Here is a 54,974-nt window from a genome sequence, read left to right as displayed (position 1 = left end):
GGGAAGCAACAATGAACACCATCATGTATCCGCAGCCAGGACTGTGGCAGCCAGACTATAGCGAGCCGTGCGTGGACATGCTGGGCCGCCCCCTGACGGACTTGCGCATTTCCGTCATTGACCAGTGCAACTTCCGCTGCACCTATTGCATGCCGGCCGAACTGTACCCCAGCGATTACCCGTTTCTGCCATCGAGCGAGCGCCTGTCTTTCGCGCAGATCGAAACGATGGCGCGCGCCTTCGTGCGCCTGGGCGTGGATAAGATCCGCATCACGGGCGGCGAGCCGCTGCTGCGCAAGAACCTGGAACGGCTGATCGAGCGCCTGGCGCGGCTCGCCACGCCGGACGGGCGCGCCGTGAGCATCGCGCTGACGACGAATGGCAGCTTGCTGGCCGCCAAGGCGCGCTCGCTGAAGGAGGCGGGCCTGGACCGGGTCACCGTCAGCCTCGACAGCCTGGATAACGGCATCTTCCAGCGCATGAATGGCGTCGATTTTCCCGTCGAGAAAGTGCTGCACGGCATTGAGGTAGCGCAAGCCGTCGGTTTGCACCCCGTGAAGGTCAACATGGTCGTGCAGAAAGGCGTCAACGACAGCCAGATCGTGCCGCTGGCGCGCCATTTCCGCCACACGGGCGTGGTGCTGCGCCTGATCGAATTCATGGACGTGGGCGGCATCGGCGCCTGGTCGCGCACGCACGTCGTCACGTCGGACGCGGCGCGCGCGCTGATCGCGGCGGAATTTCCCCTCGTGTCGCTGGGCGAAGGCAAGCCGATCTCGCACGAGACGGCCAGCCGCTACAGTTATCTCGATGGCGGCGGCGAAGTGGGCTTCATTTCCAGCGTGTCGCAGCCGTTCTGCGGCGACTGCAGCCGCGTGCGCGTCTCGTCCGATGGCAAGCTGTTTACTTGTTTGTTCGCCCATGACGGCCTCGACCTGCGTCCCCACCTTGATCCTGCGCAAGGCCCGCAAGGGCTGGAAACCGTGCTGCGCCGGCACTGGCAGCGCCGTGGCGACCGCTACTCGGAAGTGCGCGGCGCCCTGGCCCAGGCCGGCGGCGCCCAGCGCAAGCAGTATCCCACCGTGCGCATGTCGCTGGTGGGCGGGTGAATGGTTTACAGGAACTCGGTGATCAGTTTGCCCAGCAGGATGATCGCCTGTTCCACGTCCGCGCTCCACGGATAGCTGTAGTTGAGGCGGATGCAGTGCTTGTAAGCCTGGCTGACGGAAAACATGCGTCCCGGGCCCACCGTGATCTTGCATTCCAGCGCGCGCCGGTACAGTTGCATCGAGTCCACGTTGCCCGGCAACTCCACCCACAGCACATAGCCGCCCTGCGGTTGCGAGACTTTGGTGCCTGCGGGAAAGAAGCGCAGCACGGCGGCGGCCATGATGCGCGCCTGCTGGGCGTAGGCCTTGCGGGTGCGGCGCAGATGCTGTTCGTAGCCGTCGTTTTGCAGGTATTCGGCGATGGCCAGTTGCGGGAACGACGAGGTGGTGAGCGTGTTGAGGAATTTGAGTTCCTCCACCTTGCCCCGGTAACGTCCGGCCAGGGCCCAGCCCACGCGCTGGGCGGCGCTGAGGCTCTTGGAAAACGAGGAGCAGTGCAGCACCAGGCCCTTGCGGTCGTAGGACTTGAGCGAGGACGGGTGGGCGTCGCCGTAATACAGCTCGTTGTAGACGCCGTTTTCGATGGCGGGCACGTCGTGCTGCTCCAGCAGCTGGACCAGGGCCCGCTTGCGCTGGTCCGACATCTGGAAGCCCAGCGGATTCTGGAAGTTCGGCATCACCATGACGGCGGCGATCGGTTGCCGGGCCATGATGTCGGCCAGCGCTTCAATGCTGATGCCGTCATACGGATCGGTGGACACTTCCACCACCTTCATGCCCAGCCGCTCGACGGCCAGCAGCATGGCATAGAAGGTGGGCGATTCGACGGCGATGGTGTCGCCCGGCCTGGCCACGGCTTGCAGGCACAGGTTGATCGCTTCCGTGGCGCCCACGGTGACGATGATTTCGTCGGGATCGACGGCCAGGCCGTTTTCCAGGTAGCGGCGGGCGATTTCGCGTATCAGTTGCGGGTTGCCCGGCGGCAGGTCGTCCGTCACGCTCCAGTCACGGTTGCGGCGCGCCACGGCGCTTGCGTACTGGTTGATGCGTTCCCACGGAAACAGCGCGGGATCGGGGTAGGGCGAGCCCAGCGGGATGGCGTCGTGCAAGCCGATCGAGCGCAGGGTCGACAGCACCAGGCGGCTGACGTGCACTTCGGCCGGCACGGTGCTCGGCTGGGATGCCTGCATGCACAGGTCGGCCGGCTGCGCATCGCCGCCGGCGCGGGGCCGCACGAAGTAGCCGGACTGGGGCCGGCTTTCGATCACGCCCATGCCTTCCAGCTTGACATAGGCGCGCAGCACCGTGGTGATGCTCAGCTTGTGCTGCTGGCTGGTCTGGCGCACGGAGGGAATGCGTTCGCCGGGCAAGAGCACGCCCTGGGCCACCAGTTGCTCGATGTCGCCGACGAGCTTTTCATACAATTTCATGCAATGGTATCCATTCTTGATTCTTGCTCTACGTCATTGCATTATCGTCCAATTCATGACGACCTATAGTTACAATTATCGCATGTTGCCTAAATGAAACTGCCATCCGGCACTTCTGGTTTAAGATTCACCTGGAAAACGAAAAAGGAACATCTGTCATGGCAATTCCACAAAGCATGCTGTCCGTCGTCGCGCGCGACGAAGTGCATTTGCAGTTCAATGTGAAGGCCGGCGTTGAACCGGAGCAGCTGTTCAGGGTGCTGGGCAAACTGTGGGAATCCGGGGTCACGGGCATCCTGGACCCCACCCTGAACCGCCACCATCAGTTGACGGGCGGCACGGCCAATGTGGTGCTGGGATTCCGGCCCGAGCTGTGGCGCGCCGCCTGTCCCGGCTGCGTGCCGGACAACATGGCATCGTTCGCGCACGACCTGGTGGGCGCCAACGGCAAGACGGCGCCCGCCACCCAGCACGATTTCTGGGTCTGGATCACGCAGTCGAACGCGGCCACCCTGTACGACAGCATGCGCACGACGCTCACCTTGCTGGGGCCTTATGCCGAGCTGGCCAGCGAACAGGTGTGTTTTCCGTATCATAACAATGTGACTTTCGACGGCTTTGCCGACGGCGTCGCCAACCCGAATCCGTTCCGCGCCAATGGCGTGGCCATCATTCCGGACGGCGAGGCGGGTGCGGGCGGCTCGACCGTGCTGCTGCAGAAATGGCGCATGGACGTGGAGCGCCTGCGCGCCTTGCCCGTGCACGCGGCGGAGCAGGTGTGGGGCCGCACCAAGGCCGGCAGCCATGAATTGTCGCCGCTGCCCGTCGATTCCCACGTGGGCCGCAATCAGTTCATCCGCGATGGCGAGGAAGTCGATATCGTGCGCCGCAATGCCAATTACGCCAATGCAACTGAGGCGGGCGTCATGTTTGTCGGTTTCAGCCGCGACATCACGGTGACCATGGGCATGCTGCGGCAAATGTACGGCGTAGGCTATGATGGCGTCACCAAGACGGACAGGCTGCTGGATTTTTCCACGGCGCTGTCGTCGGCGATCTATTTCGTGCCCAGCATCGACGCCTTGCTGGCCGTGGGCATTTCGCCGGCGGATCCCGGCTAAGGGCCGCCCCGGCGGTCCCTATTTTTACTTAACTAGGAGTTTTCCATGCGTATTCGTCCCGCCACACTGTTGTCCACCTTGATACTGGGCAGCGTCGTCTTCAGCGCTTCCGCTTCCGCCGTCGGCCTGGGTTTCCTGGCAGATACGCCGATGGCTTACCTGAACAAGAACGACAAGCCCGTCTTCGTGAAAACCGTCACCGACGTGCTCAATGACAAGAAGGATGGCGAAACCGTGCAATGGAGCAATGAAGGCTTGCGCAATTCCGTGCGCATCGCCGCCGACATCACGGCCAGCGACACGGAAAAGACGGACGCGCAAACCTGCCGCAAGGTGCAGGTGGGCTTGAACGCCAAGGGCCAGGAACAGACCCTGAAGCTGAAAGTGTGCAAGACCGGCACGGCCGCGTGGAAAGTGGCGAAGAGCTGACAGTCCGTGCATTCCCTTGCCGGTCCTGCGCCGGCAAGGTGACGACTTTCTCATAGCTAAGTCTGGCAGCGGTTAGAATCACGCTTTACCCTCACTTTTGTCACCTGCATGCAGCAAAGTCGCCTCCTGTTCTTCCGCCTGGCCGGCCAGTTTCGCCGCTATGGCGCCATCGTTGCCGCCACCTTGCTGGCCGTGGGCGTGGCGTCCGCCACCGATGTATTGTTGATTCGGCAATTGCAAAACGTCGTCGACGCCATGCGCGCGACGGCCAGCACGCAGGCCGCGCCCGCGTCCGGCGTGATGGGCATGCTGCAGGGCTGGGTCGACCGTTTCTTGCCGGCACAGGCGGGGCAGGTGGACTTGTGGGTGATTCCCGCCACCATCCTGGGCCTGGCCGTGCTGCGCATGGTATCGAGCTTTGCCGGCGATTACGGTTCCGTATGGCTATCGAGCCGGGTGCAGGCCGATCTGCGCGAAAAGATGTTCGCCACCATCATGCGCTTGCCCAGCCGCTTTTTCGACACCACCACCACCAGCCTGACGCAGTCGCGCGTGGCCTTCGACGCCAGCCAGGTGTCGCAGGCGGGCTTGAACGTGCTCAACGTGATGGTGCGCGATTCCGTCGCCACCATCGGCTACCTGGTCCTGCTGTTCAGCATCGACGTGAAACTGGCCCTGTTCTGCATGGCCTCGATGCCCATCGTCGCCATCGTCGTGACCCTGGCGGGACGGCGCATGCGCCACCTGAGCAAGAGTTCGCAGCAAGCCGTGGGCGAGCTGACGTCCGTGCTCGACGAAAGCATCGCCGGCCAGCGCGTGGTAAAAATCTTTGGCGGCCAGGATTATGAACAGGCGCGCTTCGTCGACGTCGTCAAGCGCAACCGCCAGCTGGCCGTCAAGCATGCGGCCACGTCCGCCATGAATTCCGGCTTCATCATGATGCTCGTCGGCATCACCCTGTCATCCGTGATCTATTTCGCCATGCTGCGCGCGCAAAGCGGCGCCATCACGCCGGGCGCCTTCGTTGCTTTCATGGGCGCGCTGATGGCGATGCAGTCGCCGATCAAGAATTTAACGAAGATCAATGAGCCGCTGCAGCGGGGGCTGGCGGCGGCCGAATCCGTCTTCGGCTTGATCGACACGCCGCTGGAACCGGACCCGGGCACAGTGGCCCCGGCCGCGGTGCAAGGCAATCTGTCCCTGCAGAACGTGCACTTCCGCTACAACAGCGACGATCCCGATGCGCCCACGGCCTTGAGCGATATCACGCTCGACATCCGCGCCGGCGAAACGGTGGCCCTGGTGGGCGGCTCCGGCGGCGGCAAGACGACCTTGCTGGGATTGCTGCCGCGCTTCTATGACGTCAGCGGCGGCCGGATTTTGCTCGACGGCGTCGACGTGCGCGACTACGCCTTGCTGGCCCTGCGGCGCCAGTTCGCCCTCGTCAGCCAGGATGTGATTTTGTTCAACGACACGATGGCGGCGAATATCGCGTATGGCGACCCGGCCCCGGACCAGGACAGGATCGAAGCGTCGGCGCGCGCCGCCTACGCCCACGACTTCATCATGCAGTTGCCGCAAGGCTACGAGACCCAGGCGGGGCAGAACGGTTCGCGCCTGTCGGGCGGGCAACGCCAGCGCCTGGCCATTGCCCGCGCGCTGTACAAGGATGCGCCGATCCTGCTGCTCGATGAAGCGACCAGCGCGCTGGACACGGAATCGGAGCGCTCCGTGCAGGCGGCGCTGGAAGTGCTGATGCGCAACCGTACCACCATCGTCATCGCCCACCGCTTATCCACCATCGAAAGCGCCGACCGCATCGTCGTCATGCAGGGCGGCCGCCTGGTCGAGTCGGGCAGCCATGCCGCCTTGCTGCAGCAGGGCGGCGCGTATGCACGGCTGCATGCGAGCCAGTTATCTCCCGTCAAGGATGGCATGGGCTGATGTGTGGCGCGCCAGCGCATCCGCCGGGCCGGAGCCGGACCAGCAGGTTCGTCCCGGCCTTTTTTTATGGGGCGGCAATCGTGCCCATGGCGAACGGCGCTTGCCTTTATGATAGTGGCCGTAAAGCAACATGAGCAATGGAGCAACATGAAGAATCAACAGACGTTGCGCTGGCTGCTGGCCGCCGCGCTGGGCATGGGCGCAGCCCTGCCATTGGCGGCACAGGAAGATGCGCCGTTGCCGGCAACGGCTTCCGATCACGCGCAAGAAGAGGACAAGACCATGTATCTGGATGAAAATTTCATGCCAAGCAACCAACGCCGCGCCGTGTATGCGCTGCGCACGCCGCCGGAGCGCGACGAGGCGCTGGGCGCCTGGCATGTGCGGCTCGAATTTCCCGACACGCCGGGCGTGCTGGCCTTTGAAACCTATGCCACGGATCTGGACTTGAGCCAGATCAAGTTCGTGCGTTTTCGCAAGTACTACTACGAGAATGGCCAGCTGCTGCGCGAAACCTACTTCAATGCCCAGGGCGAGGAGCTGCTGGGCGGCTGCGTGTACTTCGAGAATGGCCAGGTCCAGCAGCGGGTCACGGCCTTGCCGAACGGACGCGACAGCATCTCGGAAACGTATCACAAGAACGGCCAGCTGATGAGCCGCACGCTGTACCACGGCGACGAGATGGCCGATGGCGAGCACGTGTCGTATGGCGCGAATGGCGCCGTCAGCAACCGCTCGTATCGGCGCAATGGCCAGATGGATGGCCTGGAGGAATCGTTTTATGCCGATGGCAAGCTGTTCCGAAGGGGACGGCACGTCGATGGCCAGCGCGAGGGCGAGTTTGTCATGCTTGCCGAGGATGGCAAGGTGCTGGCCAGGACCGTCTGGGTGCACGGCCAGCCCGACGGATGGTCGTTTGAAAGCCATGGCAATGGCGTCGTGTCGAACAAGACGCTGTACCGGAAAGGCGCCGTGCTCAGCTTGCAAACGTGGGGGCCGAATGGCCGGCCCAATTTTGCGTGGCAGAAAGACGCGCAGGGGCGCGACCATGGCGACACGACGGACTGGCATGCCAACGGCGTGCGCGCCAGCGTGACGCCGTTTGTCGAAGGCCAGCGCCACGGCTTGCTGCAGACCTGGTACAGCGACGGCAGCCTGCGGCAGATCGTGCCGTATGAACACGGCAAGAAGCACGGCATCGAGCGCCAGTGGGACAAGACGGGCAAGCTGGTGCTGGAACAGACGTGGCAGGCTGGCCAGCCCGTGGCCGCGAAATAGGGGGGATCGCATGCGGTACGGACAGAAAATGCGCCTGGCCCTGCTGGCGGCGCTCATGACGGTGTTGCCGCCGGCGGCGCAGGCGCAGGCGCCGGCTGGCGGCACATCGTTCTATGACAGCGGCCGGCTCCAGCAAAAGGTCACCTTGCTGCCGAACGGGCGCGACCGCATTGCCGAGACCTACCACGAGAATGGCCAGCTGATGAACCGCATCACTTACCACGGCCAGCGGATGGCCGATGGCGAGTATGTGTCGTATGGCCCGAATGGCAAGGTCAGCAGCCGCGCCTTCCTGAAGGATGGCAGGATGCATGGCTTGCAGCAATTGTTTTACGCCGACGGCAAGCTGTTCCAGCGCAGCCATTTCATCCATGACAGGCTCGATGGCGAGGCCGTCACCCTGGCCGAGGATGGCAAGGTGCTCGCCAGCATGATATGGCGCAATGGCGAGCCCGACGGCTGGTCGTTCGACAGCCATGACAATGGCCAGCTGGCGCAGAGAGCGCTGTACCGCAGGGGCAAGTTGCTCCGCATGCAGAAGTGGGGCAGCAATGGCCAGCCGACCGTTGCCTGGCAGCAGGATGCGCAAGGGCGCGAGCAGGGCGACGTGACGCAGTGGCATGACAGCGGCGTGCGCGCCCAGGTCATTCCCATGCGCGACGGCCAGCGCCACGGCTTGCTGCAAAGCTGGTACGGCGACGGCAGCCTGCGGCAACTGGTGCCCTACGAACACGGCAAGAAGCACGGCGTCGAGCGCGAGTGGGATCCGTCCGGCAAGCTGGTGCTGAAGCAGGCCTGGCGCCATGGGGAGCCTGTAACAAGCAGTTAGTGGAGGGCCGTCTTTGCAGGTATCATGCAGGGATTCCGGCCCGCCAGCAGGCGCGAAGCCGGCAGGATAACTGGAGGCAACGGTGGTGGAAGCGGAAGTATCGGCGGTGGCCAAGGCGCAAAGCCTGGCCTTGCAAAACATGCGCGTCGTCATGCGCGCGGCGCAGCGGCATTCGGCACAGGTCGAAAAGCAATGCGGCGTGTCGGGCGCGCAATTGTGGGTGATGCAGGAATTGCTGGAGCGGCCAGGCCTGCGCATGGGCGAGCTGGCAAGCAAGATGTCCATCCACCAGACGACGGCCAGCAACCTGGTCGAGGCGCTGGTGAAAAAAACCTATGTGCGCAAGGCGCGCGACCAGCCCGACCAGCGCGTCGTGACGCTGACCCTGACGGTGGAAGGGCATGCCGTGATCGCCGGCGCGCCGCAGCCGGCGCGCGGTTTGCTGCCCAGTGCGCTGGCGCAGCTCGATGCCGCCAGCCTGGCGCACCTGAACCAGGGCTTGAGCGCCTTGCTGGCCGTCGTCGCCCCCGATGACAGGCAGGCGGGCATGCAGCCGTTTCCGTTCACCATGTAGTCGCCGGCAAGCGTGTGGCCGGGCCGCTCCGCTTGCCCTTATCATCGGCGCTGTCGCAGTGTTGATGAAAGCATGCCTTGAAGATCGTCATTCCCGTTTTGCTGGCTACCGTCCTGGCCGGTTCATCCCTTTCCATGGCCACTGAGTCGGCCACCCGATACTTCGACGCGGATTATCAGCCTGCCGGGCGGGCCGCCGCCATGTACGAGCAGCGCGCGCCGCTGCGCCACGACGCGGGCCGTCAGGCCTGGCACTGGCAGCTGCATTTCGCGCAGCCGCCAGGCAAGCTGCACATGGATGCCTGGCTGCGCGACGCGGATCCGGAGTCGCCCGACTACGTCCACCAGCGCAGCGTGTATTTCGCCGATGGCCAGCCGGCGCTGCTGGAAGAGCGCAACGGCGAGGGCGACTTCGACGGCGTGAACGTCGCCTGGTATGCGGATGGCACGCTAAAAAGCCGCAAGGCTTACCGCGGCGGCGAGTACGAGGGCTTGCATAGCCACTACCATGCGAATGGCCAGCTGAGCCGTGAATTGCGGTACCAGGCGGGCCAGCCTGCCGATGGCGAATACCTGAGCTTTGACGAGCATGGCCAGGTCAGCAACCGCGCCCATTTTGCCGATGGCGTGCTGTCGGGCCAGGCGGAGGCGTTTCATCCGAATGGCCGGCTGGCCGAGCGCGGGACGTACCTGGAGGGTCAGCGCACCGGCCTGTACGAGGCCTGGTGGCCGGACGGCCGCGAAAAGGCGCACCTCCATTACGTGCATGGGGAAAAGCACGGGCTGGAGCGCAACTGGGCCGAGGACGGCACGCGCACCGTCTGCGCATGGCAGGACGGCAGCTTGCTGCGCCCCTGCAGCCATTTTTAGTTCGGTGGCGCCGGCAGCCGCTGCAGCTGCAGCTGCGCCAGCGCGCCGTACAGCGGTTCGCTGAGCACGCGCGAGACGGTGCTGGCCACCACCGCGCACGCCATCAGGCTCAGCACCATGCCGTGGCCGTCGACCATTTCCATGACGATGATGAACGCCGTCAGCGGCGCCTGCGTGGCGGCGGCCAGGAAACCCACCATGCCCAGTGCGATCAGCGCGGGCGCGTGCGGGTAGTGCAGCAATTGCGCAATGTCATGCCCGATGCCGGCGCCGATGGCCAGGGATGGTGCAAAGATGCCGGCCGGCACGCCCGACCACACGGTCAGCCACGTCGCCACATATTTGAAGGCCACAAAGGCCGGTGCCGCGTCGCTGGAACCTTCCAGCATGGCGCGCGTGGCCACGGTGCCGCTGCCGAACGTGGCGCCGTGGCTGGCGATGCCGATGGCCGCCACCAGCAAACCGCAGACGGCGGCGAACAGCACGGGCCGGCCTGTTCTCCACGCGGACAATTTCCCCAGCGGATTGCCCCGGGCGGACGCCAGCAGCAGCCGCGCAAACAGGCCGCCGGCCACGCCCGCGACCAACGTTACCAATAAGCCTGGCAGTGCCAGCGCCAGGCCGATGGGGCCCGGATGGATGATGCCGAAATGGGTGGCATTGCCGTGGATGGACACGGCCATCATGCCGGCCAGCACGATGCCGGCGACAATCAAGCCGCTGTTGCGCTGCTCGGGCGAGCGCGACAATTCCTCGATGGCAAACATGACGCCCGCCAGCGGCGTGTTGAAGGCGGCCGCGATGCCGGCCGCGCCGCCCGCCACCAGCAGCGAGTGGGCGCTCACTTGCGAGTGACGGGGCAGCCAGCGCCGCGCGGCCAGCATCACGCCGGCGGCGATCTGCACGGACGGCCCTTCGCGTCCCAGCGACAAGCCGCCCAGCAAGCCGCCCGCCGTCAGGCCGATCTTCGCGGCGCTGAGTTTCAGGGAGACAAACAAGGAGCGCTGCTCGGGCGCCACGGCCGGGTCCAGTGCCGCCATCACTTGCGGGATGCCGGAACCGGCCGCGCCCATCGCGTAGCGGCGCGTCAGCCAGACGAGCAGGGCGGCGCAGGCCGGCGTCCACAGCAGGGCGAACCACCAGGCCTTGCCGTTAAAAAAGAGAAAACAATCGAGCGCTGTTTCCGCCAGCCACGTAAAACCCACGACGACGAGGCCCGCGACGGCGGCCATGCCGACGACGACGGCGCGCGACCACCACAGGCGCGGGTTGGCAAATTCATGCTTGAAGGCAGAGGGGATGTCGTGCAAGTGCTTCATTGCGGCAAGTCCTGGAAGGGGCGCGCAAGGCGTCGGGGAGACTTGCCATTATATAGATGTATTTGATCAAATGTATTTGCGGGGTTTTAATTGTGGAACTTCAGTTGTGGAACTGCTACACGAACAGTTCGCGCCGCGCGCTCTGGCTGATGGCGACGGTGGCCGGGTGGCTCAAACGGCGTTCCGTGGTGATCGCATACACTTGCTCGACGAGGCTGTCGACCCGCCCCAGCGCCACCACGCCATGCTGTTCGCAGACCTGGGGCGCGATCACGGTGGGGGCGAAGAACAGGCCGGCGCCGGACTGGCCGAACGCTTGCATCATGGCGCTGTCGTCGAATTCGCCGACGATGCGCGGGTGCAGATTGTGCTCGCCCAGCCATTGCAGCAGGCGGCCGTAGATGGCGAAATCCTCGCCCGGCAGCAGCAGCGGCGCGCCGTCGAGGCAGCGGGGAAAGCCGCCTGCCAGGGTGGCGGCCAGCGCCGGCGTGCCGAACAGGGTCATGCCGCTTTCGCCCAGCAGGTGGTTGTAGCCGCGCACGCTCAAATGGGACGGCATGGGGCGATCGGCGATGATCAGGTCCAGCCGGTGAACGGCCAGGTCCGCCAGCAGGCTGGCCAGCCGGCCTTCGCGGCAGATCATGCGCAGCGGTTCGGCCAGGCCCAGCGCCGGTTCGACGAGGCGGCAGGCGATCAGTTTCGACACGGAATCGGCGCAACCGACGCGAAACGTGGTCGTCGCCGTGCGCGACTGGTCGCGCACGATTTCCAGCAATTCATCGCCCGTGCTGAAAATCTCTTCCGCATGGCTGAGGATGCGCCTGCCCGTCTCCGTCAATTCCAGCTTGCGCCCGCTGCGGCGGAACAGTTCCACGCCCAGGGTGTCGGCAAAGTCGCTGAGCTGGCCCGAAATCGATTGCGGCGTCAGGTGCAGCTGCTCGGCCGCGCGGGCGATGCTGCCCGTCTTGGCCACCATCCAGAAATAGCGCAAGTGCTTGAAGTTGAGTGTCGACATGTTTGTTCCCGGCAAATTAATGCATCGACTTTTTCGATGTATTCGTAAATTATATTCGATTTGTTCGATGTTTATATTCAGCCTATGATGACTGCTCAATTCATGCAAGGAGAATGCCATGGGCATCAGGATACAGACAGATTATTGCGGAGGCCGCCGATGAACGGCCTGGAGAGCATTGCAACGGCGCCCATGTGGGCCGGTTTCATCGCCTTCGTCCTGCTGATGCTGGCGCTGGACTTGTTCGTCTTCGGCGGCAACAAGGCGCACAAGGTGGGCGTCAAGGAAGCGGCGACGTGGTCGCTCGTGTGGGTCAGCCTGGCCCTGCTGTTCAACGGCGGCCTGTGGTGGTATCTGAACGGCACGGCCGGTCCCGAGATCGCCAACCAGAAGGCGCTGGAGTTTTTCTCCGGTTACCTGATCGAGAAAGCGCTGTCGGTCGATAACGTGTTCGTCTTCCTGCTGATCTTCAGCGCCTTCCAGGTGCCGATCCAGTACCAGCGCCGCGTCTTGATTTACGGCGTGCTGGGCGCGATCGTCATGCGCGCCGTGATGATCATGGCCGGCGCGTGGGTGGTGAGCGAGTTCAGCTGGGTGCTGTACCTGTTTGGCGCCTTCCTGTTGATTACCGGCATGCGCATGCTGGTGGCGGCCGATGCGGAGCCGGACGTGGCGAACAACCCCGTGCTGCGCTTTGCCCGCCGCCACTTGCGGGTGGCCGACGGCGACCACGGCGAGCGTTTCTTCGTGGCAAAGGGCGGTTTGCGCTATGTCACGCCCCTGTTCCTCGTGCTGATCCTGATCGAGGTGACGGACCTGGTGTTTGCGGTGGACTCGATCCCGGCGATCTTCGCCATCACGACGGATCCGTTCATCGTCTTCACGTCGAACCTGTTCGCCATCATGGGCTTGCGTGCCTTGTACTTCCTGCTGGTGGACGTGGCGGACCGCTTCCACATGCTCAAGTATGGCCTGGCGATGGTGCTGGTGTTCATCGGCGCCAAGATGCTGGTCATGCCGTGGTACCACGTGCCGGTGGAAGCGTCGCTGCTGGTGGTGGCGGTGCTGATCGTATCGAGCTGCGTGGCGAGCGTGTTCATCACCCGTAGCGACAAGAAGTAAACAGCGAGTTAGTAAAACAGCAGTACGGCGCGCCCCGCACGGCGGTGGCGCGCTTTTCAAACCAACAATGGAAAGTAAAGACTATGCGTACCTATGAAATGAACAGTCCCCAGGCAGCGGGACGTATTCTGGCCCTGATGATGGTGGTCGATGGCAACCTGGCCAGCGCCGAGCTGCAGGCCATGCACCGCAGCAAGATTCTTGAGCATATCGACCTCGAACCGGCCGCCTTCCAGCAATTGCTGCAAGACCTGTGCGACGACATGCTGACCTCGACCGTGCATGGCGCCGTGCAACTGGCCCATGGCGTGATCGACAGCCTGCTCGATGAAATCACGGACCCGGACTTGCGCCGCAAGCTGCTGCAGGCCATGTGGAAGATCGCCGATGCGGACGACTGGCTGGCCGATGGCGAAGCCGTGCTGCTGGCCCGCGCCAGCGCGGCATGGTCGGCGGAAACGAATTTCCGCGCGCATGCCGCTTGATGCACATCAAGCCGTCTTATGCCCCATGGCAATGACGGCGGCGCCGGCCAGGGCCAGGCCCACGCCCGTCACATCGGTCCAGGCGGGCGTGACGCCGTCCACCAGCCACAGCCATCCCAGCGCCGTGGCGATGTAGATGGCGCCATACGTGGCGTAGACCCTGCCGCTGGCGGCCGGGTGCAGGGTCAGCAGCCACACGAAGAGCAAGAGGCTGACGGCGGCCGGCAACAGCAGCCAGGCGCTGCCCTTGTTGCTCAGCCACAGCATGGGCAGGTAGCAGCCCAGCAGTTCAGCCACGGCCGTGACGGTAAACAGCCCGAAAGTGCGGGCAAGACTGGTCCACTCGATGGCGTCGTTCATGGCATTCCTGTTTTTTCAGTCGGGCCGCCATTGTAGCCGGGCGAACCTTCATTGAGCTGCAGGGCAACATACAGCAGCAGGCGGTCATCCGTGTCGTCCAGGTCCAGCCCCGTCAGTTCGGCGATCTTTTGCAGCCGGTAATCGAGCGTGTTGCGGTGGATGTGCAGCGCCCTGGCCGTGGCCATCGGGTGGCTGTGGTGGCGGAACCAGGCGGCCAGGGTGCGCATCAGGGTGCCCGCCTTGCGGTCGTGCGCCTGCAGGCGGGCCAGGGTCTGGCGCAATTGCTCAGCCTGCCAACCGTCCTGCAGGCCGGACAGCAGCACGGGCAGGCTCAGTTCCAGATACGAAAAAGTGGCTTGCGCGCCATCGCGGGCGCGTCCCACGCGGGCCGTCTGCTTCGCCGATTCATATGAAGCCGTCGCCCCGTCGAGGCCCGGCAAGGCCACGCCCATGGACAGGGTGGCGGCCGGCGCGAGCGCCTGCTGCGCCACCTGGTGCAGTTCGAGCAGGCGCTGCCTGGCCTGCGCCGCGCGCGCCTGCTGCGGGCCACTGGCGGGAAAGGCGTCGAGCAATACCAGTTCGCCCGGCGAGACGACGGCCATCAGCAGGGCAGGCCAGCGCGCCGACAGGTCGGACTGCACTTGCTGCAGCTGCGTCAGCACCTGGTCCAGCCGCTCGCCCGGGCCTTCTCCCGCATCGGGTATTTCCAGCACGAACATGGCGCGCGGCACGCGCAGATCGACGGCCAGGCGCGCCGCCCACGCCTGCATGCTGGCGTCCGAAATGCCCGTGCGGTAGACGAGCTGGAACACGAATTCCTCGCGGTAGCGCTTTTCGTGCTGCAACTCGCTGAGCAGCCGCGCCTGCTCCAGCATCATTTCCGCCATGGCGCGCACCAGTTCGCCGAACTGGCGCACGGCATCGGGCTCGCCCGTCAGGCCCAGCACGCCGCAAATCTCGCCGCGCACCGTCAGGGGCAGGTTGATGCCGGCCCGCGTGCCGGGCAGCCTGGCCATGTCGGCCGCGCCGATTTCCACGCTGGCGCGCCGGGCGAGCGCCAGCTGCGCGCCCGGATGCAGGTCGCCCACGCGCTGCGGGTCGCCGCTGGCCAGGATCACGCCGCGCGCATCGATGACGTTGACGCTGAACGGAATGATGTGCATGGTGCGCCGGACGATGTCTTGCGCCAGGGGAAAATCGATGCTCGGCATGGCTGGTCGCCTTATGGTTTTGTGCATTTGCATGGAATCATCGGATTAAACACTATATTTCTTCGTGCATCCGCCCGATGACTGTTTCTGCCGGCGATTGTACGATGGGTTGCTCGTATCCCATAAAAAAATACTCAGGAGACACCCATGACCACCCAACCAGGCGCCAGCCTGCCCGCCGGCGCGTCCGCGCAGGACCGCGTGCGCGAAGGCGCCTACCGCAAGGTCACCTTGCATCTGATCCCCTTCATCTTCATTTGCTACCTGTTCAATTACCTGGACCGCGTGAATGTCGGCTTTGCCAAGCTGCAAATGCTCGATGCGCTGCAATGGAGCGAAAGCGTGTACGGCCTGGGCGCGGGCATTTTCTTCATCGGCTACGTGGCCAGCGGCGTGCCCAGCAACCTGCTGCTGCACCGCCTGGGCGCGCGCAAGGTCATCGGTACCCTGATGATCGCCTGGGGCATCGCTTCGGCCTGCCTGATGTTCGTCACCACGCCGGCCGCGTTCTACTCGCTGCGCTTCATCACGGGCGTGTTCGAGGCGGGCTTCTTCCCCGGCATCGTGCTGTACTTTACGAACTGGTATCCCGCTTCGCGCCGGGGCCGCATCATGGGCCTGTTCATGTCGGCCATTCCCATTTCCGGCTTGCTGGGCAGCCCCTTGTCGGGCTGGATGATGCAATCGTTCGCGGGCCACGGCGGCCTGGCCGGCTGGCAATGGATGTTCTTGCTGCAAGGCATCCCTACCGTGCTGCTGGGCTTTCTCGTGTACGTGCTGCTGAACGACGGCATCGCCCAGGCGAAGTGGCTGAATACGGAAGAAAAGCAGCTGCTGCGCGCCGACCTCGACGAGGACGAACGCCAGCGCCGCAACGGCGCGAATACGGCCGACACCTTCGCCAGCGTCTTGCGCAACAAGCACGTGTGGATGCTGGGCCTCGTGTATTTCTGCATCCAGATGGGCGTGTATGCGATCAACTTCTGGCTGCCCACCATCGTCAAGTCGCTGGGTTTTGCCAGCCCCGTCGCCGTGGGCTGGATCAGCGCCATTCCCTACCTGTGCGCCAGCATCTTCATGATCTGGGTGGGCCGTTCGGCCGACAAGCACAAGGAACGCCGCTGGCATTTGAGCGGCCCCCTGCTGATGGCGCTGTGCGGCTTGCTGCTGGCCACCCAGGCGCACGGCAACGTGGTCGTCGCCATCGTCGGCCTGTCGCTGGCGACCATGGGCGCGCTGTCTGGCCTGCCCATGTTCTGGCCCCTGCCCACGGCGTTTCTCGGCAGCGCGGCGGCGGCCGGCGGCCTGGCGCTGATCAATTCGCTGGGCCAGGTGGCCGGCTTCGTCAGCCCCTTCCTCGTCGGCTGGATCAAGGATGCGACGGGCGGCACCGACGTGGCCCTGTATATTCTTTCCGCAGTCATGCTGCTGGGCGCCATACTGGTGCTGCGCGTTCCCGCGCGCATCGTGAATCGCTAAGTGAATCGCTAAGTGAACCGTTAAACGAACCTGCCATCGAACCGGAGGAATTGACAATGACGACCACCGCCGTGCCGCGCGCCTTGCTGCAAGCAATGTTCCACGCCGCCATCGAGGCGGCGCAGCCAGCGCACTGCATACCGCCCCATCTGCCGCCCGCGCCCAAGGGACGGCTGATCGTCATCGGCGCCGGCAAGGCCTCGGCCGCCATGGCGCAAGCCGTGGAGCGGCACTGGCCGGGGCCGCTGTCGGGCCTCGTCGTCACGCGCTACGGCTATGCCGTGCCGTGTGAACGCATCGAGATCGTGGAAGCGTCGCACCCTGTGCCGGATGCGGCCGGCATGCAGGCGGCGCAGCGCATGCTGGAATTAGTTGCCAACTTGCAGGCGGACGACACGGTGCTGTGCCTGATCTCGGGCGGCGGCTCGTCCCTGCTGGCCCTGCCGCTGGACGGCATCACCTTGGCCGACAAGCAAGCGTTGAACCGCGCGCTGCTGGCGTCGGGCGCCACCATCGGCGAAATGAATTGCGTGCGCCGCCATTTGTCCGCCATCAAGGGCGGCCGGCTGGCGGCCGCCTGCCATCCGGCGCAAGTCATCACTCTGGCCATTTCCGACGTGCCTGGCGACAAGCTGGGCGATATCGCCTCCGGCCCCACGGTGGGCGACGCGACGACGTGCGAGGATGCGCTGGCCATCGTGCGCCGCTATGGCATGGACTTGCCGGACAGCATAAGAAAAACGCTGGAAAGCGGGCGCGGCGAATCCGTGAAACCCGGTGACCCGCGCCTGGCGCGCACGCGCACGACCCTGGTCGCCACGCCGCAGATGGCGCTGGAAGCGGCCGCCGCCGTGGCGCGCGCGGCCGGCGTCACGCCGTATATATTAGGCGACAGCCTGGAAGGCGAGGCGCGCGACGTGGGCAAAGTCATGGCCGGCATCGCGCTGCAAACGGCGGTACGGGGCCAGCCGTTTCCCGCCCCGTGCGTGCTGCTGTCGGGCGGTGAAACGACGGTTACCGTGCGCGGCAATGGGCGCGGCGGGCGCAACGTGGAATTTTTGCTGGCGCTGGGCATCGCGCTCGATGGGCAAGCGGGCATCCATGCGCTGGCCGGCGACACGGATGGCGTCGACGGCCAGGAAGAGATCGCCGGTGCGCTCCTGGCGCCCGACACTTTGCAGCGTGCCTGGGCGCTGGGCATCAAGCCCCGCGATAGCCTCGACAACAACGATGGCCACGGCTTCTTCCAGGCGCTGGGAAACGCCGTGATCACTGGCCCGACCTTGACGAATGTCAATGATTTCCGGGCCATCCTGATTACCTGATCAGTTAAAACCTTCCAGGACGATTTTTCCCTTCGCCGTATTGCTCTCCAGCAGGGCATGCGCGCGTTTCAAATTCGCCGCATTGATCGTGCCGAAGCGCTCGGCCACGGTGGTCTTGATGATGCCCGCATCCACCAGCTGCGCCAGTTCTTCCAGCAAGGCATGCTGCTGGACCATGTCGGCCGTCTGGAACAGGGAACGGGTAAACATCAGTTCCCAGTGCAGGGACACGCTCTTGCCCTTGAACTTGCGCACGTCGATGTGCTCGGGGTCGTCGATCAGGGCAAATTTCCCCTGCGGCGCGATCAGTTCCACGATCTGTTCGAAATGCTTGTCCGTCTGGTTCAGGCTGATGACGTAATCGACGGGCGGTAAACCGAGGCGCGTGATTTCGGCGGCCAGCGGCAGGCTGTGGTCGATCACGTGGTGCGCGCCCAGTTGCTTGACCCAGTCGGCCGTTTCCGCGCGCGAAGCCGTGCCGATGATGGTGACGCCTGTCAACTGCCGCGCCAGCTGCACCAGCACGGAACCGACGCCGCCGGCCGCGCCGATCACCAGCAACGACTTGCCGGTCAGGCTCTTGTCGCGGCTGAGCTGCAGGCGGTCGAACAGCAGTTCCCAGGCCGTAATGGCCGTGAGCGGCAGGGCGGCGGCCGCAGCGAAATCGAGGCTGGCCGGCATGTGACCGACGATGCGCTCGTCGACTAATTGAAATTCGCTGTTGCTGCCGGGGCGGTTGATGGCGCCCGCGTACCAGACCTTATCTCCCACCTGGAACAGGGTGACGTCGGGGCCGACGGCCGTGACGACGCCGGCCGCATCCCAGCCCAGCACTTCCGGCTGGCCGTCTTTCGGCGCGCGGTTCTTGCGCACCTTGGTGTCGACGGGATTGACGGAGATGGCCTTGACGGCGACGAGCAGGTCGCGCCCCGTGGCGACGGGCACGGGCAGCTCGATGTCGAGCAGGGCGTCGGCATCCGTGATGGGCAGGCTGTGGTGGTAGGCGATGGCTTTCATGTGCTTCCTCGTTGAGTGGATACCGTATGATGGTCGTATTGTCGCCTTGGAAAAAGGGGGCGCGTACCGAAACACTTTCAAAGGAATGCTGAAAATTGCTGCGACTCGATGACTTGCAGGTATTTGTGCGCACGGCCGACCGGGGCAGTTTGTCGGCGGCCGCGCGCGAGATCGGCATCTCGCCCGCGCTGGCCAGCGCCGCCGTCAAGCGCCTGGAAGGGGAGCTGGGCTTGCGCCTGCTGGCCCGCACGACCCGTTCGCTGAGCCTGACGCCGGAAGGCACGCAATACCTGGAACATGCGCGCGAAGCCTTGCGCCTGCTGCGCGCAGGCCATGATGCTCTGCTGGCCGGCAAGGACAGTTTCGGCGGAACCTTGAAAATTGCCATGCCTTCCGACCTGGGCCGCAACCTGATGCTGGGCTGGCTGGACGAATTCCAGCTGCGCCATCCGAAGCTGCATTACCAGCTCAGCGTCAGCGACCGGGTGGCCGACATGGTGCGCCAGCAAGTCGACGTGGCCCTCCGCTATGGCCAGCAAGACGATTCGAGCCTGATCGCCATGCCGATCGCCCCCGCCAACGACCGCGTGCTGGTGGCCTCGCCCGCCTACCTGCGCGAACATGGCCCGTTGCTGGCGCTGGAAGACTTGTCGCAGCGCAATTGCCTGCGCTTCGCGCTGGAAGACGGCTTGCACGACCGCTGGACCTTTTACCGCCTGCCCCAGCGCGAGCAAGTGACGGTGTCCGTCAGCGGCAACCGCAGCGCCGACGACGCCGACCTCGTGCGGCGCTGGGCCGTGGCGGGCCTCGGTATCGCCTGCAAATCGCGGCTCGATGTGGCAGGCGACCTGGCCGCCGGGCGCCTGCAAGCGCTGTTGCCCGAGGTGGCGGGCGAGGCCACGCCCTTGCACCTGGTCTGCACGCACCGGGCGCAAGTGACGCCGCTGGTGCTGCAGCTGCGCGATTTCCTGCGCGACAAGTGTGCGGAATTAATAAAATAGCATTATTAATTACAACTCGTTGCAAATGGCAATCATGCGCGGGTCAAGCTGGGCGTACCCTCAGGCATTCTGCATGAAACCGCTTGAAGGATAGCCATGACCCCCAACCGATTATTGCCGACGGTTTTGATGTCCCTGCTGCTGGCCGGCTGCACCGCAACGCAACCTGCCGCCCAGGCCGATCATCGCGCGCCGGCCAGCGCCGCGCAGGACATTGCCATGCTGCAAAGGGTCAGCTGGGGCGTGAACGGGGACAGCGTGCGCCAGCTGCAGCAGCAAGGCTGGAATGCCTGGCTGCAGGCGCAGTTGCATCCAGGCAAGGCCAGCCTGCCGCCCGCCGTGCAGGCGCAGATCGACGCCATGACCATCAGCCAGGTGCCGCTCGATCAGCTCGTCATGTCCGTGGAGCAAAAGCGCAAGGCGTCCGCCGGCGTCATGGACGACATGGCGAAGCAGCAGGCGCAAAAGGAGTATCAGCAGGAACTCAATCGCCTGGCGCGCGAGGCGGCCACGCGCTCGCTGTTGCTCGACGTGTATTCGACTAACCAGTTGCAGCAGCAGCTGAGCTGGTTCTGGCTCAACCATTTCAGCGTGCACCAGGGTAAGCACAATCTGCGCGCCATGGTCGGCGATTACGAGGCGAACGCCATCGCACCGCATGCTTTGGGGAAATTTCGCGACTTGCTGGGCGCCACGGTCCACCATCCGGCCATGCTGCGCTACCTGGACAATGAAGCCAATGCCGTCAAGCGCATCAATGAAAACTATGCGCGCGAGCTGATGGAGCTGCACACCCTGGGCGTGAACGGCGGCTACAGCCAGACCGACGTGCAGGAACTGGCGCGTATCCTCACGGGCGTGGGCGTCAACCTGGGCACGGATACGCCGAAGGTGAAACCGGCGCTGCAATCGCAATACGTGCGCCAGGGCTTGTTCGAATTCAATCCGAACCGTCACGATTACGGCGATAAACAATTCCTGGGGCAAACGGTGAAGGGCAGGGGACTGGCCGAGCTCGATGAAGCGCTGGACCGCCTGAGCCGCAATCCCGCCACCGCGCACTTTATCAGCGGCAAGCTGGCCCAGTATTTCGTCGGCGACAATCCGCCCGAAGCGCTGGTGGCGCGCATGGCGGCCACCTTCCGGCACAGCGACGGCATGATCGCCGACGTGCTGCAGACCATGTTCAGCAGTCCCGAGTTCAGGCAATCGCTGGGCAAGAAATTCAAGGACCCCATGCATTATGTGGTGTCGGCCGTGCGCCTCAGCTATGACGACAGGCCCATCCTCAACGCGGCCCCCATGCTGAGCTGGCTCGCGCGCATGGGCCAGCCCCTGTACGGGCGCCAGACGCCCGATGGCTATCCCTTGACGGACGCTGCCTGGGCCAGCCCCGGCCAGATGACGACGCGCTTCGATATCGCCCGCACCATCGGTTCGGGCAGCGCCGGCCTGTTCAGGACGGAGGGGCCGCAGCCGCAGGAAAAAGTCGCGTTTCCCCAGCTGGCCAGCGCCCTGTATTACCAGTCGCTGCAGCCAGGCCTGAGTCCGGCCACGCGCCAGGCCCTGGACCAGGCCGCCTCGCCGCAGGAGTGGAATACATTTCTGCTCTCTTCGCCGGAAATGATGCACCGCTAAAACGCCTGCCAAAACCTGCTGCGCGTCGCGACTTGCGGCCTGCGATGCTCACTGTGCATTCGCACAGTTCCGCGTCTCGGCCACAATTCACTGCCGCTCGCTACGGTTTTGTTCACGCGTTAAATACTGAAAGGAGTTGCCATGAACCGTCGTGACCTGTTGAAAGCCCTGGCCGCCGCGCCCTTGCTCACTCACGCGGGCAGCCTGCTGGCCGCGCCCGCCACGGATGCGAAGCTGCTGTTCGTCTTCCTGCGCGGCGGCTATGACGCGAATAACCTGCTGGTGCCGGTCGGCAGCGATTTTTACTATGCGGCGCGGCCGAATATTGCCATCGCGAAACCCGGCGAGGAAAACGGCGCGCTGGCCTTGAACGCCGACTGGGCCTTGCATCCGGCCTTGCGCGAGAGCATTTATCCCATGTTCACCGGCGGCGAGGCGGCCTTCATCCCGTTTGCGGGCACGACGGATTTGACGCGCAGCCATTTCGAGACGCAGGACAGCATCGAACTGGGACAGGAGATCGGCGGCCGGCGCGATTTCCGCTCGGGCTTCTTGAACCGGCTGGCGCAAAGCCTCAATGGCAGCAAGCAAGCCATTTCCTTCACGGACCAGCTGCCGCTGATCTTCCAGGGCGGCGTGCAAGTGCCGAACATGGGGCTGCGCTCGGTGGGCAAGTCCGGTATTGATGCGCGTCAAAGCCAGCTCATCGCCGCCATGTACCAGGGCACGCCCTTGCAGCAACCGGTCAGCGCGGGCTTTGCCGTGCGCGCGGACGTGAGCCGGGAATTGACGGGAGAAATGCAGGCGGCCAACCGCAACGCCATCAGTACCAAGGGTTTTGAACTGGAAGCGCAGCGCATCGCCCGCTTGATGAAGGACAAATACAACCTCGGTTTCGTCGACGTGGGCGGCTGGGATACGCACGTGGGGCAGGGCGGCGCCAACGGCTATCTGGCAGGGCGCTTCGACGAACTGGGGCGGGGCCTGGCCGCATTTTCGCAGGAAATGGGCAGCGCCTGGCGCAATGCCGTGGTGGTGGTGGTCAGCGAATTTGGCCGCACCTTCCGCGAAAACGGCAACCGCGGCACGGACCATGGCCACGGCAGCGTGTTCTGGGTGCTCGGCGGCGGGATCAAGGGCAAGCAGGTGGCGGGCGAGCAGGTGGCGATTTCGCAGGCGAACCTGTTCCAGAACCGCGACATGCCCGTGCTGAATGAATACCGGGCCGTGCTGGGCGGCTTGCTGCGCCGCACCTTCGGCTTGACCCCGGCGCAACTCGATCACGTGTTTGCCGGCGTCAAACCGGTGGAGCTGGGACTCGTGTAAATCAGCGAACCTCCGTGTTACGCTACGCCTGCGCAACTGGCGCGTAGCCTAGCACCTATCAAAACCTACTGCGCGTCGTAATTTGCGGCCTGCGATGCTCACTGTACCTTCGTACAGTTGCGCTTCTCAGCCACAACTTCCTTCCGCTCGCTACGGTTTTGTTAGGCGCTATAAGCCCGTACACCTTTACAGTGTGCTGGGCATGAATGGAGTGGTATGACCGATACCCAGCGCGACATCGTCAGCGCAGGCTTTTCCCTGGCCCTGATCGCCGTGACGGCCTTCGTCATGCAGCGTTTCTTTTTGCCCCTCGTGTGGGCCGGCATCCTGTGCGTGGCCACCTGGCCCCTGTACCTGCGCGTGCGCGCGGCGCTGGGCCAGCGCACCCTCATCGCGGCAGCCGTGCTGACCCTGGCGTTCGCCTGCATCTTCATCATTCCCGTGCTGTTCGGCGTGGCGCAGGCGGCGCGCGAAGTGCCCGTGCTGGCCAATTTCGTCGTCCATGCGAATACGGATGGCTTGCCCGTGCCGGACTGGGTGGCGCACATTCCGCTGGCGGGCAGCGCCATCGGCGACTGGTGGCAAGCCACCCTGAGCCAGCCCCACGGCCTCGGCCACTTCTTTGCGGGCAGCGCCGTGGGCGGCTTTCATTCCGCGCGCGACATGCTGAAAGTTCTCGGTGCGGACGTCTTCCACCGCCTCGTCGACTTCGGCCTGGCGTTTTTATGCCTGTTTTTCTTTTACAAGGATGGCGAAGCGCTGACGCGCCAGATCACGGCCGTCGGCAGCCATTTCCTGCGGCCCGAACGGTGGGGGCGCTATGCGCAAAAGATTCCGACGGCCATCCGCGCTACCGTCAACGGCCTGGTGCTCGTGGGGCTGGCCGAAGGCGTGCTGATCGGCTTCGCCTATGCGATTGCCGGCTTGCCGTCGCCGGCCCTGTGGGCGTTCGCCACGGGCATCCTGGCCATCATCCCATTTGGCGCGCCGCTCGCTTACCTGTGCGCGGCCGCCTTGCTGGTGTTCCAGGGCAATGTGGGCGCCGCCATCGGCGTGGCCGCGTGGGGCACCGTGGTGCTGTTCGTGGCCGACCATTTCGTGCGCCCTGGCATGATCGGCAATGCCACCCGCTTGCCCTTCCTGGCCGTGCTGTTTGGCATTCTGGGCGGCGTGGAAACCCTGGGCCTGGTGGGCCTGTTCATTGGCCCCGTCGTGATGGTGTTGTTCGTCACGCTGTGGTACGAAGCGAATGTGTTTGACAAGCTGCCGCCTGCCAACCCGCTTGCCGACGCAAGTGCCGAAACACCTGCCAGCCCGGCCGCACCGGAACGCACGCAGTAATGAGGGGTCGGCCAGCGTTGCCGCCGGCCGGTACTGGCGCGCTCCTGGCGTGGCCGGACGGAGCTGACTTGATAACAGGGTGCGAACACCTTGTTTTAAAGTCATTCTTAATGCGCCTTGGATAAAATGAGGAGCCAACGGCGCATCAGCAGCACTTCAACATAGCCCGGCTCGATGCCCGTACCGCACTCGATCAAGGGATTGACGGTGTAGTAGCGCTTGCGGAAGTCGCGGCAGACGAGGATTTCGCGCTTGCCCATGCGGACGAGGAAAGAGCTTGGGGCGTATTCCAGGCCGAACCGTGAGCCAAAACCGCTATTCAATGTTGCCATGACAATTCCTTTGAGGGAGATGTGTTGAACGAGTCATCAGAATAGCATAACTACTGTATGAAAACACAGCTACTGTATGAATAAACAGTATTTTTTTACTGGTGTGGTTTTTTTGATCATCGCCAGGGACATGAAAGAGAGATGAGTTTGCAAGAGAAAAATGACATGGGCATGACCACGGGCTGGGCCCTTAAACTGCGGCGCTTCGTCGAGGCGCGCCTGTCGCCCGAGGGCGAGCTGGGACTGCACATGACGGTCGGCGTGGCGCTGATGCTGGTGGCCATCGTGGTCTTCCACGAGATCGCCGAAGCCGTGATGGGCATGGCCCGGATCACCGTGATCGACTTGCAGGTGGCGCAGTGGTTCAACCAGCATGCCGTGCCGTGGATCACCAGCGTGCTGCTGGTCGTCACGCATATGCATGGCGTGATCGGCGCCATCACCCTGGCTACCTTGCTGGGCTGGTATCTGCACCGCAAGGGCGCCAATTACTGGCTGTTTACCCTGGTCATCACCATGCCGGGCGTCATGTTTTTGAACCTGCTGTTAAAGTACATTTTTGTCCGCGCGCGGCCCAGCTTTGACGAGCCCATCCTGCAGACGGCCTTGAGCACGTACAGCTTTCCCAGCGGCCATACGGCCACGTCGACAGCCCTGTACGGTCTGCTGGCCGCCTACCTGATTTGCCAGACGGCACCGGGCGCCTGGGGCAAGCGCATCGCCATCGCGCTGGCATCCTTCCTGATGGCGGCGCTCGTCGGCTTCAGCCGCATTTACCTGGGCGCGCATTACCTGAGCGATGTGCTGGCGGCCATGGCGGAAAGCTATGGCTGGCTGGCCATCTGCATCGCCGGCGTGTCGACCCTGCGCCGCCGCCGGCATATCCGGCAAACCAGATAAGGGGAGTGATCCTGAGCAAGATTGCAGTCATCATCAATGCGGGCGCCGGCTGCGGCTATGCGCCCGACTGGGCGCAGCAGCTGGAAGCGCAATTCCTCGCCGTCGGCCTCGATGCCGCCATCACCCTGGCGCAAAGCGGCGCCGAGATGATTGCCACGGCCGAGCAAGCCTTGCGCGATGGCGCGCCCATTGTCGTGGCCGGCGGCGGCGATGGCACCATCAATGCCGTCGCCTCCGTCGTCGTCGGCAGCGGCACGCCGTTTGGCGTCTTGCCGCTAGGCACCTTGAACCATTTCGCCAAGGATCTGAATATTCCCCTCGCGCTGGAGGCGGCCATCGCCAATGTGGCGCAGGGCGTGCGACACCAGGTCGACGTGGGCGACGTCAATGGCCGCATCTTTCTGAACAATTCCAGCCTGGGTTTGTATCCCGATATCGTGCGCGACCGCGAAAAGCAGCAGCGCCGGCTGGGACGGGGCAAATGGCTGGCGTTCGGCTGGGCGCTGGTGGCCGCCTTGCGCCGCTATCCCTTTCTCAGCGTGCAATTGAAACTCAACGATGCCGTGCATGCGCGGCGCACGCCTTTTGTCTTCATCGGCAATAATGAATACCTGATGGAAGGCTTGAATATCGGCGAGCGCGAACGGCTCGATGGAGGCCAGTTGAGCCTGTACGTGGCGCAGCGTCCGGGCCGCCTGGGCTTGCTGAAGCTGGCCTTGCACGCGCTGTTCGGCAAGTTGTCGCAAGCCAAGGATTTCGACGTGCTGACGGCCACCGACCTGGAAATCGCCACGCGACACCGCCGCCTGCGCGTGGCCACCGATGGCGAAGTGACCGTCATGAATACGCCGCTGCAGTACCGCATCCGTCCCGCCGCGCTGGATGTGATCGTTCCCGCGCCGGCGCCAGCCCAGGAGTAGGCCATGCGTACCCTCGTGCATTTATCTGACTTACACTTCGGCAAGGTCGATGCGGCCCTGCTGGCGCCCCTGCGCGCGCTGGTCGAGCGCCTGGAACCGGACGTGGTCGTCGTCTCGGGCGACCTTACCCAGCGGGCCCGCAGCGTGCAATTCCAGCAGGCGCGGCACTTTCTTGACAGCTTGCCGGGGCCGCAGATCGTGGTGCCAGGCAACCACGACGTGCCCCTGTATAACGTCTTTTCCCGCTTCCTGACGCCGCTGGTGAAGTACCGGCGCCATGTGACGGACGACCTGACGCCCGAATATATCGATGAGGAAATCGCCGTGCTGGGCATCAATACGGCCCGCTCATTGACGTTCAAGGATGGCCGCATCAGCCATGAGCAGATCGATTTCCTGCGCGAACGGCTGGGCCGTTTGCCGCCCGGTTTGACGCGCATCATCGTCACGCATCATCCGTTTGACTTGCCCGAGCATTTCGACAAAGATGACCTGGTGGACCGCGCGCCGCTGGCGCTGCAAATGTTTTCCGAATGCGGGGTCGACCTGCTGCTGGCGGGCCATCTGCACGCCAGTGTGGCGGGCAACACGGCCGAACGCTACAAGATCGCCGGCTACGCCGCCCTGATGGTGCAGGCGGGCACGGCCACGTCGACGCGGGGCAGGGGCGAGTCGAACTCCTTCAATGTGCTGCGCGTGGAAAACAGCTGCATCCGGGTCGAGCGCTACAGCTGGAGTGACGAGAGTGCCGACTTTGAAAAGGTCAGCACGGAAGCGTTTGAACGCCAGGGCGGGGTGTGGGCCAGTTTGCGGCCGCTGTGAGGCGCCGCATGCGCGCGATGGATTATTGACTACAGATGGCGTGCCGGATCCATGCGGTCATGCAAAATGCGCACGATGGCAATGCCATAGTGAGTGATGCGGAAATAAATCATGTGCCGTCCCACTTTGCGGCGCCGGTAGCCGGGCCGGATCTGCTCGCATGCCGGTGCCGTCTCGGGCGTGCGCGCCAGCTCATCGAAGGCCGCCGTCATGTTGTCAAGATAAGCACTGGCCTGCTGCACGCTCCACCGCTGCGACGTATACGCCCAGATCGCCTCAAGATCATGCTCGGCGGCGGGCGTCAGCCGGTATTCAGCCATGCGCTGCCAGCATTCTCTGCTTGAAAGCCCTGGCGTCGAAAGGCTGGGGTTCGCCGCTGGCCTCGCCTTCCACCAGCGCCGCGCGGATCGCATCGAGTTCGGTGCTGCGTTCCTGTTCACGCCGGATCAGGTCTCGGATGTACTCGCTGTCGTTGGTATAGCGCCCGGCGTCAATTTGCGCCTTGATCCAGTCGTCCTGCTGCTCCGTCAAGGTAATGGTCTTGCGCACGGTGCCCATGGTGGTCAGCTCCAGAGATGAGTAGTACGACGATCATCATACTATTGGTGCAATATAGTGCATATCTATGCAAATATCCAGTTCCTGCAAGGCGCTTACAGCCAGTAATTCATGAAACGAGCCGCCCACTCCTTCATGCGGTCCGCAATGGGCCGCGTTTCCCATTTCGCCTTGGTGATTTCTTCCGAATCGCGCAAGTCTTCCTGGAAGGCGTTTTCCATTTCGCGGCCGAAGCTATCGCCCAGCACGATCACGTTCAGCTCGCTGTTGTGCAGGAAGCTGCGCATGTCGATGTTGGTCGAGCCGACGGTCGACCAGGCGCCGTCGATGACGGCCGTCTTGGCGTGCAGCACGGCCAGTTTCAAGTGGAAGATGCGGATGCCGCCGGCCAGCAATTGGTCGTACAGCGCGTGTCCCGCATGAAACACGAGTCCGCTGTCGGACACGCCGGGCAGCACCACGGTGACGTCCACGCCCCGCTTGGCGGCCGCCACCAGCGCGTCGACCGTCTGCTGGTCGGGCACGAAATAGGCGGAGGTGATGTGGATGGATTTCTTGGCTTCCTGGATAGCTAAAATATACGCCTTGTAGATTTCAAAGCCGCCGTCCGGTTCGCTGGCCACGACGCGCACCAGCTTGTCGCCCACTTCGGACAGCACGGGGAAATAATTGGCGTCCGGCAAGTCGGCCTGGTCTTGCTGGGCCCAGGTGCGGATGAACAGCCACTGGAAGGCGGCCACGGCCGGGCCTTCCACTTTCACGTGCGTGTCGCGCCAGCCCACGTCCTTCTTGTCGGTAGCCTTTGATTTCGAGCGGAACAGCGAGCTTTTCGCATAGGTATCGCTGATATTGATGCCGCCCGTAAACGCTGTCTTGCCGTCGACGATCAGCACCTTGCGGTGGTCGCGGTTGTTGATCTTCCAGTCGTCGCCCTTGAGCTTGGCGGGATTGACGGGATTGAAGGCCACCAGGTGCACGCCGGCCGCGCGCATGCGTTCGAAAAACGCTTGCGGCACGCCGATCGTGCCCACGCTGTCATAGATGACGTTGACCGTCACGCCCGCTTGCTGCTTCTCGATCAGCATGTCGGCGAATTTCAGACCCAGCGGGTCCTGGTCGAAGATATACGTTTCCAGGTTGATGCTGGTCTTCGCTTCGCTGATGGCCTGGAACATGGCGGCCATGGTTTGCGGGCCGTCAAACAGCAGGGTCACCTTGTTGCCCTTGATCAAAGGCACGCCCGTGGCCGCCTCTTCCAGCGCGGCCTGGGTCTTCAAGTCCATGCCGGACTTGGCCCAGCGCTTGTTGAGCAGGGCGGCCCGGCTGTTGACGTTCAGCAAGGCGCCCTTGCCCGTGATCACATTGGGCTTGGCCACTGGTTCGAGGGTGGTATTGAGATTCTTGACATTGGGCAGCGAGGCGCATGCAGCCAGGGTCCAGCACAGCAGTAGGGCGGTGAGACAGGGTTGCATGCGCCTGGCGGTCATTTTTGAGCCTTGGTCGTGGGTGACAGGTTTGCCGAGTCATCGGCCAGTGCCAGTGGTGGCGGGTTTTTCGAGCCGAAGAAGAAGACGATGGGCGAGCGCAGGAAGCGCTTGCCCAGTATTTTCAACAGTTGCATGCCGTGCTTGAAGCGCACCTGGCGCGAACGCAGGGCTACCCACAGGGCCAGGCCGAAGCTGACGAGCAGGTTGGCCGTGCCGATGGCGAAGATGCCCGACAGCGACTTGACGGCCAGTTGCCAGCTCATATTGTGATCGAGTCCCACCAGGGCTGTCGCAAAGTTGGCGGCAGAGAAGGTGATGTGGCGGATATCGATCGGCAAGCCGATCAGGAAACCCAGGGTGCCGATGGAGCCGAGCAGGATACCGAAATAGAAGTTACCCATCAGCCCGCCCAGATTGTTTTCCAGGTACAGGCCCAGCCGCTGCAAGCGTTCCTGGCCGATAACGCGGCCCAGGCCGCGCAATTGCGCGATGCGCTGCGCCCAGCGCGTGTACAGGGCTTGGTTGTCGTAGTAGCCGGAAATCAGGCCCGCCACGAACAGGCACACGCCGGCGATCATGGCGTAGAAGATGGCGGGGCTGCCGATGGGATCGATATCGTGCAGCAAGTGCATGGCTTTTTCCGGCGTCACCAGGTTGTGCCCCGTGATCGCCTTGTAGCCGAGCGCGATCAGCCAGGCCGTGGGAATGGCCGTCGCCAGGTTGCCCAGCACGGCCATGTTTTGCGTGCGGAAGACCTTGTTGATCAGTTCCGCCATGCTGTCGAGGTCGATGTTCCGGCCATCCTTGCTGTGCAGGCCGGCGGCGATGCGCGAGGCCGTCATGGCCGGCTGCTTGGTGGCCACCGTGAAGTGCAGCAAGTGGATGAACATGAAGCCGATGGAGTAATTCATGCTGAACATGAACGCTTCGACCAGCGGCGCCGAGCGCAGATACGACATCAATATCTTGAACAGGGCCATGAAGCCGATGATCACGCCCGCGCCCGCGGACGAGAGGAACATGGCGCCCATTTCGCGGCGGTTTTCCGCGATGTAGTGCTCGCCCGTGCGGCTGGCGTTTTCCGTCACATTGCGCGCCAGCAAGTTGATATTGTCGGAAAACAGGTCGCTGACCTTGTATTTGTTGTTGTGCGCCTGGATCAGTTCCAGCGCCAGCCCGACGGCGCCCGCGCGGCGGCGGCTGACGGGTTGCGGGTGCAGCAAGTCTTGCGTGGCGTCCACCGTGATGGCGGCGATGTCCACATTGTTCGATGCGGGCAGCTCGCCGCTCGTGTCGACGAGGAACAACAGCTTGCGCAGGCGCTCGATGCTTTGCGCCAGCGCCACCAGCAGGTAGGTGAGGGGAATGCTGGTGCCCTGGTACAGCGCCTTCTTGCGGATCTTGGCGATGACGGCGTCGCACTGGTCCAGCATCACCAGCAAATGGCGCGCATCCTCGATGTGCTCGATATCGCCCTGCAGCAGGCTCGTATAGGCGTCCAGGTAGGCGTTCACTTCCGTGTTCTGCACCATGAACGGCGACTGGAACACTTCAATTTCACTGTGGAAACGCGTCAGTTCCGGCTCCAGGCCCATGGCGCAGACGCGGTAGGACAGGGTGCGGATGGCGTCGAGCAGGCCCGGCAGCATGATGTTGCCGTCGCCGACGGCCAGTTCGACCTCGTCGCTGGTGAGCACGTCGAACAGTTCCAGCCAGTCCGTGGCGGGGACGTTGCTGATCCACAAATAATCGGTCTTCAGGTACAGCACCTGGTCGAGCGCGTCGTTCAGGTATTCGTCGCCGAGGGCGGGCGGCAGCATGCGGTAGGCGATGCGGCGTTTCAATTCAGTAAAGAAACCGCTGTTCGACAGCACGCCGATATCGGTGTACAGGCTGGCGTGGCGGCGCGCGGCCAGCACGCGCAGCACGTATTCGTGCAGGGCGCGCGCTTGCGCGGGATTACCTTTGAGAAGCTGGCGCAGGGTGCGCACGTTGGCGATCGCGGTAGCGCTGTCGTGGGCGCGCTTGGGACGCAGTGAGTTGAATAATTCCACCAGCAAGTCGATATTGCTGGAGTTGGGGTCAATGCGTTCGAGGATAGCTAGCATGCAAAAAAACGGGCGAGCCGCTGTCGGTAAAACCAGTAGTGTACCGCCTGCGTCAAATCGCGCAACGTTCGCCACCGAACATTGCTTCACGGCAGGGCCTGCTTTTAACGCCATTTTGCCGCAAATTGCGACAATCATGCTTGCTCTTGCGTGTTGTCAGTGTGCGACGTGTTTCCCGGGACTAAGCTGAAGTTTCTGTTGTACAACGCACGGATGGCTGGACAAAAAGCGAGGATAAGGTAACACTGGGACGTGACACACAGCGCACGTCCTGATCAATACCGGAAAGTTTCTTTCACGTTACCGAGATATTTATCATGCAGACCTCGTATTTTGCGCTTGCTGTGATAGGGATGGGGCCGTGGCTGCTGTTTGGGCCGGCCCAGGCTGCCGATGGCGCAGGCAATGCCGCATCCAGTAACGTTGCCGTGTACGGCGTGCTCGACGCGGGCATCGTGGCCGAACGGGGCTGTGCCGCCAATTGCGCCGGCACCAAGGTCTCGGGCGGCGTCGCGTCCGGTTCGCGCCTGGGGCTGCGGGGCCGCGAAGCGCTGGGCAATGACGTGTCCGCCGTATTCACGCTGGAAGCGGGCATCCAGAACGACACGGGCCAGTCGGAAGAGGGCCGGCTGTTCGGCCGCCAGGCCTATGTGGGCCTCGACAGCCGCCTGGGCGCGCTGACCCTGGGGCGCCAGTACAATCCGCATTACCTGGCCCTGACCGACGTGGCCGACCCGTTCAAGGGCGGCATGGCCGGCAGCGCCGGCAACCTGGCCGGCTACAGCGTGAAACGCTACGACAACACCATCAAATATGAAACCCCCGCCTTGCGCGGCGTGTCCGCCAGCGCCATCTACAGCTTTGGCGAGTCGCCCTACAGCAATGCCAACAACCGCGCGTATGGCGCCACGCTCGGCTATTCGGCCGGCGCCGTGAATGTCAGTGTGTCGCACCAGCGCAAGAATAGCCTGATCCTCGCTGCCGGCACCTTGCCCGCCATCGACATGTCGGCCCGCAACACTCTGATCGCGGCCAACCTCGACCTGAAGGTGGCGACCGCCTTTGCCGCAGTCGGTGTCAACAAGGGCTATGGCAGTTCGCCGTGGGACCCGAACAACGCCTACAGCGCGCTGGCTCTGTCGATGTCGTCGTCGGACAGCCGCGATACCTTGCTGGGCGTGTCCGTGCCCGTGGGCGGCTTCAAGCTGCTGGCGTCCTGGGTGCGCAAGGATGACCGCGACCTGGCCAACCGCGACGCCAGCCAGGTGGCCGTCGGCCTCACGTATTCCCTGTCAAGACGCAGCGATTTCTATGCGTCCTACGCGAAGATCCACAACAGGAACGGCGCCCGCTACACGGTGGGCAATGCCAGCGATGCCGGCCGCGGCGACGCGGCTTTTAATATGGGCTTCCGTCACGGTTTCTGAGCGGCGGCGGATGGCGCAGGGCACGTTGCGCCCAGCCACTTGCCGTTGCTCGTCACATTCACCTGTTCCGGCGTGCCGCGCGCGCTGGTGCTCACCGCCAGCTGCATGCTGAACGCCTGATCGCCCGTGAACAGCACCTTGCCTTCGCCGCTCGATTTCGGATTCGCGCAGCTGAACGACACCTGCATGCCGCCTGCGATATCGGTGTTGTTCGATTTGCAATCGCCGGGCTGGCCCGTGGGAATCTGCTTGCGCGCCGCCATGTCCGGCGTCACGCAGGCCGTCACGCGCACGGCGCCGTCGGCACCCACGGTAGGCATGGCCATGCCGCGGCTGGCCGCCATGCTTTCCAGCTGCTTGCGTTGATCGGGGGGAAGGTTGCCCAGTTGCTGCAGCACCATGGACATTGCGTTGTCGGTGGCGGCGTCGGGCGAGGCCATCTTGCTGTCGACTTGCCACAGGCCCGGTTTGATGGCGGTCGATGGCGCGGCGGCCTGGGCGCCGGCCTGGGTACCCAGGGCGGCGCAAGTGAGCAGGGTCAGGCGTAGCAGGGATGATTTCATGTGGGCGTCTCCGGAAAAGGCAGACCCCAGCATACGGCATGGCAAGCGGGGCACGCTTGCCATTGTGTTACAAACTGTGATCGGGTTCGATGCGGCGCACGTCCACGCAGGCGATGCGGCGCTCGTCCGCTTCGACGATTTCATAGCGCAAGTCGTCGAGCTCCAGCACTTCGCCCACGGCCGGCATGTTCTCGAAATGCGCCAGCAGGAAGCCGGCCAGCGAGTTGTACTCGCCGTCTTCGCTGACGAGGGTTTCCGTCTCGAACACTTGCTCCAGGTAATGCAGGTCCGTCGCGCCGTCGATGCGCCAGTGGCCGGGGCCCAGCACTTCCACGTCCGGCTGCTCGTCCTCGTCGGGGAATTCGCCGGCGATGGCTTCCAGGATGTCGATCGGCGTGAGCACGCCTTGCACGGTGCCGAACTCGTCGACCACCAGCACCAGCTGGCCGCGCGAGCGCTTTAATGTTTCCATGGCTTTCAGGACGCCGGCCGCTTCCGGCACGACGACGGCTTCGCGCATGCTGACCGGGTCGATCTTGCCGCGCGAGACGAGATCCTCGATCAGGTCCTTGCTGCGCGCGATGCCGGCCACGTTGTCGAGGTCGTCCTTGCAGACAGGAATCATGCTGTGCGGCGTTTCGCGCAGCAATTGCAGCATTTTGTCGCTGCTGTCGTTCAGGTTGACCCACGAGACGTCGCCGCGCGGCGTCATGACGGAGCGGATCGAGCGTTCGGCCAGGGTCAGCACGCCGCTGACCATGTTGCGCTCTTCCACGCCGAAGGCGGAGACGTCGGGCAATTCCTTGACTTCGTGCTCTTCCACGGCTTCGCGGCCCTTGCGCCCGCCCAGCAGGCTCAGGACGGCTTGCGCCGTGCGGTCGCGCAGCGGCGCGTTCGACTGCAGTTTGAGGAAATTGCGGCGCGCCAGCTGATTGAAGAACTCGATGACAATCGAGAAACCGATAGCCGCGTACAGATAGCCCTTCGGAATGTGGAAGCCCAGGCCTTCGGCTACCAGGGAGAGGCCGATCATCAGCAAAAAGCTCAGGCACAGCACGACGACGGTGGGGTGGGCGTTGACGAAGCGCGTCAGTACCTTCGAGGCCAGCATCATGACGACGATGGAAATGACGACGGCCGCCATCATCACGTACAGGTTTTCCACCATGCCGACGGCCGTGATGACGGCGTCGAGCGAAAAGACGGCGTCGAGCACGACGATCTGCGCCACCACCAGGCCGAAGCCGGCGTAGACTTTCGGGCCCGTCTGGGCGTGCGTGACGCCTTCGAGGCGTTCGTGCAGCTCGGTGGTGGCCTTGAACAGCAGGAACAGGCCGCCGACGAGCAGGATCAGGTCGCGCCCCGAGAACGAAAATTGCCAGACAAAAAAGAGTGGCGTGGTCAGCGTGACCAGCCAGGAAATCAGCGAAAGCAGGCCCAGGCGCATGACGAGGGCCAAGGTCAGGCCCAGCACGCGCGCCTTGTCGCGCTGGTGCGGCGGCAGTTTCTCGGCCAGGATGGCGATGAAAATCAGGTTGTCGATACCCAGTACGATTTCCAGTACGACCAGCGTCAGCAGGCCGACCCAGATTGTCGGGTCAAATAACCATTCCATGTGTGTAACCTTGTAAAGTTAAATCAAAATAAAGCTTGCCTGGCGGCCAGTGCCCCAGGGAATGATGTTGCTAATGTGTGATGTGATGGCGGACGCGCGGCGGCCGGGTGGCCTGCCGCGCGTCCGCTTCGGCAAGTGCCCCCGGTCCCGCTTGCCAAATGATGGCGCAAAACGGCGCGCCCTGGCGCGAGGTCGGGTACAGCGTGATGGGATCGTTGTCGCATTCGTCGGCGTCGCAGCTGTCGCCGGGCAAGCCGGCATGGACGCTGGGGTCGAGGCAATCGGCGGCAGGCATGGCGGCAGCGGCGGCCGCGACTGCGGCGTCAAGGTGCTGGAATGGGGAAGGACTGGCGTAAGCCATGCTGGCGAACGCCTGGGGTAACGCAATGAAAACAAAAAGGCAGAGCAGGACGAGAGCTCGTCTCATATACAGGCAGATAGTTCTGGAACCGTGGAGTATAACACGGGAAAATAACAGCTCGATGACAGGACTTGCGTAACTGATAAGTATGCCGTAAATTGCGAGAGCAATCATTTCCCCTGGCAGCGAAGACGCAGCGCGGGCCTGTGGCAATTCTTGCGCTTGTATTCCATTGCGCCCGCTTTTGCGCTTGTCTAATAACGTAGTGTTACCAGGACTTTGCCTTGAAACCAATTACCGCCCTCCTGCTTGCCGCCGGCATCCTCTCGCCTTCGTTCATCCTTGCCGCCACCCCAGTGGAAGCGGCGCCGGTCCAGAAAGCCGGCAAGGCTGCGCCCAACCGTGCCGCCGTCAAGGTCACGTCTGTCGAAGGCATCACCGAATACCGCCTGGCCAACGGCTTGCGCGTGCTGCTGTTCCCCGACGCCAGCAAGCCTACGCTCACCACCAACATCGTCTACCTGGTCGGCTCGCGCCATGAAAACTATGGCGAAACGGGCATGGCCCACTTGCTCGAACACTTGCTGTTCAAGCCCAGCGCCAACTTTGGCGTCAGGAAGGGCACGAAAACCCCCGTCGAGATCCTGAACTCGACGGGCGCCCAGTTCAACGGCACCACCTGGTACGACCGCACCAATTACTACGCCACTTTCCCCGCCAACGACGACAACCTGCGCCAGATGCTGGCCATGGAAGCGGACCGCATGGTCAACGCGGCCATCGACCAGAATGACCTGTGGAACCCCGTCACGAAAAAAGGCGAAATGACGGTGGTGCGCAACGAGTTCGAGATGGGCGAGAGCGATCCGATCGGCGTGACCAGCGAACGCATCCAGGCCATCGCCTACGACTGGCACAACTATGGCAAGTCGACCATCGGCGCCCGCTCCGACATCGAGCAGGTGAATATTCCCCGCTTGCGCGCGTTTTATCATAAATATTATCAGCCGGATAACGCCGTGCTGATGGTGGCGGGCCGCTTCGATGAAGCCAAGGTCTTGAAGCAGATCAATGATTTGTTCGGCAAGATCCCGAAACCGACGCGCGTGATCGAACCGACCTACACGGCCGAACCCGTGCAGGATGGCGAGCGCGCCGTGACGGTGCGCCGCAGCGGCGGCACGCAATTCGTCGGCGCCGGCTACCACGTGGCGCCGTCCGGCAACCCGGACGCCGTCGCCATCGAGGTGCTGGGCCACGTGCTGACCGATGCGCCCGCCGGCCGCCTGCACAAGGCGCTGGTGGAAACCAAGCTGGCCAGCAAGATCGAATACAACTCGGTGAGCAACCTGGAACCGGGCTACAACCTGTTCGGCGCGCTCGTGCCCGTCGATGGCAACCTTGACGCAGCGCAAGCTGCCATGCTGAAAGTGCTGGAAGAGCTGAAATCGCAGCCGATCACGGATGCGGAAGTGGCGCGCGTGAAACAGCAGCTGAACAAGCAGGTGGAACTGATCACCTCGAATACGGCGCGCATGACGATCGCCCTGACGGAGTCCCTGGCGGCCGGCGACTGGCGTCTGTTCTTCCTGCAGCGCGACCAGCTCGACAAGCTGACGACGGCGCAAGTGCAGGCGGCGGCCGAGAAATACCTGAAGAGCTCGAACCGTACCCTGGGCCGTTTCATCCCCACCGATGCGCCGGACCGCACCATCGTGCCGGCCTACGCCGACGTGGCGCCGCAGCTGGCCGGCTACACGGGCCGCGCCGTGGTGGCGCAGGGCGAAGCGTTCGACCCCAGCCCTGACAATATCGAGGCGCGCACCACGCGCTTCACCTTGCCGAACGGCTTGAAGGGCGCCTTGCTGCCGAAGAAAACCAAGGGCAGCAACGTCAGCGTCGTATTGAAATTGCAGCTCGGCAGTGAAGAAAGCTTGCGCGGCAAGGGGCAAGTGGGCAGCTACACGGCCAATTTGTTGTCGCGCGGCACGGATAAACTGTCGCGCCAGGAAGTGAAGGACAAGTTCGACCAGCTGGGCATGCAAGTGGCCATCTCCGGTGGCGCCGAAGGCGTGACCGCCATGCTGACGGGCAAGCGCGAGAACTTGCCAGCCGCCATGGACCTGCTGGCGCAAGTGCTGCAAAAGCCGGCCCTGAACGAGACGGAATTCCTGGAATTGCAGCGCGAGCGCGTCGGTCGCGCCGAGCAGGAGTTGCCTGAACCGCAGCCGCTGGCCGTGAACGCCTTCCGCCGCCTGCTCGACGCCACGCCGGAAGGCCATGTGCGCCACGTGGCTACCTTGCCGGCGGAGCTGGCGCAATGGAAAGCCATCAAGGTTTCCGATGTGAAAGCCTTCCATGGCGCCTACTATGGCGCGTCGAATGCCACCTTTGCCGCCGTGGGCGACTTTGACCCGGCCGCGCTGAAGGCGCAAGTGGCCAGCCTGTACGGCAGCTGGAAGGCGCAGCAGCCCTACGTGCGCATTCCCGACGCCGTCAAGCCCGTCAGCGGCGAGAAAGTCACCCTGGAAACGCCGGACAAGGCCAACAGCGTGCTGTTCGCCATTCAGCCGGTTCCCCTCAAGGATGATGCCGCCAGCTACCCTGCCTTGCTGATGGCTAACCATATGCTCGGCGGCGGCGCCTTGCGCAGCCGCCTGGCCGACCGCATCCGCCAGAAGGAAGGCCTGTCGTACGGCGTCGGCTCGCAAGTGTCCGTGCCGTCGCGCGAACCGGCCGGCTACTGGATGGCCTACGCCATCAGCGCGCCGCAAAACACCGTCAAGGTGGAAGCGGCCCTGCGCGAGGAAATCGCCAAGGCGCTGGCCGACGGCTTTACGCAAGAGGAACTGGCGGAAGCGAAGAAAGGCTGGCTGCAATCGCAGGAAGTGGGCCGCACGCAGGACAGCGGCCTGGCGCGCGAACTGGCCGGCTACCTTGCCGAAGACCGCACCATGGCCTACGACAAGGACCTGGAAGCGAAAGTGGCGGCCCTGACCCTGGCGCAAGTGAACCAGGGCTTGCGCGAGTACCTGAAGCCAGCGGCCGTGTCGGTCGTGACGGCGGGCGATTTTGCCAAGGTGGCGAAAGAGGGTGAAAGCGGCGCGAAGGCAACGACGTCGAAATAAGCTGTTTTAGATGGAAAAAAACCCGCTGGCAATGTAATTGCCAGCGGGTTTTTTTATTGATGCGAGTCAACTTAGCGCGGCGCTAATTCCGCGACGTAAATTTCCACGCGGCGATTGCGTGCGCGTCCCGATGCATCCGCATTCGAGGCGATCGGCTCGCGGGCGCCGCGGCCTTCGGTGACGACGCGCGTCGGCGAGACGCCGCGCATGGCCAGGTAGTCGCGCGTGTGGGCGGCGCGTTCCACCGACAGCGGTTCATTGATGGAATCGCTGCCCGTGCTGTCCGTGTGGCCGATGATGCTGACCGTCGTGTTCGGGTTTTCATTCAGGGTGGCGGCAAAGCGGTCGAGAATCGGGCGGAAGTTGCCCTTGATGTCGGCGCGGTTGGTATCGAAGGAAATGTCGCTCGGGATTTCCATTTTCAGGCGGTTATCGGACGTCTGCGACACTTGCACGCCCGTACCCTGCGTGGCTTGCTCCATGGCGCGCTTCTGGTTTTCCATGCGGTTCGACCAGATATTGCCGACCACGGCGCCAGCTGCGGCACCGATCAGGGCGCCGCCGGCCGTGCGGCCGCTGCTGCCGCCACCGGTGGTGCCGCCGATCAGGGCGCCCAGGCCTGCGCCGATGCCCGCGCCCGTGGCCGTGCCACGTTGCGTCGAGGACATATCCGCGCAGCCGGTGGCGGCCAGCGCGATCACCAGCATGCCGATCAGGGATTTGGCGCCAGGGCCTTTTTTGAATGCTACTTTCATGGATTTTCTCCTTGTTTTGTTATTGGGACATACCCAGGAATTACCTGCACACGTTACTGCAAAATGGCGCTGCTTGCCAGCACGCACACCGTATGCAAAAAAAGCGGCGCCCGTTTGCACGCGCGCCGCCTTGTCTGGCCAGTAAACAGGCCTCTATAAACCGCGCCCGCTGATCAGGCGCAGCAGGACCATGATCACGGCGACTACCAGCAGAATGTGGATGAAGCCGCCAATGGTATAGGAAGTTACCAGGCCCAGCAGCCAAAGAATAATGAGTACGACGGCGATTGTATACAACATGATATGTCCTCCGAGAGTAATGTGTGGATGACGGCGGCGGCCCAGGCCTGGAAGGCGCTGGCGCATGGCGCCGTCATCGGTTCTTGTCATTGCGCGGCGATTGGTTCGCTGAACGCTGATGCCATGACTTAGTGTCTACTTTGTTTCCCTTGCGTTCTGTACGCTGTCGTACACAAGTCTCAACTATCGGGGCCGGTCGGCATGTTCGTCGGCCATGCCCGGCAGCCACGCCAGCATGCCGGCCATGCCGACGGCGCCCGCCAGGCAGCTGAGCATGCCGCCGGTGAGCAGCAGCATCACGCCGAACACGGGGGCGCTCGCTTGCGCTGGCGCCAGGTCCAGCGCGCAGAAGCCCAGCGCGGTGGCCAGGATGCCGCCGCCGATAAAACCCAGCCAGATCCTGTTGCTGCCTGTCTTGTCGTTTTGCATCGCCGCTCCTTGAGGGGAATATCCGTTGAACTTTCCTGAATGCATCATCTCGCGTCACGGCAAACTCATCTGTACGCCAACGAACATTATCAAAAAGAAAACGCCCGGACAGGCCGGGCGTGTGTTGGATTTGCCACGCATCGCGGCAGCGGCGCCGCCGCGCTTCTCTTAGCCGATGGCGCGCAAGCCGCCGTTGACGACGCGCACGCGGTCGCCCTGGCGCCAGTTCGGCGCGGCGCTCTGGTGCACGGTGCGCGTCTTGCCGTTATCGAGGCGCACGACGATGTTGTAGCTGCGCGTGGCGCGCACGCTGCCTTCGATCTGGTTGCCGGCCACGGCGCCGCCGACGGCGCCCAGCACGGTGGCCAGTTGCTTGCCATGGCCGCCGCCCACCTGGTTGCCCAGCAAGCCGCCGACGACGGCGCCGCCGGCCGCGCCCACGCCGCTGCCTTCGGCGCGCGTATTGACTTCATGGATGGCTTCGACCACGCCGCAATTGCTGCACACCTGCGGTGCCGGGGCCGGGGCCGCCGCGTATTGCTGCGGTGGTGGCTGCTGCGGCTGCGGCTGGCGCACGGGCTGCTGCTGTGGCGGCAGGGCGGCCAGCGGCTGCGCGCCGGCCGGTTGCAAGTTCGCTGGCGGCTGGTTTGCCTGCAGGTTGGCCATTTGCTCGGCCGAGGTGCTGGCCGCCAGGGGCTGGCTATCTCCCTGGGACGAAGGCAGCCAGCCCATCAGGGCTGCCGTGCCCACGCCGCAAAACAGCAGGACGGCGACGGCGGCGGCAAGTACCAGCGGATGGAGGGATTTGGTGGTGGTGGTCATGGAAAGCTCCTTGGTTTTTATAAATAATGAAATGGGTAGTGCGTGTTATCCGTGCGATTCGCGTGTATTGCCAGTGTGCTGCGCCGCTTGCCCCGCTTCCGTGCGTCACCGTACATACAGGGGTGGTACGGCACCGTAGGCTAGGTAAAAATTATGTCGAGTTGTAACGACACCAAGGAAAAGCAATGCCACCAACGACTGCCAGCATGACCCTGTCCCGCGACGCAGGCCGATCCGGCCTGGGCACGCCTGCGGGCGCGCTTGACGCAGGCAACCGCTTGCTGGCCAGCCTGCCCGAGCACGACTTGCGGCACCTGACGGCGCTGTTCCATACCGTCACGGTCGAGGTGGGCGAGGTGCTGTACGAACCGGGCCAGCCTATCGGCCACATTTATTTCCCAGGCGATTGCCTGATCTCGCTGCTGGCCGTGGCGGAAGGCCGGATGACCCTGGAAGTGGGCTCCGTCGGCCGCGAAGGCGTGCTGGGCGCTTCCGTCGCGCTGGGCCATGATCTGGCGCAAGTGCGTGCCGTGGTGCAACGTTCCGGCACGGCCAGCCGCATCGCGCGGGCCGATTTCTGCGCCGAGTTCGCCCAGCTCGATTCCCTGCAGCGCCTGCTGTACCGCTACACGGACACCTTGCTGGCGCAAGCCATCCAGATCGCTGTGTGCAGCCGTTTCCACGTGCTCGAGGCGCGCCTGGCCCGTTCGCTGCTGATCACGCGCGACCGCCTGCAATCCGAAAAATTTCACCTGACCCATGAATTCCTCGCCCATACCCTGGGCGTGCGGCGCGTCGGCGTGACCAAGGCGGCCAGCGCGCTGCAACAGCAAAAACTCATCACCTACAGCCGCGGCAATATCGAGATCCTCGATTCGGCCGGCCTGGAAGCCGTGTCTTGCCGCTGCTACGAGCTGGTCAAGGATAGCGGCGCCATCGGCATGGCCAACGTCTTCGTCTAATTTCCTCAGAATAACTTTTCAATGTCGTCAACGGAAGCCGGACGCAAAAAAGCGGGGCAGGCGCCTGGGCGCCCACCCCGCTTTTCGGATGGCCGATTACTTCGGCTTGACCTGGTTGCCGATCACGCCGCCGACGGCGGCGCCGCCGACTGCGCCGACGGCGCTGCCGCCCGTCAGCACGGAGCCGGCAACGGCGCCGATACCAGCGCCGATGGCCGTGTTCTTATCCTGGCCGGACATGTTGGCGCAAGCGGTCAGGCTCAGCAGCAGGGCGGCAACGGAAGTGGTAGCGGCGATTTTTTTAATGATTTGCATGATAGTTCTCCTATGAATTCGGACCTCGTGGCGCCGGCATGGTATGGGCCGGGGGACTTCGTATCGCCACGTCTTGGGTGTTTCAGGCACGATCACAGAATAGGATTGTGACAAGGCAGGGTCTGTTCGGCAACGCACATAGGGGTGTAACAATTGTAATCGTGCACGGCTGCGTATTTCTCAACGGTTTTTGCGCGGCGCCTTGCCCGGTTTCGGCGCCACCGGTTTCACGCGCGCCTGGGCCAGCAGGGCCGCGCATTCGCTGTCCTCGACGGGGCCGGTATTGACCAGCGGCAGCAGCGCCGCCACGGGCGCCACCACGGCCAGCGCCAGGGCGCCGCCGGCGCGCAGGGCCAGCACGCCCTTGTCGACGCTCACGTCGGGCTTGCTGAAGGTGCCGTGCACATACAGGGGCGAGCGCAGCGAAAAGATGCGCAAGCCTTTGCTGTCGGGCCGCAGGGTCAGGTCCAGCCGTTCATCGGCCAGGTTCACCGTGCCGTCGATATGCAGGATGGCGTCATCCGTGTCGACGATGAACTGGCGCGTGCGCATCAATCCCTTGGTGACGGTGAAGTCGGCGGCCATGCAATTGAGCTTGACCTGCTTGTCGCCAGCCAGCTTGGCCAGCACGACACTGCCGATATTCAAGCCCATTTCTTCCAGCAGCAGCTTGCTGATGCTGCCCCGGTTGATCAGCGCGCGCACTTCGCCGTTCGAGCTGCCCAGCAGGCTGGCGACGGAATTGCCCGTGGCCGACAGCGAAGCGTCGCCATTGATCTCGCCCACGCTCGCTTGCAGGGCCGGCAAGCGGGGAAACAGTTGCTGGAAGTGCAGATGGCGAGCGCTGGCCTTGAGTTCGGCCGCGATGCCGTTGGCGATGACCTTGCCGCTGCCGTCGAGCTTGATTTGCGACGTCAGGGTGCCGCCCGCCACGTTGAAGTTGAGCGGCGTCAATGACAGCACGCCGTCCGTCAGCACCACGTGCGTGTCGAGCTTGCTGATCGGCAACTCGGCGTCGCGCGTGATCTTGTCGGCCGTATAGCGCACGTCGGCGTCCAGGCTGGTCCAGCGCTCCGTCTTGAAGGTTTCCACCGGCAAGACCCGGCCGGCCGGCTGCGTCGACGGCACGCCCCGTTCCTTCTTGCTGGCGCTGGAATCGGCGCCCACCAGCGGACCCAGGTCGGAAAATTGCAGCAGGCGCGAGTGGACGTCGCCCGTCAGGCGCTTGCGCGGCGTGCTGGCGGAAAAGGCCAGCTTGCCACTGATGTCGCTCGACCCCACCTTCCCGCTGAACTTGTCGTACACCCATTCGCCGCCGCGCGGCGCCAGGGTGCCCGTCAAATGGCCCTCCGTGCTGAAGTGCGGCGTTTCCGGCAGCAGCACGCCCGTCAAGGGATACAGCCGGGCCATGCTGGGGCCGGACAGTTTCAGGCGCACGTCCAGCGCCGCCAGGTCGGCGGGGCGCGTCAGCGTGCCTTCGATGGCTACGCTGCTGCCGCCCGCGCGCATGTCGGCCTGGATGGGGAAGGGCGTGCCTTGCTGCTGCAGCGACAGCACGCCGCCCGCCTTGCCGCCGCCCTGGACGCTTTCGCCGCGGTAGGTGCCGGACAGTTTCCAGGCGATGCCATAGCGGGTATCGCCGGCGATGGTGTCGACGTCGGCGCGCATCGCCGTTTTGCTGACGCCGTCGTCCAAGGTCACGCTGCCCTTGCTGAAGACCACGCTTTGCAGCTCCAGCTGCCATGGCGACGGCTGTTCCTGCTTGTCGAAGGTCCAGTTGTTCTTGCCATCCTTGCTGCGCAGCAAGCGCACCTGCGGCGTGTCGAAGCGCAATTGCGGGATGATGATCTTCTTCTCCAACAAGGCCAGGGGATTGAGCGAGAACGCCAGCTGTCCCACGCTGGCCAGTTGCGCCTGGCCATCCGTCCCGGCCATGGTGCTCGGGTTGCCCAGGCGCACGTCCTTGGCCTGCAGGTGCGGCCAGGGCAGATAGTCGCGCCAGGTTTTTTTCCCTGCTGCCTTGCCTGGCTGCTGCCATGTCAGCGCCAGGTCGCCCTCGATGGCAAACAGCCGTCCCAGCGCTTCGCTGGCGCGCGCATTGAGCCAGGGCTTGGCGCGGTTCCAGTCCATGTTCAGCAGGACGATGGACGCCGTGACGGGCAGGGCGACGAGCACGGCGGTGCTGGCGAGGGCGATTTTCTGGCGGCGAGACAGTTGCATGGGCGACGATTCTTTCTGGACAAGTATTCACGATGCTACAGGAATCGCTGTCAAGCCGGGCCCGTTTCTCGCTTTTGCGGCCCGGCGCGTGCGCTGGCGCACGTTGCCGATGCAAGTATTGTCGATTTCCTACTCTATGTGCGGCACCGAACGGATATGCGGGGAGCCGGGGCCTATAACGTCATACATCAAACGCAGTTCCTGATTCGTTCCACCTGTTACACATCAATCACATTCTCCAGGAGAAGAAAAATGACAAACCGAGATTTCATCAACACCCCCATGACCGCTCTGGCCGCCTGCCTCACCGCCGTTGTCCTGATGACGGGCTGTTCCAGCCTGAAAACGCCGGCCACGGCCGACGTCGCCGTGTCGCGCGCCGCAGTCGATAACGCTGCCAGCGCCGGCGCTGCCGACCTGGCACCCGATGAAATGCGTTCGGCCCGCGAAAAAATGCGCATGGCCAACCAAGCCCTGAAAGACCGCGACTACAAGCTGGCGCGCGACCTGGCCGACCAGGCGCAAGCCGATGCCAAGCTGGCGCAAAGCAAGGCCAACTCGGCCAAGGCCACTAGCGCCGCCGATGAAATCAACGAGAACATCCGCGTCATGCGCGAAGAACTCGACCGTGCCAACCAGCAAGCCCCGAAACAATAACTAACAAGAAGAACAGGATTCCATCATGAAAAAAGCTACCTACACCACCATTCCCGGCCTGCTGGCCATGGCCGCCCTCGTTGCCGCTTGCAGCTCCGCACCGACTACCACCAGCCTGCTCGACCAGACGCGCGGCGACTACATGGCGGCGCAATCGAACCCGCTGGTGTCGACCTATGCGCCACGCGAATTCCGCGAAGCGAGCGCTGCACTGGAAGCGGCCAACGCTGCCGCCACGCGCCAGGATGACAGCGAAAAAGTCGATAAGCTGGCCTACCTGGCCAAGCAAAAGATAGCCACGGCGCAAGAAGTCGCCAAGCAGAAAGCCGCCGAAGCCGATATCGCGAACGCCGGCAAGCAGCGCGACCAGTTGCGCCTCGATGCCCGCACGCAGCAGGCTGACCAGGCCACGGCCCGCGCCCAGTCGGCGCAAGCCGATGCGGAAGCGGCCAAGGCTCAGGCGCAAGCGGCCGAAGCGTCGGCCCGCGATGCGCAAGCCCGCGCCGCCGGACTCGAAGCGCAGCTGGCCGACCTGGCCGCCAAGAAAACGGAACGGGGCATGGTCATTACCCTGGGCGACGTGCTGTTCGGCACGGACAAGGCGAACCTGACGGCCGATGGCGCGAATACGGCGCGCAAGCTGGCCGACGTGCTGAAAAACAACCCGCAGCGCACCGTGCTGATCGAAGGCTTCACGGATAGCACGGGCGGATCCGCGCACAACCTGGAACTGTCGCAACGCCGTGCCGAATCCGTGCGCAATGCGCTGCTGGAGCAAGGCATCAGCCGCGACCGCATCGCCACGAAAGGCTATGGCGCTGCCTATCCGGCCGCCGGCAACGATACGGCGGCGAACCGCCAGCTGAATCGCCGTGTGGAGATTGTTCTGTCGGAAGACAATACGGCCATTCCTGCCCGCCGTTAAGAGCTGCGCCGCCTGGCGCGGCAGTAGAAAGGCAGCACCTGCCGAATGCTGGCCGGTGGATACCCATGCAATACTTGAAAGGAAGCATCATGACCCAAACATCTGTTGAGATTCCAGCTGGCATCGATACGGCCGCCATCCGCGCGGCCGCCAAAAACCTGGACGACGGCGCCGTGACGGCCGGCTACCAGGGCGACCGCCAGGAGTTGATCACCCTGTTGAATGGGGCGCTGGCCACCGAACTGGTGTGTATTGCGCGCTATAAACGCCATTACTACACCGTGAGCGGGCGCGACAATGGCACCATCAAGGCCGAGTTCCTTGAGCATGCGCAACAGGAGCAGGAGCACGCCGACTGGCTGGCCGAACGCATCGTGCAATTGAATGGCAAGCCAGATTTTAATCCTGCAACATTGCTTGCGCGCAGCCATGCCGAGTATGATGACTCCGAAGACGTGCAAAGCATGGTGCGTGCCAATCTGATCGCGGAACGGGTAGCGATCGAGTCGTATCGCCAGATGATCGTGAAAATTGGCGACAAAGACCCGACGACACGCCATTTGTTGATCAAAATCATGGCTGTCGAGGAAGAGCACGCCGATGATATGCGCGATCTAATGGAATAGTGTTTTTGAGTAAAGTAGGTATAGTAACTACATTCATCCACAGCTAAGGAGCTAAACCATGTTGGAAAACAATATCACCACCGTCAATAACGATGTCAAAACCCTGGTCAAGGATGCGCAAGCCCTGTTCAGCGCCGCTGCCGCCCTGACGGGCGAAAAAGCCGACGAAGTGCGCATCAAGGGCATGAAAACCCTGGACGCCGCCCTGGCCAAGGCACACGAAGCGCAAGCGTCGGCCATCGTCGCCACCAAGCAGATGGCTGCCCAGGCAGACGGTTATGTCAAGGAAAACCCATGGCGCACGGTGGCCGTCGCCGCTGGCGTCGGCGTGCTGGTCGGCTTCATCCTGGGCCGCAAGTAATCCCACTCAGGAGCGATATGGACAAGTCTGCTTCGTCTCACCAGGGGCCGGGATTGATCGGTTCGGTTGCCGGCCTGGCCAAGAACGCCGTCGGACTGATGTTGTCGCGGCTGGAACTGGCCACCATCGAACTGTCGGAAGTGCGCAATCACGTGTTGCAGCTGATTGTCATTTTCGCGCTGGCGACGGTGGCAGGCTTGTTTGCCATCGCTTACGGCAGCGTGCTGATCGTCTTCCTGGCCTGGGATAGCCTGGGCTGGAAGATCCTGGCGATCATGACGGTCGTGTTCGTACTGCTGGCCATCGGCCTGGTCATGTATGCGCGCGCCATGCTGCGTCAAGGACGGCTGTCCATGCCCGCCACCATGGCGGAATTGAAGGCCGACCGCGACATGCTGATGTAAGCTGCCCTACGAGGAGAATTCATGTCGGAAAACGACAAACTGGCGGCGCAAGCCGCCCGCAAGCGCCTGCTGATCGCCCAGGGCGAGATGTATCGCGTGGGCATCGTGCATGCGCGCGCCAACGTGGGCTATGCCTTGCGTCCCGAATCGATGCTGCAGGGCGTGGTCGAAACGGCGGTCGGCTTTGCCGGCCACCGCGTCGAATCCCTGCTGGCACCGGGCGGCATGCGTTTGCAAGGTGCCATGCCCTATGTGCTGACGGCGCTATCGTTTATCGGACGCAAGAAGCTGGTGAAGCCGGCCCTGGTCCTCGTGGCCGTGGCCGCCGCGGCCGCCAGCTGGCTGCGCCGCAAGCGCTGAACGCCAGCCGCACAGGAACGCCGTCATCGACGGCGTTTTTTTTGCCTGTACGCAACGTCCGACGCGCGCACGCGCAAGCGCGCACAATCCCTTAAAGCGCGCACAATCCCTTACAATGATTCACGCCGCATTCCGCGCGGCGGACAGAGGGGCCATCTTGATGACGAATGCGAAGACACCGATCAATCAGTTAAATCCTTCGCGCCTGCGCATCGTGCTGGTGCTGCAAGGCGGCGGCGCACTGGGCGCCTATCAGGCCGGCGTCTACCACGCCTTGCACGAACATGGCCTGGCGCCCGACTGGGTGGTGGGTACCTCGATCGGCGCCATCAATGCCGCCATTCTGGCAGGCAACAAGCACGAAGACCGCCTCGTGCGCCTAAAACAGTTCTGGCAGCGCGTGGCGCACCGCGACAGCATCGACATGAACCTTGTTTCTGACCAGCAACGCCGCTCGAACATCTGGCTGGCCACGCTCGATACGGTGCTGCGCGGCGTGCCCGGCTTCTTCAAGCCGCGCGCATTCAGCCTGTTTCCCGCCGGAATTGCCGTCAAGCCGGAAGAAGCGAGCTTCTACGATACGGGCGAGCTGGCCAGCACGCTCGGTGAACTGGTCGATTTCGATTACCTGAACCAGCCGGGCGGCATGCGCCTGACGGTCAACGCCCTGCGCGTCAAATGCGGCAGCCTCACCAGTTTCGACAGCCAGCAGCAAGCGCTGACGGCCGACCACATCCGCGCCAGCGGCGCCTTGCCGCCCGGCTTCGCCGGTGTGCGGATCGATGGCGATTTATATTGGGATGGCGGCCTGTACTCGAACACCCCGCTGGAAACCGTGCTCGACGATACGCCCCACGTCGACACGCTCGTCTTCATGGTCGATTTGTGGAGTTCGGAAGGGCCGGAACCGACGACCCTCGATGAAGTGCAGACGCGGCAAAAGGACGTCACCTTCGCGTCGCGCTCGAAACGCCACATCGAGGATTACGTCAACACGCATACCCTGCAGCACAAGCTGCGGGAACTGTACGCCCGCCTGCCCGAGGACGCGCACAGCCACCGCCAGGCCGAAGAACTGGCGGCGCTGGGCTGCGACAGCACCATGCACATCGTGCGCCTGCCGTACGCGGGGCGCGACTGGCATATGGCGGCCAAGGACATCAACTTTTCCAAGGGCTCCATCGAGTGGCGCTGGGAGCAGGGCTACCAGGATGCCTTGCGCGCGATCAAGGCGGCCGGCTGGCTCGCCTTTGTCACGGAAGACACGCCGCTCGTGGTGCACGAATTGCCGCCATACGAACGCGACGCCGCCTGATCAGGCCTTGCCGGAAACGGCAAATCACTGCGGATGGGCCGCTTCGCGCAGTTTTTCCGCATTCGCCATGTCTTGCCGGTACGTGTCCTGCGCCTCCTTCAGGCAGCTGGCGCGCGCGGCGGACGGTTCCAGACGACAAGCTTTCTTGGCCTCGGCCAGGGCGGCGCTGATTTCCTTGCGCAGGGTGCGCAGCTGGGCTTGCGCCGTGCTGTCTTCCTGATACCAGCGTTGCGGGTCGCCCGGCTGCGGCGTGGCCGTCTGGGCCAGCGCCAATGGTGCCACGCTGCAAGCGAACAGGGTGGCCAAGAGTGTGTTGTGGATAGTCATGATATTTCCTCCTTGAAATAAAAAAGGCGCCGTAGCGCCTTTTTTTACAACCTGCCCGTCAGTAATAGCAGGATCAGTATCACTACGACCAGGCCGGCGATGCCGCTGGGGCCGTAACCCCAGTTGCGGCTATGCGGCCAGGTGGGCAGGACGCCGACCAGGGCCAGGATCAAGATGATCAGAATGATGGTGCCCATGGTATCTCCTTGTTGGTGCATGGTCCGGCGCGGGCTTGCTGGCAAGCCCGGCCAGCGGATTAATAGCGGTAGACGCGGCCGTCAACGACGCGTACGCGGTTGCCCGGGCGCAAATCATTCGCGTTGTCCTGCACCACGGTGCGGTATTCGCCGTTGTCGAGGCGTACGCTGATCTGGTAAGCCTGCGCTTGCTGCTTGCGGCCTTCCACCTGGTTGCCGACCACGCCGCCGGCGACGGCGCCCGCCACGGTGGCGGCCGTGCGGCCGCTGCCCGAGCCGATGGTGTTGCCCAGCAGGGCGCCGGCGATGCCGCCGACCACGGCGCCGGCGCCGCTGGTCTGTCCGCCGCCTTGCACGATCTGGATGGAGTCGACAGTGCCATACATGGCGGACTCAGGCTGGTTGGCCGGGTAATACTGTTGTGACTGGGTAGGGCCGGTGGCGCAACCGCTGAGTACGGCGGTGGCGGCGAGCATCAGTGCAGCCAAGGTGGCGTTGGTTTTCATTTTATTCTCCTGACGAGGTGAGGGTGTAGAGCCATCTTAGTCAGGCCCGTGTCTCCGGTCTGTACGCTGCCGCACGTACCTATTTGCTGCTCAAATGACATCTTTGGCTGGCGCTATCCGGCAAAACGTTGTTATTTCTCCCTGTCTGCCTTCCGCTTTCAAAATAAATTACTTGTGTACGGCAGCGTACAGAAGAGCGGCGGCGATCCACGTAAAACGGTAGTCATGCCAAGCAGACATGCTTGTCACCACCAGGGAGAAATACATGCACAACAAGAACAAGCTTTTCACCGCCATCGTCGTCAGCCTGGCGTGCGCCGCCTGGGGCGGCCAGGCAGTGGCTGCCACGCCGGAAGCGAAAGCGGCCTACAAGGCGGCCAATGAACAGGCGGGCCTGAATTACAAGCTGGCACACGCCGAATGCGAAAAAATCACGGGCAACCCGAAGGACGTCTGCATCGCCGAAGCGAAGGCCGTGCGCGCCTATGATGAAGCAGTTGCTCAGGCGCAATATACGAATACCCTGCGTGCCTACACCAAGGCGCGCATCAAGATTGCCGATGGCAACTACGACGTCGACCTGGCGCGCTGCAATGCGCTGACGGGCAACGACAAGGATGTCTGCGTCAAGCTGGCCAAGTCTACCAAGGTGGCGGCCCTGGCCGATGCCAAGGCGGACAAGAAAGTCATCGAAGCGCGCAGCGATGCGCGTGAAGCAAAAAGAAAAGCCGAGTACAAGGTCGCGACAGAAAAATGCGATGCATTGGCCGGCGCAGCCAAGGATGACTGTATCAAGGCTGCAAAAACCCAGTTTGGCTACTGAGCTCCCTCCGGCGCACAGTCACCACACTGGTATAAGAAGCTCATTGTGAGCACATTGATTGACCACTCCTAAGGAAACCACCATGAAATTCACTAAATCGATCGCTACTGGCCTTTTCGTCGCTTCCCTGTTCGCCGTTGCAGGTTGCGCTTCCACCCCAACCAAGGAAGGCACGGGCGAGTACCTGGACGACGCGGCCATCACCACCAAGGTAAAAGCCAGCATCTTCAATGAGCCGACCCTGAAATCGACGGAAATCAACGTTGAAACCTTCAAGGGCGTGGTTCAGCTGAGCGGCTTCGTTGCGCAGCCAGCCGATGCCGCCAAAGCGGGCGAAGTTGCCCGTGGCGTCAAGGGCGTGAAGTCGGTGAAAAACGACATCCGCGTCAAGTAATGGCATGAACTGCCGCAGCGGCCAGCCCCACGGCTGGCCCTGCGGCCCTCCACCGACCGTCGCGGGAATCGCATGCATATCCAGCCTACAGATACCCCGCCCGAGCCGGTGGCGGCTGCCTCCACCGAGCCTGCCGGGCCACCTCCCGGCGCGCCCGTGGAGCAGCCAGACGCATCCCTGCGTTTGCCGCTGCACGTCCATGCGCGCGGCATGGCCCTGGGCATCATCGCCACCGTCAGCTTCATCTATGCGCTGCAGTGGGCACAGAAATTCCTCATTCCCGTCATCTTCGGCATTTTCATTGCCTATACCCTCAATCCCGTCGTCGCCTGGCTGGAAAAGCTGCGCCTGCCGCGCGCCATCGGCGCCACGGCCGTCACGGCCCTGATCCTGTTCGGCTCCATCGTCGTCGTCGAGCGCGTGCAGGGCGAATTCGAATCCATCGTGGAAGAGTTGCCGGCCGCCACGCATAAACTGTCGCGGCTGATCGCCGCCAGTACGGGCGGCAAGAACAGCACCTTCCAGAAAATGCAGGCCGTGGCCAATGAAATCGAGCAAGTGGCCGCCGGCGCCGAAGCGCGCCGCAACAACCGCCGCGCCGCCGCCGCCGAGGCGCCCAACTTCAAGATCATGGACTGGGTCTGGGCCGGTTCGCTGGGCCTGGTGGGCTTTCTCAGCCAGGCCACCATGGTCATCTTCCTCGTGTTTTTCCTGCTGCTGTCGGGCGACACCTTCAAGCGCAAGCTCGTCAAGCTGACGGGGCCGTCACTGAGCCGCAAGAAGGTCACCGTGCACATCCTGGAAGACATCAATACCTCGATCCAGAACTATATGTTCATGCTGCTCGTCACGAATGTCTTGCTGGCCGTCCTGATGTGGATCGCCCTGCGCGTGATCGGCCTGGAAAACGCGGGCGCCTGGGCCATCGTGGCCGGCTTGCTGCACATCATGCCGTATTTCGGCCCGCTGCTCATCACCATCGCCACGGGTCTGGTCGCCTTTTTACAGTTCGAATCGCTGGAAATGGTCTTGCTGGTGACGGGCACGTCGATGGCCATCGCCACCCTGGTGGGTACCTTTGTGACCACCTGGATGACGGGGCGCATCGCCCGCATGAATCCCACGGCTGTCTTCATCAGCCTGCTGTTCTGGGGCTGGCTGTGGGGCGTCTGGGGCTTGCTGCTGGGCGTGCCCATCATCGTCATCGTGAAGGTCGTGGCCGAGCGCGTGCAGGGCATGGAAGTGGTGGCCGAGCTGCTGGGCGAATAGTTTGCGTCAGCGCAAGAAAAACGGCGCCCGCGGGCGCCGTTTTGACATGCGTCAGCCTGCTCAGGACTGGTGGCGTTTCAATATCTTGACTTGCACGTCGCCATCGTCCGTCTTCGGCATATCCTTCATGCTGCCCAGCTGCAGGGCGAACTGGCGCGTGAATTCGGCGCCCAGGAAGAAGATTTGCGCCGAGTAATACACCCACAGCAGCAGGGCCACCAGCGAACCGGCCGCGCCATAGCTGCTGGCCACGCCGCTATTGCCGATGTACACGCCAATCGCGTATTTTCCCAGTGAAAACATGAACGCCGTGCCCACGGCGCCGATCAGCACGTCGCGCCAGGACAGGCGCACGCGCGGCAGCATTTTATAGATGACGGCAAACAGGCTGGCGATGACGGCAAAGCCGATCAGGTTGGACAAAATGGTAAACAGCACGGCCGTATCCTTCCACACGCCTTCCCAGAAGTTGGCGAGGATGGCCATGGCCGCGTTCACCACCAGCGACACCATCAGCAGAAAGGCCAGCACCAGCACGAGGCCGAAGGACAGCAAACGCGTGCGCAGCATGTCCCAGGCGCCCGCCTCTTTCAATGGCGGCACTTGCCAGATTTCATCGAGGCTGGCCTTCAGTTCCGCAAATACGCTGGTGGCGCCAAACAGCAGCAGGGCGCTGGCGATGAGGGTGGCGATGCGGCCTTGCTCATGGTTCTTCGCGCCGGCCAGCACCAGCTGGATGGCTTCGGCGCCCTGCGTGCCCAGCAAACCCTGCAGTTGCCCCATCAGCTCGCCGCGCGCGGCGGCCGGGCCATAAAAAAAGCCGGCGATGGCGATCACCAGCACGAGGATGGGGGCGATGGAAAACAAGGTGTAGTAGGCGAGAGCCGCGCCCTTGCTCGAGGCGCGGTGTTCCAGCCATTCGGTGACGGAGCAGACGATGACGCTGCGCATCTGCTTGCTGAGCGGCGCCAGGCCGGCCAGCCTGGGATAGCGGGTAGAAAAATTCATGATGGCTTTCAATGCAAAAAAGGGGCGCGAGCCCCTTTTTTTATTTACAAGTGGCGTACCACCGTTCAGCTTACTGCACGCGGCGTTCGATGGTGATCTGTTCCACTTCAACGCGGCGGTTCGGTTCCAGGCACTTGATCAGGTCGGCACGTTTCTTGTTATCGCAGGTGACGACAGGATTGGTGGAGCCTTTGCCTTCGGCCGTCAGGCGGTTGGCGGCGACGCCATGGGCGACCAGGTATTCCTTGACGGCGTCAGCGCGCTGCTGCGACAGTTTCAGGTTGTACTTGGGCGAACCGATGCGGTCGGCATAACCGCTGATGACGACGTTGTTGACGTCCGGCGCTGCGTTCAGCACGCGGGCGATTTCGTCGAGCTTGGTCTGTGTCGGACCCAGCTTGGCGCTGTCGAACGCGAACAGTTCCGTTGCCGACATCGTCACTTTTTCAAAGCGTGCCGGCGGCGGTGGCGGTGGTGGTGGCGGCACGACCACGACGACTTCCTCGCGCACTGGCGGCGGCGGTGGTGGCGGCGGTGCAGGCGGTTTGTCGAACGCGAAGTTCAGGCCCACGGTGACGTAGTAGTTGTTCGACTTGCTGCTCGGGTCGAAGGTATTGCCGCGCAGGAAACCGTGCACATTGCGCACGTCAGCCTGGAACGACAATTGATCATTGATGGTGGACTGGAAGCCCAGACCGACGCTGGCGTATGGCGAGCTCTTGCTGCGTTCGCCGAAGGCAAAGCTGGTGTCCTTGTCGCGCTGCATGCCGGCACCGACCAGCAGGAAGGGGCGGAAGGCTTTGCGCGAGAACATGTACAGGCCGTCTACGCCCAGCGTATTTTGCTGGTAGCGCTGTTGGCCATCCTTGGAGCGGGCATACGTGGTGCCCAGCTGGATATCCCAGTCCTGGGAAACAGGTTTGCCGAAACGCAAGCCTGCGCCATAGCCGGTTTTATCCGTGGCGAAGTCGGAATCTGGCTTGAGTGCGTTGAGGCTGGGTTGAATGTACCAGGAAGGATTGATTTCCTGGGCCTGTGCGCCGAGGGCGGAGCACAGTACTGCGGCGGCAACGGCGATTTTTTTTAGATTATTCACAAGTAACTCCCAACGTTGATAAGAGATTTTCTCTACTGCATCAATGCGACAACTGCCAGACATGCTATTGCTAGAGATAGACAACAATTCCAGGTGCGCTTTCTTGCGATAAATGCACTGCTGTTGGACTAGAGAATACGGTTGCACGTTCAACCGGTCGGTGCGTTGGCGCACAAAGCATTGCGGTATATCAATGGTGTTGCAGATTCACGACAAATACTTTGCTGTTGAAAAAAACTCATCTGCCTCGATAAAAACTGGCGGCAACCGCCAACGGACGGGTGTCGCCGCAAGAGGCAATCGTACGACTTGCTGCTGGCTTGCCACTGTATATTAGCAACAATGATGAGCTTGATAACTAATATTACATTACTGTTGTATTCCTGCCGCGCTGCCTTGCCGAGATTCCATTGGGCAACTTTTGCGCGCCGCAGCCAGCTCCGCCACTTTTCATCAAGGA

58 protein-coding genes are annotated in these 54,974 nt (G+C 63.3%); 33 read left to right on the top strand and 25 right to left on the bottom strand.

Going from position 1 to position 54,974, the window contains the following annotated elements:
• Positions 1-23 precede the first annotated feature (23 nt).
• Complete coding sequence (gene moaA, locus IGS61_RS23490; RefSeq protein ID WP_230541849.1) at positions 24-1,109, top strand: GTP 3',8-cyclase MoaA; 1,086 nt, start codon at positions 24-26, stop codon at positions 1,107-1,109.
• Between the two features lie 5 nt (positions 1,110-1,114).
• Here the strand turns inward: moaA and IGS61_RS23485 are convergent, their stop codons facing one another.
• Positions 1,115-2,539, bottom strand: a complete 1,425-nt coding sequence (locus tag IGS61_RS23485) for an aminotransferase-like domain-containing protein (protein ID WP_230541811.1) — start codon at positions 2,537-2,539, stop codon at positions 1,115-1,117.
• A 158-nt stretch (positions 2,540-2,697) separates the two neighbouring features.
• Between IGS61_RS23485 and IGS61_RS23480 the strand changes: the two genes are divergently transcribed.
• From IGS61_RS23480 to IGS61_RS23450, 7 genes are all read left to right on the top strand, one after another.
• Positions 2,698-3,660 (top strand): Dyp-type peroxidase, encoded by a 963-nt coding sequence (locus tag IGS61_RS23480; RefSeq protein ID WP_230541810.1) that lies wholly within the window; start codon positions 2,698-2,700, stop codon positions 3,658-3,660.
• A 45-nt stretch (positions 3,661-3,705) separates the two neighbouring features.
• Positions 3,706-4,089: a hypothetical protein gene (locus IGS61_RS23475; protein WP_230541809.1), complete on the top strand. Its 384-nt coding sequence runs from the start codon at positions 3,706-3,708 to the stop codon at positions 4,087-4,089.
• A 108-nt stretch (positions 4,090-4,197) separates the two neighbouring features.
• The gene (gene msbA / locus IGS61_RS23470; RefSeq protein WP_230541808.1) at positions 4,198-6,033 is read left to right on the top strand and encodes a lipid A export permease/ATP-binding protein MsbA; all 1,836 of its coding nucleotides are present in this window, start codon (positions 4,198-4,200) and stop codon (positions 6,031-6,033) included.
• A 147-nt stretch (positions 6,034-6,180) separates the two neighbouring features.
• Complete coding sequence (locus tag IGS61_RS23465) at positions 6,181-7,311, top strand: toxin-antitoxin system YwqK family antitoxin (protein WP_230541807.1); 1,131 nt, start codon at positions 6,181-6,183, stop codon at positions 7,309-7,311.
• Positions 7,312-7,339: 28 nt separating this feature from the next.
• Entirely contained in the window at positions 7,340-8,140 is an 801-nt protein-coding gene (locus IGS61_RS23460) for a toxin-antitoxin system YwqK family antitoxin (RefSeq protein WP_230541806.1), read from the top strand.
• An 85-nt stretch (positions 8,141-8,225) separates the two neighbouring features.
• Complete coding sequence (locus IGS61_RS23455; RefSeq protein WP_230541805.1) at positions 8,226-8,714, top strand: MarR family winged helix-turn-helix transcriptional regulator; 489 nt, start codon at positions 8,226-8,228, stop codon at positions 8,712-8,714.
• A gap of 77 nt (positions 8,715-8,791) precedes the next feature.
• Positions 8,792-9,583: a toxin-antitoxin system YwqK family antitoxin gene (locus tag IGS61_RS23450; protein ID WP_230541804.1), complete on the top strand. Its 792-nt coding sequence runs from the start codon at positions 8,792-8,794 to the stop codon at positions 9,581-9,583.
• Here the strand turns inward: IGS61_RS23450 and IGS61_RS23445 are convergent.
• Together IGS61_RS23445 and nhaR are read right to left on the bottom strand one after the other, a co-directional pair.
• Positions 9,580-10,902, bottom strand: coding sequence for a chloride channel protein (locus IGS61_RS23445; RefSeq protein ID WP_230541803.1), 1,323 nt, complete (start codon positions 10,900-10,902; stop codon positions 9,580-9,582). The genes IGS61_RS23450 and IGS61_RS23445 overlap by 4 nt on opposite strands.
• Positions 10,903-11,017: 115 nt before the next feature.
• Positions 11,018-11,917: a transcriptional activator NhaR gene (gene nhaR / locus IGS61_RS23440; RefSeq protein ID WP_230541802.1), complete on the bottom strand. Its 900-nt coding sequence runs from the start codon at positions 11,915-11,917 to the stop codon at positions 11,018-11,020.
• Between the two features lie 159 nt (positions 11,918-12,076).
• Between nhaR and IGS61_RS23435 the strand changes: the two genes are divergently transcribed.
• Positions 12,077-13,039 (top strand): TerC family protein, encoded by a 963-nt coding sequence (locus tag IGS61_RS23435; protein ID WP_329958086.1) that lies wholly within the window; start codon positions 12,077-12,079, stop codon positions 13,037-13,039.
• Between the two features lie 83 nt (positions 13,040-13,122).
• Entirely contained in the window at positions 13,123-13,524 is a 402-nt protein-coding gene (locus IGS61_RS23430) for a TerB family tellurite resistance protein (protein ID WP_230541801.1), read from the top strand.
• Positions 13,525-13,530: 6 nt separating this feature from the next.
• Here IGS61_RS23430 and IGS61_RS23425 read toward each other — a convergent pair whose 3' ends face one another.
• Both IGS61_RS23425 and IGS61_RS23420 read right to left on the bottom strand, forming a co-directional pair.
• A complete protein-coding gene (locus IGS61_RS23425; RefSeq protein ID WP_230541800.1) occupies positions 13,531-13,884 on the bottom strand; it encodes a YnfA family protein in 354 nt (117 codons plus the stop codon).
• A complete protein-coding gene (locus tag IGS61_RS23420) occupies positions 13,881-15,095 on the bottom strand; it encodes a sugar diacid recognition domain-containing protein (protein ID WP_230541799.1) in 1,215 nt (404 codons plus the stop codon). Before IGS61_RS23420 ends, IGS61_RS23425 begins: the two co-directional genes overlap by 4 nt.
• 147 nt (positions 15,096-15,242) lie before the next feature.
• On the opposite strand from IGS61_RS23420, the gene IGS61_RS23415 reads away from it, so the two are divergent.
• Entirely contained in the window at positions 15,243-16,574 is a 1,332-nt protein-coding gene (locus tag IGS61_RS23415) for an MFS transporter (protein ID WP_230541798.1), read from the top strand.
• 56 nt (positions 16,575-16,630) lie between these two features.
• Positions 16,631-17,899 carry a glycerate kinase type-2 family protein gene (locus IGS61_RS23410; RefSeq protein WP_230541797.1) on the top strand — a complete coding sequence of 423 codons (1,269 nt, stop codon included), beginning with the start codon at positions 16,631-16,633 and terminating at the stop codon, positions 17,897-17,899.
• On the opposite strand, the gene IGS61_RS23405 is transcribed toward IGS61_RS23410, so the two are convergent.
• Positions 17,900-18,916, bottom strand: a complete 1,017-nt coding sequence (locus tag IGS61_RS23405; protein WP_230541796.1) for a zinc-binding alcohol dehydrogenase family protein — start codon at positions 18,914-18,916, stop codon at positions 17,900-17,902. It abuts the gene before it with no gap.
• 95 nt (positions 18,917-19,011) lie between these two features.
• Here IGS61_RS23405 and IGS61_RS23400 point away from each other — a divergent pair, with 95 nt between their 5' ends.
• The 4 genes from IGS61_RS23400 to IGS61_RS23385 all read left to right on the top strand — a co-directional run bounded on the left by IGS61_RS23400 (position 19,012) and on the right by IGS61_RS23385 (position 24,222).
• Complete coding sequence (locus IGS61_RS23400) at positions 19,012-19,917, top strand: LysR family transcriptional regulator (RefSeq protein ID WP_230541795.1); 906 nt, start codon at positions 19,012-19,014, stop codon at positions 19,915-19,917.
• A gap of 96 nt (positions 19,918-20,013) precedes the next feature.
• Entirely contained in the window at positions 20,014-21,555 is a 1,542-nt protein-coding gene (locus tag IGS61_RS23395; RefSeq protein WP_230541794.1) for a DUF1800 domain-containing protein, read from the top strand.
• A gap of 141 nt (positions 21,556-21,696) precedes the next feature.
• Entirely contained in the window at positions 21,697-22,881 is a 1,185-nt protein-coding gene (locus IGS61_RS23390; RefSeq protein WP_230541793.1) for a DUF1501 domain-containing protein, read from the top strand.
• A 216-nt stretch (positions 22,882-23,097) separates the two neighbouring features.
• Positions 23,098-24,222 carry an AI-2E family transporter gene (locus IGS61_RS23385; protein WP_230541792.1) on the top strand — a complete coding sequence of 375 codons (1,125 nt, stop codon included), beginning with the start codon at positions 23,098-23,100 and terminating at the stop codon, positions 24,220-24,222.
• 107 nt (positions 24,223-24,329) lie between these two features.
• Here IGS61_RS23385 and IGS61_RS23380 read toward each other — a convergent pair whose 3' ends face one another.
• Positions 24,330-24,554 carry a hypothetical protein gene (locus IGS61_RS23380; protein ID WP_010396348.1) on the bottom strand — a complete coding sequence of 75 codons (225 nt, stop codon included), beginning with the start codon at positions 24,552-24,554 and terminating at the stop codon, positions 24,330-24,332.
• 141 nt (positions 24,555-24,695) lie between these two features.
• On the opposite strand from IGS61_RS23380, the gene IGS61_RS23375 reads away from it, so the two are divergent.
• Genes IGS61_RS23375 through IGS61_RS23365 form a run of 3 tightly spaced genes read left to right on the top strand, consistent with a single transcriptional unit; the run spans position 24,696 to position 27,196 of the window.
• On the top strand, positions 24,696-25,454 hold the full coding sequence (locus IGS61_RS23375) for a phosphatase PAP2 family protein (RefSeq protein ID WP_230541791.1): 759 nt from the start codon (positions 24,696-24,698) through the stop codon (positions 25,452-25,454).
• Positions 25,455-25,459: 5 nt separating this feature from the next.
• Complete coding sequence (locus IGS61_RS23370) at positions 25,460-26,374, top strand: diacylglycerol/lipid kinase family protein (protein ID WP_230541790.1); 915 nt, start codon at positions 25,460-25,462, stop codon at positions 26,372-26,374.
• Positions 26,375-26,377: 3 nt separating this feature from the next.
• Positions 26,378-27,196, top strand: coding sequence for a metallophosphoesterase family protein (locus IGS61_RS23365; protein ID WP_230541789.1), 819 nt, complete (start codon positions 26,378-26,380; stop codon positions 27,194-27,196).
• A gap of 29 nt (positions 27,197-27,225) precedes the next feature.
• Here IGS61_RS23365 and IGS61_RS23360 read toward each other — a convergent pair whose 3' ends face one another.
• The 4 genes from IGS61_RS23360 to IGS61_RS23345 form a co-directional block, all read right to left on the bottom strand.
• A complete protein-coding gene (locus IGS61_RS23360; RefSeq protein ID WP_230541788.1) occupies positions 27,226-27,516 on the bottom strand; it encodes a type II toxin-antitoxin system RelE/ParE family toxin in 291 nt (96 codons plus the stop codon).
• The gene (locus IGS61_RS23355; protein WP_230541787.1) at positions 27,509-27,754 is read right to left on the bottom strand and encodes a type II toxin-antitoxin system ParD family antitoxin; all 246 of its coding nucleotides are present in this window, start codon (positions 27,752-27,754) and stop codon (positions 27,509-27,511) included. The genes IGS61_RS23360 and IGS61_RS23355 overlap by 8 nt, the downstream gene beginning before the upstream one ends.
• A gap of 95 nt (positions 27,755-27,849) precedes the next feature.
• A complete protein-coding gene (cls, locus tag IGS61_RS23350; protein ID WP_442908095.1) occupies positions 27,850-29,226 on the bottom strand; it encodes a cardiolipin synthase in 1,377 nt (458 codons plus the stop codon).
• 11 nt (positions 29,227-29,237) lie between these two features.
• A complete protein-coding gene (locus IGS61_RS23345) occupies positions 29,238-31,349 on the bottom strand; it encodes a site-specific recombinase (RefSeq protein WP_230541785.1) in 2,112 nt (703 codons plus the stop codon).
• Between the two features lie 317 nt (positions 31,350-31,666).
• On the opposite strand from IGS61_RS23345, the gene IGS61_RS23340 reads away from it, so the two are divergent.
• Complete coding sequence (locus IGS61_RS23340) at positions 31,667-32,776, top strand: porin (protein ID WP_230541784.1); 1,110 nt, start codon at positions 31,667-31,669, stop codon at positions 32,774-32,776.
• On the opposite strand, the gene IGS61_RS23335 is transcribed toward IGS61_RS23340, so the two are convergent.
• The 3 genes from IGS61_RS23335 to IGS61_RS23325 all read right to left on the bottom strand — a co-directional run bounded on the left by IGS61_RS23335 (position 32,764) and on the right by IGS61_RS23325 (position 35,315).
• Positions 32,764-33,339 (bottom strand): DUF3617 domain-containing protein, encoded by a 576-nt coding sequence (locus tag IGS61_RS23335; protein ID WP_230541783.1) that lies wholly within the window; start codon positions 33,337-33,339, stop codon positions 32,764-32,766. The two genes, IGS61_RS23340 and IGS61_RS23335, sit on opposite strands and share 13 nt — an antisense overlap.
• A 67-nt stretch (positions 33,340-33,406) precedes the next feature.
• Complete coding sequence (locus IGS61_RS23330; protein WP_230541782.1) at positions 33,407-34,954, bottom strand: TerC family protein; 1,548 nt, start codon at positions 34,952-34,954, stop codon at positions 33,407-33,409.
• 70 nt (positions 34,955-35,024) lie between these two features.
• A complete protein-coding gene (locus tag IGS61_RS23325) occupies positions 35,025-35,315 on the bottom strand; it encodes a hypothetical protein (RefSeq protein WP_230541781.1) in 291 nt (96 codons plus the stop codon).
• A gap of 284 nt (positions 35,316-35,599) precedes the next feature.
• Between IGS61_RS23325 and IGS61_RS23320 the strand changes: the two genes are divergently transcribed.
• Positions 35,600-38,443, top strand: coding sequence for a M16 family metallopeptidase (locus IGS61_RS23320; protein WP_230541780.1), 2,844 nt, complete (start codon positions 35,600-35,602; stop codon positions 38,441-38,443).
• A gap of 71 nt (positions 38,444-38,514) precedes the next feature.
• Here IGS61_RS23320 and IGS61_RS23315 read toward each other — a convergent pair whose 3' ends face one another.
• On the bottom strand, positions 38,515-39,150 hold the full coding sequence (locus tag IGS61_RS23315) for an OmpA family protein (protein WP_442908098.1): 636 nt from the start codon (positions 39,148-39,150) through the stop codon (positions 38,515-38,517).
• A 201-nt stretch (positions 39,151-39,351) separates the two neighbouring features.
• Positions 39,352-39,498 (bottom strand): lmo0937 family membrane protein, encoded by a 147-nt coding sequence (locus IGS61_RS23310; RefSeq protein ID WP_010396376.1) that lies wholly within the window; start codon positions 39,496-39,498, stop codon positions 39,352-39,354.
• A gap of 3 nt (positions 39,499-39,501) precedes the next feature.
• Here IGS61_RS23310 and IGS61_RS27910 point away from each other — a divergent pair, with 3 nt between their 5' ends.
• The gene (locus IGS61_RS27910) at positions 39,502-39,630 is read left to right on the top strand and encodes a hypothetical protein (RefSeq protein WP_268994019.1); all 129 of its coding nucleotides are present in this window, start codon (positions 39,502-39,504) and stop codon (positions 39,628-39,630) included.
• Between the two features lie 51 nt (positions 39,631-39,681).
• On the opposite strand, the gene IGS61_RS23305 is transcribed toward IGS61_RS27910, so the two are convergent.
• Both IGS61_RS23305 and IGS61_RS23300 read right to left on the bottom strand, forming a co-directional pair.
• Entirely contained in the window at positions 39,682-39,927 is a 246-nt protein-coding gene (locus IGS61_RS23305; RefSeq protein WP_230541778.1) for a hypothetical protein, read from the bottom strand.
• Between the two features lie 168 nt (positions 39,928-40,095).
• Positions 40,096-40,749, bottom strand: coding sequence for a glycine zipper 2TM domain-containing protein (locus tag IGS61_RS23300; protein ID WP_230541777.1), 654 nt, complete (start codon positions 40,747-40,749; stop codon positions 40,096-40,098).
• Positions 40,750-40,934: 185 nt separating this feature from the next.
• Between IGS61_RS23300 and IGS61_RS23295 the strand changes: the two genes are divergently transcribed.
• Positions 40,935-41,711, top strand: coding sequence for a Crp/Fnr family transcriptional regulator (locus tag IGS61_RS23295; RefSeq protein WP_230541776.1), 777 nt, complete (start codon positions 40,935-40,937; stop codon positions 41,709-41,711).
• A gap of 96 nt (positions 41,712-41,807) precedes the next feature.
• On the opposite strand, the gene IGS61_RS23290 is transcribed toward IGS61_RS23295, so the two are convergent.
• Positions 41,808-42,026, bottom strand: a complete 219-nt coding sequence (locus IGS61_RS23290; protein WP_010396384.1) for a glycine zipper 2TM domain-containing protein — start codon at positions 42,024-42,026, stop codon at positions 41,808-41,810.
• 180 nt (positions 42,027-42,206) lie between these two features.
• Positions 42,207-44,246, bottom strand: a complete 2,040-nt coding sequence (locus tag IGS61_RS23285; protein WP_230541775.1) for an AsmA family protein — start codon at positions 44,244-44,246, stop codon at positions 42,207-42,209.
• Between the two features lie 252 nt (positions 44,247-44,498).
• Between IGS61_RS23285 and IGS61_RS23280 the strand changes: the two genes are divergently transcribed.
• From IGS61_RS23280 to IGS61_RS23250, 7 genes are all read left to right on the top strand, one after another.
• A complete protein-coding gene (locus IGS61_RS23280; protein ID WP_077401548.1) occupies positions 44,499-44,903 on the top strand; it encodes a DUF4398 domain-containing protein in 405 nt (134 codons plus the stop codon).
• A 25-nt stretch (positions 44,904-44,928) separates the two neighbouring features.
• Positions 44,929-45,828, top strand: a complete 900-nt coding sequence (locus tag IGS61_RS23275) for an OmpA family protein (protein ID WP_230541774.1) — start codon at positions 44,929-44,931, stop codon at positions 45,826-45,828.
• Between the two features lie 89 nt (positions 45,829-45,917).
• Entirely contained in the window at positions 45,918-46,454 is a 537-nt protein-coding gene (locus tag IGS61_RS23270) for a ferritin-like domain-containing protein (protein ID WP_070224913.1), read from the top strand.
• A gap of 58 nt (positions 46,455-46,512) precedes the next feature.
• Positions 46,513-46,815, top strand: coding sequence for a DUF883 family protein (locus IGS61_RS23265; RefSeq protein ID WP_034758939.1), 303 nt, complete (start codon positions 46,513-46,515; stop codon positions 46,813-46,815).
• Positions 46,816-46,832: 17 nt separating this feature from the next.
• Positions 46,833-47,219 carry a phage holin family protein gene (locus tag IGS61_RS23260; protein ID WP_230541773.1) on the top strand — a complete coding sequence of 129 codons (387 nt, stop codon included), beginning with the start codon at positions 46,833-46,835 and terminating at the stop codon, positions 47,217-47,219.
• A gap of 21 nt (positions 47,220-47,240) precedes the next feature.
• Positions 47,241-47,579: a hypothetical protein gene (locus IGS61_RS23255; RefSeq protein WP_230541772.1), complete on the top strand. Its 339-nt coding sequence runs from the start codon at positions 47,241-47,243 to the stop codon at positions 47,577-47,579.
• Positions 47,580-47,739: 160 nt separating this feature from the next.
• Entirely contained in the window at positions 47,740-48,894 is a 1,155-nt protein-coding gene (locus tag IGS61_RS23250; RefSeq protein WP_230541847.1) for a patatin-like phospholipase family protein, read from the top strand.
• A gap of 24 nt (positions 48,895-48,918) precedes the next feature.
• On the opposite strand, the gene IGS61_RS23245 is transcribed toward IGS61_RS23250, so the two are convergent.
• The 3 genes from IGS61_RS23245 to IGS61_RS23235 are packed head-to-tail and all read right to left on the bottom strand — an operon-like array spanning position 48,919 to position 49,924.
• Positions 48,919-49,221: a hypothetical protein gene (locus IGS61_RS23245; RefSeq protein ID WP_230541771.1), complete on the bottom strand. Its 303-nt coding sequence runs from the start codon at positions 49,219-49,221 to the stop codon at positions 48,919-48,921.
• A gap of 44 nt (positions 49,222-49,265) precedes the next feature.
• Complete coding sequence (locus IGS61_RS23240; RefSeq protein WP_010396415.1) at positions 49,266-49,418, bottom strand: DUF3309 family protein; 153 nt, start codon at positions 49,416-49,418, stop codon at positions 49,266-49,268.
• A 59-nt stretch (positions 49,419-49,477) separates the two neighbouring features.
• Positions 49,478-49,924 (bottom strand): glycine zipper 2TM domain-containing protein, encoded by a 447-nt coding sequence (locus IGS61_RS23235; RefSeq protein WP_230541770.1) that lies wholly within the window; start codon positions 49,922-49,924, stop codon positions 49,478-49,480.
• Between the two features lie 265 nt (positions 49,925-50,189).
• Between IGS61_RS23235 and IGS61_RS23230 the strand changes: the two genes are divergently transcribed.
• From IGS61_RS23230 to IGS61_RS23220, 3 genes are all read left to right on the top strand, one after another.
• On the top strand, positions 50,190-50,747 hold the full coding sequence (locus IGS61_RS23230) for a hypothetical protein (RefSeq protein WP_230541769.1): 558 nt from the start codon (positions 50,190-50,192) through the stop codon (positions 50,745-50,747).
• 82 nt (positions 50,748-50,829) lie between these two features.
• Positions 50,830-51,141, top strand: a complete 312-nt coding sequence (locus tag IGS61_RS23225; protein WP_070224920.1) for a BON domain-containing protein — start codon at positions 50,830-50,832, stop codon at positions 51,139-51,141.
• Positions 51,142-51,213: 72 nt separating this feature from the next.
• On the top strand, positions 51,214-52,410 hold the full coding sequence (locus IGS61_RS23220; RefSeq protein ID WP_442908094.1) for an AI-2E family transporter: 1,197 nt from the start codon (positions 51,214-51,216) through the stop codon (positions 52,408-52,410).
• 60 nt (positions 52,411-52,470) lie between these two features.
• On the opposite strand, the gene IGS61_RS23215 is transcribed toward IGS61_RS23220, so the two are convergent.
• Together IGS61_RS23215 and IGS61_RS23210 are read right to left on the bottom strand one after the other, a co-directional pair.
• A complete protein-coding gene (locus tag IGS61_RS23215; protein WP_230541768.1) occupies positions 52,471-53,418 on the bottom strand; it encodes a YihY/virulence factor BrkB family protein in 948 nt (315 codons plus the stop codon).
• Positions 53,419-53,488: 70 nt separating this feature from the next.
• The gene (locus IGS61_RS23210) at positions 53,489-54,514 is read right to left on the bottom strand and encodes an OmpA family protein (RefSeq protein WP_230541767.1); all 1,026 of its coding nucleotides are present in this window, start codon (positions 54,512-54,514) and stop codon (positions 53,489-53,491) included.
• Positions 54,515-54,974: the final 460 nt, after the last annotated feature.

It is taken from the genome of Janthinobacterium sp. FW305-129, assembly GCF_020858115.1.
GTDB lineage: Bacteria > Pseudomonadota > Gammaproteobacteria > Burkholderiales > Burkholderiaceae_D > Janthinobacterium.
This window is presented reverse-complemented; position numbering and strand designations above follow the sequence as displayed.

Bases quoted from the DNA above. Each gene is read 5' to 3' on its own strand.
- moaA (WP_230541849.1), top strand. From the start codon at position 24: ATGTATCCGCAGCCAGGACTGTGGCAGCCAGACTATAGCGAGCCGTGC.
- IGS61_RS23485 (WP_230541811.1), bottom strand. From the start codon at position 2,539: ATGAAATTGTATGAAAAGCTCGTCGGCGACATCGAGCAACTGGTGGCC.
- IGS61_RS23480 (WP_230541810.1), top strand. From the start codon at position 2,698: ATGGCAATTCCACAAAGCATGCTGTCCGTCGTCGCGCGCGACGAAGTG.
- IGS61_RS23475 (WP_230541809.1), top strand. From the start codon at position 3,706: ATGCGTATTCGTCCCGCCACACTGTTGTCCACCTTGATACTGGGCAGC.
- msbA (WP_230541808.1), top strand. From the start codon at position 4,198: ATGCAGCAAAGTCGCCTCCTGTTCTTCCGCCTGGCCGGCCAGTTTCGC.
- IGS61_RS23465 (WP_230541807.1), top strand. From the start codon at position 6,181: ATGAAGAATCAACAGACGTTGCGCTGGCTGCTGGCCGCCGCGCTGGGC.
- IGS61_RS23460 (WP_230541806.1), top strand. From the start codon at position 7,340: ATGCGCCTGGCCCTGCTGGCGGCGCTCATGACGGTGTTGCCGCCGGCG.
- IGS61_RS23445 (WP_230541803.1), bottom strand. From the start codon at position 10,902: ATGAAGCACTTGCACGACATCCCCTCTGCCTTCAAGCATGAATTTGCC.
- nhaR (WP_230541802.1), bottom strand. From the start codon at position 11,917: ATGTCGACACTCAACTTCAAGCACTTGCGCTATTTCTGGATGGTGGCC.
- IGS61_RS23435 (WP_329958086.1), top strand. From the start codon at position 12,077: ATGAACGGCCTGGAGAGCATTGCAACGGCGCCCATGTGGGCCGGTTTC.
- IGS61_RS23430 (WP_230541801.1), top strand. From the start codon at position 13,123: ATGCGTACCTATGAAATGAACAGTCCCCAGGCAGCGGGACGTATTCTG.
- IGS61_RS23425 (WP_230541800.1), bottom strand. From the start codon at position 13,884: ATGAACGACGCCATCGAGTGGACCAGTCTTGCCCGCACTTTCGGGCTG.
- IGS61_RS23420 (WP_230541799.1), bottom strand. From the start codon at position 15,095: ATGCCGAGCATCGATTTTCCCCTGGCGCAAGACATCGTCCGGCGCACC.
- IGS61_RS23415 (WP_230541798.1), top strand. From the start codon at position 15,243: ATGACCACCCAACCAGGCGCCAGCCTGCCCGCCGGCGCGTCCGCGCAG.
- IGS61_RS23410 (WP_230541797.1), top strand. From the start codon at position 16,631: ATGACGACCACCGCCGTGCCGCGCGCCTTGCTGCAAGCAATGTTCCAC.
- IGS61_RS23405 (WP_230541796.1), bottom strand. From the start codon at position 18,916: ATGAAAGCCATCGCCTACCACCACAGCCTGCCCATCACGGATGCCGAC.
- IGS61_RS23395 (WP_230541794.1), top strand. From the start codon at position 20,014: ATGACCCCCAACCGATTATTGCCGACGGTTTTGATGTCCCTGCTGCTG.
- IGS61_RS23390 (WP_230541793.1), top strand. From the start codon at position 21,697: ATGAACCGTCGTGACCTGTTGAAAGCCCTGGCCGCCGCGCCCTTGCTC.
- IGS61_RS23385 (WP_230541792.1), top strand. From the start codon at position 23,098: ATGACCGATACCCAGCGCGACATCGTCAGCGCAGGCTTTTCCCTGGCC.
- IGS61_RS23380 (WP_010396348.1), bottom strand. From the start codon at position 24,554: ATGGCAACATTGAATAGCGGTTTTGGCTCACGGTTCGGCCTGGAATAC.
- IGS61_RS23375 (WP_230541791.1), top strand. From the start codon at position 24,696: ATGAGTTTGCAAGAGAAAAATGACATGGGCATGACCACGGGCTGGGCC.
- IGS61_RS23365 (WP_230541789.1), top strand. From the start codon at position 26,378: ATGCGTACCCTCGTGCATTTATCTGACTTACACTTCGGCAAGGTCGAT.
- IGS61_RS23360 (WP_230541788.1), bottom strand. From the start codon at position 27,516: ATGGCTGAATACCGGCTGACGCCCGCCGCCGAGCATGATCTTGAGGCG.
- IGS61_RS23355 (WP_230541787.1), bottom strand. From the start codon at position 27,754: ATGGGCACCGTGCGCAAGACCATTACCTTGACGGAGCAGCAGGACGAC.
- cls (WP_442908095.1), bottom strand. From the start codon at position 29,226: ATGCAACCCTGTCTCACCGCCCTACTGCTGTGCTGGACCCTGGCTGCA.
- IGS61_RS23345 (WP_230541785.1), bottom strand. From the start codon at position 31,349: ATGCTAGCTATCCTCGAACGCATTGACCCCAACTCCAGCAATATCGAC.
- IGS61_RS23340 (WP_230541784.1), top strand. From the start codon at position 31,667: ATGCAGACCTCGTATTTTGCGCTTGCTGTGATAGGGATGGGGCCGTGG.
- IGS61_RS23335 (WP_230541783.1), bottom strand. From the start codon at position 33,339: ATGAAATCATCCCTGCTACGCCTGACCCTGCTCACTTGCGCCGCCCTG.
- IGS61_RS23330 (WP_230541782.1), bottom strand. From the start codon at position 34,954: ATGGAATGGTTATTTGACCCGACAATCTGGGTCGGCCTGCTGACGCTG.
- IGS61_RS23325 (WP_230541781.1), bottom strand. From the start codon at position 35,315: ATGGCTTACGCCAGTCCTTCCCCATTCCAGCACCTTGACGCCGCAGTC.
- IGS61_RS23315 (WP_442908098.1), bottom strand. From the start codon at position 39,150: ATGCTGGTGATCGCGCTGGCCGCCACCGGCTGCGCGGATATGTCCTCG.
- IGS61_RS23310 (WP_010396376.1), bottom strand. From the start codon at position 39,498: ATGTTGTATACAATCGCCGTCGTACTCATTATTCTTTGGCTGCTGGGC.
- IGS61_RS27910 (WP_268994019.1), top strand. From the start codon at position 39,502: ATGTCCTCCGAGAGTAATGTGTGGATGACGGCGGCGGCCCAGGCCTGG.
- IGS61_RS23305 (WP_230541778.1), bottom strand. From the start codon at position 39,927: ATGCAAAACGACAAGACAGGCAGCAACAGGATCTGGCTGGGTTTTATC.
- IGS61_RS23300 (WP_230541777.1), bottom strand. From the start codon at position 40,749: ATGACCACCACCACCAAATCCCTCCATCCGCTGGTACTTGCCGCCGCC.
- IGS61_RS23295 (WP_230541776.1), top strand. From the start codon at position 40,935: ATGCCACCAACGACTGCCAGCATGACCCTGTCCCGCGACGCAGGCCGA.
- IGS61_RS23290 (WP_010396384.1), bottom strand. From the start codon at position 42,026: ATGCAAATCATTAAAAAAATCGCCGCTACCACTTCCGTTGCCGCCCTG.
- IGS61_RS23285 (WP_230541775.1), bottom strand. From the start codon at position 44,246: ATGCAACTGTCTCGCCGCCAGAAAATCGCCCTCGCCAGCACCGCCGTG.
- IGS61_RS23280 (WP_077401548.1), top strand. From the start codon at position 44,499: ATGACAAACCGAGATTTCATCAACACCCCCATGACCGCTCTGGCCGCC.
- IGS61_RS23275 (WP_230541774.1), top strand. From the start codon at position 44,929: ATGAAAAAAGCTACCTACACCACCATTCCCGGCCTGCTGGCCATGGCC.
- IGS61_RS23270 (WP_070224913.1), top strand. From the start codon at position 45,918: ATGACCCAAACATCTGTTGAGATTCCAGCTGGCATCGATACGGCCGCC.
- IGS61_RS23265 (WP_034758939.1), top strand. From the start codon at position 46,513: ATGTTGGAAAACAATATCACCACCGTCAATAACGATGTCAAAACCCTG.
- IGS61_RS23260 (WP_230541773.1), top strand. From the start codon at position 46,833: ATGGACAAGTCTGCTTCGTCTCACCAGGGGCCGGGATTGATCGGTTCG.
- IGS61_RS23255 (WP_230541772.1), top strand. From the start codon at position 47,241: ATGTCGGAAAACGACAAACTGGCGGCGCAAGCCGCCCGCAAGCGCCTG.
- IGS61_RS23250 (WP_230541847.1), top strand. From the start codon at position 47,740: ATGACGAATGCGAAGACACCGATCAATCAGTTAAATCCTTCGCGCCTG.
- IGS61_RS23245 (WP_230541771.1), bottom strand. From the start codon at position 49,221: ATGACTATCCACAACACACTCTTGGCCACCCTGTTCGCTTGCAGCGTG.
- IGS61_RS23240 (WP_010396415.1), bottom strand. From the start codon at position 49,418: ATGGGCACCATCATTCTGATCATCTTGATCCTGGCCCTGGTCGGCGTC.
- IGS61_RS23235 (WP_230541770.1), bottom strand. From the start codon at position 49,924: ATGAAAACCAACGCCACCTTGGCTGCACTGATGCTCGCCGCCACCGCC.
- IGS61_RS23230 (WP_230541769.1), top strand. From the start codon at position 50,190: ATGCACAACAAGAACAAGCTTTTCACCGCCATCGTCGTCAGCCTGGCG.
- IGS61_RS23225 (WP_070224920.1), top strand. From the start codon at position 50,830: ATGAAATTCACTAAATCGATCGCTACTGGCCTTTTCGTCGCTTCCCTG.
- IGS61_RS23220 (WP_442908094.1), top strand. From the start codon at position 51,214: ATGCATATCCAGCCTACAGATACCCCGCCCGAGCCGGTGGCGGCTGCC.
- IGS61_RS23215 (WP_230541768.1), bottom strand. From the start codon at position 53,418: ATGAATTTTTCTACCCGCTATCCCAGGCTGGCCGGCCTGGCGCCGCTC.